At 35.8% G+C, this 48,133-nt stretch carries 51 protein-coding genes and 2 tRNA genes; 21 read left to right on the top strand and 32 right to left on the bottom strand.

Annotated elements, in window-relative coordinates; genetic code table 11:
• The 5 genes from gatE to L6N96_00650 form a co-directional block, all read left to right on the top strand.
• On the top strand, window positions 1-1,206 hold a 1,206-nt coding region (gene gatE / locus L6N96_00670), incomplete at its 5' end, for a Glu-tRNA(Gln) amidotransferase subunit GatE (GenBank protein MCP8322678.1).
• A gap of 36 nt (window positions 1,207-1,242) precedes the next feature.
• The gene (locus L6N96_00665) at window positions 1,243-1,755 is read left to right on the top strand and encodes a hypothetical protein (protein MCP8322677.1); all 513 of its coding nucleotides are present in this window, start codon (window positions 1,243-1,245) and stop codon (window positions 1,753-1,755) included.
• Window positions 1,752-2,261 carry a hypothetical protein gene (locus L6N96_00660; GenBank protein MCP8322676.1) on the top strand — a complete coding sequence of 170 codons (510 nt, stop codon included), beginning with the start codon at window positions 1,752-1,754 and terminating at the stop codon, window positions 2,259-2,261. Before L6N96_00665 ends, L6N96_00660 begins: the two co-directional genes overlap by 4 nt.
• 53 nt (window positions 2,262-2,314) lie before the next feature.
• The gene (locus L6N96_00655; protein ID MCP8322675.1) at window positions 2,315-3,463 is read left to right on the top strand and encodes a hypothetical protein; all 1,149 of its coding nucleotides are present in this window, start codon (window positions 2,315-2,317) and stop codon (window positions 3,461-3,463) included.
• A 156-nt stretch (window positions 3,464-3,619) separates the two neighbouring features.
• Window positions 3,620-4,804 carry a cofactor-independent phosphoglycerate mutase gene (locus L6N96_00650; protein MCP8322674.1) on the top strand — a complete coding sequence of 395 codons (1,185 nt, stop codon included), beginning with the start codon at window positions 3,620-3,622 and terminating at the stop codon, window positions 4,802-4,804.
• A gap of 47 nt (window positions 4,805-4,851) precedes the next feature.
• Here L6N96_00650 and afpA read toward each other — a convergent pair whose 3' ends face one another.
• The 5 genes from afpA to L6N96_00625 all read right to left on the bottom strand — a co-directional run bounded on the left by afpA (window position 4,852) and on the right by L6N96_00625 (window position 8,341).
• Window positions 4,852-5,421, bottom strand: coding sequence for an archaeoflavoprotein AfpA (gene afpA / locus L6N96_00645; protein ID MCP8322673.1), 570 nt, complete (start codon window positions 5,419-5,421; stop codon window positions 4,852-4,854).
• Between the two features lie 26 nt (window positions 5,422-5,447).
• The gene (locus L6N96_00640; GenBank protein ID MCP8322672.1) at window positions 5,448-6,329 is read right to left on the bottom strand and encodes an LLM class flavin-dependent oxidoreductase; all 882 of its coding nucleotides are present in this window, start codon (window positions 6,327-6,329) and stop codon (window positions 5,448-5,450) included.
• A gap of 2 nt (window positions 6,330-6,331) precedes the next feature.
• Window positions 6,332-7,300, bottom strand: coding sequence for an LLM class flavin-dependent oxidoreductase (locus L6N96_00635; protein MCP8322671.1), 969 nt, complete (start codon window positions 7,298-7,300; stop codon window positions 6,332-6,334).
• A gap of 168 nt (window positions 7,301-7,468) precedes the next feature.
• Window positions 7,469-7,705 carry a hypothetical protein gene (locus L6N96_00630; GenBank protein ID MCP8322670.1) on the bottom strand — a complete coding sequence of 79 codons (237 nt, stop codon included), beginning with the start codon at window positions 7,703-7,705 and terminating at the stop codon, window positions 7,469-7,471.
• Window positions 7,706-7,990: 285 nt separating this feature from the next.
• The gene (locus tag L6N96_00625; protein ID MCP8322669.1) at window positions 7,991-8,341 is read right to left on the bottom strand and encodes a hypothetical protein; all 351 of its coding nucleotides are present in this window, start codon (window positions 8,339-8,341) and stop codon (window positions 7,991-7,993) included.
• 214 nt (window positions 8,342-8,555) lie between these two features.
• On the opposite strand from L6N96_00625, the gene L6N96_00620 reads away from it, so the two are divergent.
• Both L6N96_00620 and aspS read left to right on the top strand, forming a co-directional pair.
• A complete protein-coding gene (locus tag L6N96_00620; protein ID MCP8322668.1) occupies window positions 8,556-9,065 on the top strand; it encodes a hypothetical protein in 510 nt (169 codons plus the stop codon).
• Window positions 9,052-10,368 (top strand): aspartate--tRNA(Asn) ligase, encoded by a 1,317-nt coding sequence (aspS, locus tag L6N96_00615; GenBank protein MCP8322667.1) that lies wholly within the window; start codon window positions 9,052-9,054, stop codon window positions 10,366-10,368. Before L6N96_00620 ends, aspS begins: the two co-directional genes overlap by 14 nt.
• Before the next feature lie 40 nt (window positions 10,369-10,408).
• Here aspS and L6N96_00610 read toward each other — a convergent pair whose 3' ends face one another.
• The 10 genes from L6N96_00610 to L6N96_00565 form a co-directional block, all read right to left on the bottom strand.
• On the bottom strand, window positions 10,409-11,599 hold the full coding sequence (locus L6N96_00610; GenBank protein MCP8322666.1) for an AAA family ATPase: 1,191 nt from the start codon (window positions 11,597-11,599) through the stop codon (window positions 10,409-10,411).
• Window positions 11,600-11,623: 24 nt separating this feature from the next.
• Window positions 11,624-12,373 carry a hypothetical protein gene (locus tag L6N96_00605; GenBank protein ID MCP8322665.1) on the bottom strand — a complete coding sequence of 250 codons (750 nt, stop codon included), beginning with the start codon at window positions 12,371-12,373 and terminating at the stop codon, window positions 11,624-11,626.
• The gene (locus tag L6N96_00600; protein MCP8322664.1) at window positions 12,342-12,557 is read right to left on the bottom strand and encodes a hypothetical protein; all 216 of its coding nucleotides are present in this window, start codon (window positions 12,555-12,557) and stop codon (window positions 12,342-12,344) included. Before L6N96_00600 ends, L6N96_00605 begins: the two co-directional genes overlap by 32 nt.
• Window positions 12,554-13,195: a Snf7 family protein gene (locus L6N96_00595; protein ID MCP8322663.1), complete on the bottom strand. Its 642-nt coding sequence runs from the start codon at window positions 13,193-13,195 to the stop codon at window positions 12,554-12,556. The genes L6N96_00600 and L6N96_00595 overlap by 4 nt, the downstream gene beginning before the upstream one ends.
• Window positions 13,196-13,373: 178 nt before the next feature.
• Entirely contained in the window at window positions 13,374-13,817 is a 444-nt protein-coding gene (locus tag L6N96_00590) for a NusA-like transcription termination signal-binding factor (GenBank protein ID MCP8322662.1), read from the bottom strand.
• An 88-nt stretch (window positions 13,818-13,905) separates the two neighbouring features.
• The gene (locus L6N96_00585) at window positions 13,906-14,217 is read right to left on the bottom strand and encodes a ribosomal L7Ae/L30e/S12e/Gadd45 family protein (GenBank protein ID MCP8322661.1); all 312 of its coding nucleotides are present in this window, start codon (window positions 14,215-14,217) and stop codon (window positions 13,906-13,908) included.
• A complete protein-coding gene (locus tag L6N96_00580; GenBank protein ID MCP8322660.1) occupies window positions 14,210-18,025 on the bottom strand; it encodes a DNA-directed RNA polymerase subunit A' in 3,816 nt (1,271 codons plus the stop codon). Before L6N96_00580 ends, L6N96_00585 begins: the two co-directional genes overlap by 8 nt.
• 13 nt (window positions 18,026-18,038) lie before the next feature.
• Window positions 18,039-21,398, bottom strand: a complete 3,360-nt coding sequence (locus tag L6N96_00575) for a DNA-directed RNA polymerase subunit B (GenBank protein MCP8322659.1) — start codon at window positions 21,396-21,398, stop codon at window positions 18,039-18,041.
• 3 nt (window positions 21,399-21,401) lie between these two features.
• A complete protein-coding gene (locus L6N96_00570; protein ID MCP8322658.1) occupies window positions 21,402-21,659 on the bottom strand; it encodes a DNA-directed RNA polymerase subunit H in 258 nt (85 codons plus the stop codon).
• A gap of 228 nt (window positions 21,660-21,887) precedes the next feature.
• Entirely contained in the window at window positions 21,888-22,085 is a 198-nt protein-coding gene (locus L6N96_00565) for a DUF5679 domain-containing protein (GenBank protein ID MCP8322657.1), read from the bottom strand.
• Window positions 22,086-22,290: 205 nt separating this feature from the next.
• Between L6N96_00565 and L6N96_00560 the strand changes: the two genes are divergently transcribed.
• On the top strand, window positions 22,291-22,701 hold the full coding sequence (locus tag L6N96_00560) for a threonyl-tRNA synthetase editing domain-containing protein (protein MCP8322656.1): 411 nt from the start codon (window positions 22,291-22,293) through the stop codon (window positions 22,699-22,701).
• Between the two features lie 310 nt (window positions 22,702-23,011).
• Here L6N96_00560 and L6N96_00555 read toward each other — a convergent pair.
• A tRNA-Lys gene (locus tag L6N96_00555) sits at window positions 23,012-23,119 on the bottom strand.
• A 163-nt stretch (window positions 23,120-23,282) separates the two neighbouring features.
• Here L6N96_00555 and L6N96_00550 point away from each other — a divergent pair.
• A tRNA-Asp gene (locus L6N96_00550) sits at window positions 23,283-23,384 on the top strand.
• Between the two features lie 244 nt (window positions 23,385-23,628).
• Window positions 23,629-24,564 (top strand): transcription initiation factor IIB, encoded by a 936-nt coding sequence (locus L6N96_00545; protein ID MCP8322655.1) that lies wholly within the window; start codon window positions 23,629-23,631, stop codon window positions 24,562-24,564.
• A gap of 23 nt (window positions 24,565-24,587) precedes the next feature.
• Here L6N96_00545 and L6N96_00540 read toward each other — a convergent pair whose 3' ends face one another.
• Window positions 24,588-25,346 carry an orotidine 5'-phosphate decarboxylase gene (locus tag L6N96_00540; protein ID MCP8322654.1) on the bottom strand — a complete coding sequence of 253 codons (759 nt, stop codon included), beginning with the start codon at window positions 25,344-25,346 and terminating at the stop codon, window positions 24,588-24,590.
• A gap of 304 nt (window positions 25,347-25,650) precedes the next feature.
• Entirely contained in the window at window positions 25,651-25,899 is a 249-nt protein-coding gene (locus L6N96_00535; protein MCP8322653.1) for a hypothetical protein, read from the bottom strand.
• A 100-nt stretch (window positions 25,900-25,999) separates the two neighbouring features.
• Here L6N96_00535 and L6N96_00530 point away from each other — a divergent pair, with 100 nt between their 5' ends.
• Window positions 26,000-27,013 carry an adenylosuccinate synthetase gene (locus tag L6N96_00530; protein MCP8322652.1) on the top strand — a complete coding sequence of 338 codons (1,014 nt, stop codon included), beginning with the start codon at window positions 26,000-26,002 and terminating at the stop codon, window positions 27,011-27,013.
• A 78-nt stretch (window positions 27,014-27,091) separates the two neighbouring features.
• On the opposite strand, the gene uppS is transcribed toward L6N96_00530, so the two are convergent.
• The 7 genes from uppS to L6N96_00495 all read right to left on the bottom strand — a co-directional run bounded on the left by uppS (window position 27,092) and on the right by L6N96_00495 (window position 33,418).
• Entirely contained in the window at window positions 27,092-27,874 is a 783-nt protein-coding gene (gene uppS / locus L6N96_00525) for a polyprenyl diphosphate synthase (protein ID MCP8322651.1), read from the bottom strand.
• A 1-nt stretch (window position 27,875) separates the two neighbouring features.
• Window positions 27,876-29,018, bottom strand: coding sequence for a DUF373 family protein (locus tag L6N96_00520; protein ID MCP8322650.1), 1,143 nt, complete (start codon window positions 29,016-29,018; stop codon window positions 27,876-27,878).
• Between the two features lie 27 nt (window positions 29,019-29,045).
• On the bottom strand, window positions 29,046-29,852 hold the full coding sequence (locus tag L6N96_00515; protein ID MCP8322649.1) for a hypothetical protein: 807 nt from the start codon (window positions 29,850-29,852) through the stop codon (window positions 29,046-29,048).
• Between the two features lie 19 nt (window positions 29,853-29,871).
• On the bottom strand, window positions 29,872-30,579 hold the full coding sequence (locus tag L6N96_00510) for an acetate--CoA ligase family protein (GenBank protein MCP8322648.1): 708 nt from the start codon (window positions 30,577-30,579) through the stop codon (window positions 29,872-29,874).
• A 267-nt stretch (window positions 30,580-30,846) separates the two neighbouring features.
• A complete protein-coding gene (locus tag L6N96_00505) occupies window positions 30,847-31,500 on the bottom strand; it encodes a hypothetical protein (protein MCP8322647.1) in 654 nt (217 codons plus the stop codon).
• 76 nt (window positions 31,501-31,576) lie between these two features.
• Complete coding sequence (locus L6N96_00500; protein MCP8322646.1) at window positions 31,577-32,941, bottom strand: NAD(P)/FAD-dependent oxidoreductase; 1,365 nt, start codon at window positions 32,939-32,941, stop codon at window positions 31,577-31,579.
• Between the two features lie 72 nt (window positions 32,942-33,013).
• Window positions 33,014-33,418: a translation initiation factor IF-5A gene (locus L6N96_00495; protein ID MCP8322645.1), complete on the bottom strand. Its 405-nt coding sequence runs from the start codon at window positions 33,416-33,418 to the stop codon at window positions 33,014-33,016.
• A 187-nt stretch (window positions 33,419-33,605) separates the two neighbouring features.
• Between L6N96_00495 and L6N96_00490 the strand changes: the two genes are divergently transcribed.
• The 7 genes from L6N96_00490 to rsmA all read left to right on the top strand — a co-directional run bounded on the left by L6N96_00490 (window position 33,606) and on the right by rsmA (window position 39,350).
• Window positions 33,606-34,367, top strand: a complete 762-nt coding sequence (locus L6N96_00490) for a diphthine--ammonia ligase (GenBank protein ID MCP8322644.1) — start codon at window positions 33,606-33,608, stop codon at window positions 34,365-34,367.
• 70 nt (window positions 34,368-34,437) lie between these two features.
• On the top strand, window positions 34,438-35,760 hold the full coding sequence (locus L6N96_00485; protein ID MCP8322643.1) for a signal recognition particle receptor subunit alpha: 1,323 nt from the start codon (window positions 34,438-34,440) through the stop codon (window positions 35,758-35,760).
• A gap of 99 nt (window positions 35,761-35,859) precedes the next feature.
• The gene (locus L6N96_00480; protein ID MCP8322642.1) at window positions 35,860-37,041 is read left to right on the top strand and encodes a tRNA pseudouridine(54/55) synthase Pus10; all 1,182 of its coding nucleotides are present in this window, start codon (window positions 35,860-35,862) and stop codon (window positions 37,039-37,041) included.
• Window positions 37,042-37,135: 94 nt separating this feature from the next.
• The gene (locus tag L6N96_00475) at window positions 37,136-37,429 is read left to right on the top strand and encodes a hypothetical protein (GenBank protein ID MCP8322641.1); all 294 of its coding nucleotides are present in this window, start codon (window positions 37,136-37,138) and stop codon (window positions 37,427-37,429) included.
• A gap of 23 nt (window positions 37,430-37,452) precedes the next feature.
• The gene (locus tag L6N96_00470; GenBank protein MCP8322640.1) at window positions 37,453-37,773 is read left to right on the top strand and encodes an RNA polymerase Rpb4; all 321 of its coding nucleotides are present in this window, start codon (window positions 37,453-37,455) and stop codon (window positions 37,771-37,773) included.
• A gap of 258 nt (window positions 37,774-38,031) precedes the next feature.
• Window positions 38,032-38,586 (top strand): DUF655 domain-containing protein, encoded by a 555-nt coding sequence (locus L6N96_00465; protein MCP8322639.1) that lies wholly within the window; start codon window positions 38,032-38,034, stop codon window positions 38,584-38,586.
• Window positions 38,583-39,350 carry a 16S rRNA (adenine(1518)-N(6)/adenine(1519)-N(6))-dimethyltransferase RsmA gene (gene rsmA, locus L6N96_00460; GenBank protein ID MCP8322638.1) on the top strand — a complete coding sequence of 256 codons (768 nt, stop codon included), beginning with the start codon at window positions 38,583-38,585 and terminating at the stop codon, window positions 39,348-39,350. The genes L6N96_00465 and rsmA overlap by 4 nt, the downstream gene beginning before the upstream one ends.
• Here rsmA and L6N96_00455 read toward each other — a convergent pair.
• Window positions 39,327-39,890, bottom strand: coding sequence for a methyltransferase (locus L6N96_00455; protein MCP8322637.1), 564 nt, complete (start codon window positions 39,888-39,890; stop codon window positions 39,327-39,329). The genes rsmA and L6N96_00455 overlap by 24 nt on opposite strands.
• Before the next feature lie 98 nt (window positions 39,891-39,988).
• A complete protein-coding gene (locus tag L6N96_00450; GenBank protein ID MCP8322636.1) occupies window positions 39,989-41,098 on the bottom strand; it encodes a TGS domain-containing protein in 1,110 nt (369 codons plus the stop codon).
• Between the two features lie 48 nt (window positions 41,099-41,146).
• On the opposite strand from L6N96_00450, the gene L6N96_00445 reads away from it, so the two are divergent.
• Complete coding sequence (locus tag L6N96_00445; GenBank protein MCP8322635.1) at window positions 41,147-41,848, top strand: hypothetical protein; 702 nt, start codon at window positions 41,147-41,149, stop codon at window positions 41,846-41,848.
• 1 nt (window position 41,849) lies between these two features.
• On the opposite strand, the gene L6N96_00440 is transcribed toward L6N96_00445, so the two are convergent.
• A complete protein-coding gene (locus L6N96_00440; GenBank protein ID MCP8322634.1) occupies window positions 41,850-42,107 on the bottom strand; it encodes a hypothetical protein in 258 nt (85 codons plus the stop codon).
• 101 nt (window positions 42,108-42,208) lie between these two features.
• The gene (locus L6N96_00435; protein MCP8322633.1) at window positions 42,209-42,835 is read right to left on the bottom strand and encodes an endonuclease III; all 627 of its coding nucleotides are present in this window, start codon (window positions 42,833-42,835) and stop codon (window positions 42,209-42,211) included.
• Between the two features lie 134 nt (window positions 42,836-42,969).
• On the opposite strand from L6N96_00435, the gene purN reads away from it, so the two are divergent.
• Complete coding sequence (gene purN / locus L6N96_00430) at window positions 42,970-43,686, top strand: phosphoribosylglycinamide formyltransferase (GenBank protein MCP8322632.1); 717 nt, start codon at window positions 42,970-42,972, stop codon at window positions 43,684-43,686.
• Between the two features lie 34 nt (window positions 43,687-43,720).
• Complete coding sequence (locus L6N96_00425; protein ID MCP8322631.1) at window positions 43,721-44,605, top strand: bifunctional 5,10-methylenetetrahydrofolate dehydrogenase/5,10-methenyltetrahydrofolate cyclohydrolase; 885 nt, start codon at window positions 43,721-43,723, stop codon at window positions 44,603-44,605.
• Between the two features lie 245 nt (window positions 44,606-44,850).
• On the opposite strand, the gene L6N96_00420 is transcribed toward L6N96_00425, so the two are convergent.
• From L6N96_00420 to L6N96_00410, 3 genes are all read right to left on the bottom strand, one after another.
• Window positions 44,851-45,822, bottom strand: coding sequence for an aldo/keto reductase (locus tag L6N96_00420; GenBank protein ID MCP8322630.1), 972 nt, complete (start codon window positions 45,820-45,822; stop codon window positions 44,851-44,853).
• A gap of 115 nt (window positions 45,823-45,937) precedes the next feature.
• Complete coding sequence (locus L6N96_00415; protein ID MCP8322629.1) at window positions 45,938-47,725, bottom strand: DUF2070 family protein; 1,788 nt, start codon at window positions 47,723-47,725, stop codon at window positions 45,938-45,940.
• Window positions 47,726-47,731: 6 nt separating this feature from the next.
• On the bottom strand, window positions 47,732-47,908 hold the full coding sequence (locus L6N96_00410) for a preprotein translocase subunit Sec61beta (GenBank protein ID MCP8322628.1): 177 nt from the start codon (window positions 47,906-47,908) through the stop codon (window positions 47,732-47,734).
• Between the last annotated feature and the right edge of the window lie 225 nt (window positions 47,909-48,133).

Genomic DNA, 48,133 nt, shown 5'->3' with positions numbered 1-48,133 from the left:
GAAGTTAAAGGAATTCAGAAGCTAGATATGATATCAAAGATCGTTGAGTTTGAGGCTACTAGGCAGACGGGATTGATAAAGATAAAAGAAGCGCTTGAGAAAAAAAATGTGAAACCAGAAGATGTGGGCCATCCTATAAATGTGACAAGTTTATTCAAAAACACAGAGTGTAAAAGAATAAAACAAGCTATAAAAGAGAAGGGCATTGCGCTGGCTATAAGGTTAAAAGGTTTCTCAGGGTTGTTAAGTTATGAGCCATATCCAGAAATTAGATTAGGTAAAGAGATGGCTGAGATTGTCCGTTTTTATGGATTGGGTGGCATTTACCATTCTGATGAACTACCTGGTTATGGCATAACAATCGATAAAGTAGAAAATCTGAGGAGAATGTTAGAAATGTCTGAAGAAGATGGATTTGTGCTCTTAGCAGGACCAAAGGATAGCGCTGAAGATGGGATGATGGCGATCGTTGAGAGGGCAAAGGATGCTTTACAAGGAGTACCTTATGAGACTCGTGGTCCAACCCCTGATGGTAAAACAAAGTTCATCAGACCTAGACCTGGACCTGCTAGAATGTACCCAGAGACGGATATTCCTCCAATAGCTATTACAAAAGATTTGTTGTCAAAGCTCAAGAAAGATGTACCTAAACCTTGGGAAGAGCAGATAAAAGAATTTATGTCCAAGTATGGTTTGAGTCAAAAACTTGCCATACAAATCTTCGACTCTGAATTTTCAGAATTTTTTAAAACCATAGCGTCGAAGACCAAAATTCAACCAAGTGTAATAGCTGCGACATTAACAGAGACGCTCATAAGCTTATCAAGATCAGGTTTCAACATCGATCTTCTTAAGGAAAGTACGTTAACAGAGCTCTTTTTAAACCTTGATAAGGGAATGATATCAAAAGAAGCAATACCTGAAATTCTTGAAGTCGTTTTAGAGGGGAAAGTAGAGAGAATCGAGGATGTTATTAAAAAGTTAGGAATTGTAACGATCTCAGAAGCAGAACTTTTGCAACTTATCAGAAAAATAGCAATAGAGAACAAGATCTTGATCAAAGATAAGGGAGAGCGATCATTCAGCATCATTATGGGCAAGGTCATGAACATTGTCAGAGGACGGGCTGATGGATCAAAAGTTGGAGCCTTTTTGAAAAATGAAATTGAAAATGTAATGAAAGAAGAAGAAGGTATAACAGAGTAAAAAATAATAAATAAGTGTTTTCAGATTCATTTACATATGTCGGAGAGTATTGTAAAGATAAGGGTTAGATTGGGTGCAAATGAAGCGGAAATAGAAGCTCCACTCTCATCAATCAAAGAAGCTATACATCTAGTTCCTGAAGTAGTCCAACATTTGCCTAAAAGCGTATCATTACCCTTACAAACCAATACTGGAGCCAGGATACAAATTAAGGAAAAGTCTGAGATTTCTAAGATTTTACCAGAAATCAAGGTAGAGAAAGAAGATTCGCTACCTAACGTTATTGTAAAGTTCTTTCAGGAGAGTTGGGGAAGGAAGCCACATAAACTGAATGATATAAGGGATGTATTAGAATCGTATGGTTTGATTTACCCAAAGCAGTCCGTAGCTGTTGCACTGCTCAGACTTGCAAAAGATGGAAAGTTGAGAAGGTTCAAAGATGAGAGCAATGAGTATGTTTACACAGCATCGACAAGCCTTGCTGTAAGTAATCCTCCAACACCTCCGAAAAATATTGAAGTAACCGATAAGGGTGTGATTATTGGATGAGTCTAGAAAAAAAAATGCTTAATATAGTGGTCACTTATGGCGAATTAAGAGCTGAATTCAGTGGAAATCCACAAAATGTATCTTCTTCGGTTAATGAATTCTTGGCTAAACATATACCAAATATAGAACTGGCATCTAAGGTTACCCTGAACTATTCACTAAATGAATTAATAGAACTCTTTAGCGATTATGTAAAGATTACACCAGAGGGCCCGATAGTCTGGAAAAGTGAAAAAATAAGTGATAAGAAGACATTGGGGCTCCAACTTGTAGCAGCCAGAATAAATCATGAGCTTGGAAAAACATTTTCACCATCCACAACTTTAAATGAGATAAAATCGGCTACTGCTCTTAATCCTAAGTCCATAAGCTCTAGAATGAGTGAGATGACAAAACATGGCTATGTTGAAAGAGAGCAAAGCGAAGAAGGCATAAATTACAAGATAACTACTCAAGGTATTCATTGGCTAAGTAAGACGCTAGCCAAGAAGTCTAAAAAGTCATGATTTTTTTTACGGTATCAAGATATAAACCTCTTTAAATAAAATATTAATGACATATGGAAAATCGAAAAGAACACCATCTATATATGATTGGAGAGAGGTATGATTTAGGCAAGTTAGTGACGTTTATACCAAATAAGTTAGTTCCAATACATAACTGGTTCTACTTTAAAGAGGGTTTTTCAAGAGATTTTATGTTATTAATGTTTGATTGGCTTAAGATCAAAAAAGCTGATTGGATATTAGACCCTTTCTGTGGATCAGGAACAAGCCTTTTAGCATCAAAGGAATTTGGGGTAAATGCAGTAGGAATCGATATTTCCCCTCTTGCAGTCTTTGTGACACAGGTCAAAACAGAAGATTACGATCTAGATAAGATCAAAGATTCTGCTAGGGAGCTTTTCTCAAAGAAGTTTAAAAGATATGATATTGGAAGATTAAGTCAACTTACAAAAAGAGCTTTCTCAAAATATTCACTCGAAGATATACTTTTTTTTAAGGAAGAGATAAGACGCATAGAAGACCCAAAGATAAGGAATTTTTTTACACTAGCTTTGATGAATTCAGCAAATAAAGTAACGTATGCATATAAGGATGGGGGGGTTATCAAGATATTCAAAAAGTCTTGTCCCCCTCTGAAGAAGGTCTTTAAAAGAGTCATAAAAAGAATGATAGGTAACTTAAAGAAAGCTTACTTCAAAGGCTCCGAGATCAAGATCTATCTTGGAGATGCAAGAAGGATGGATTTCCTTAAAGAGGAACACTTCGATTCTGTTATAACATCCCCTCCATACTTGAATAAAATAGAATATACAAAGGTCTATTCAATAGAGTATGATCTATTCTTCAATGATCTAAAGGTTGATAATTTAAGATCATATATAGGATTGAATCCAAAGAATATCAAGGATTTGTTCCCAGAATTAAATTTACCAGAGATAGCTAAAGCGTACTTACAAGATATGAATGAGTCAATTAAAGAGATTTACAGAGTTATGAAGGATGGGTCCAATTGTGTCATAGTTGTTGCTGAAGGTGCTTTCCCAGAAAGTATAGTCCCTGTCGATGTACTTTTAGCAGATTTGGCTGAAAGAGCAGGGCTTGAAGTTGAGAAAGTAGTCGTTGTGAACAATAGAGTTGTAACTAGAGATAGAACTGTAAAGATAGGCAGGGCTAGAGAAAGCATAATCATAATGAAGAAGTAATTATCTCAATTGTCTTCTTCATCATATTACACATCATAGCATTATTTATTGATCAACAAGCATAGTATGTAATCACTCATATCAACTAAAAGTTTATGATATTGTACCAATAGTCGTACAGTTCTGATGAAATACATATTGATAATCGGGGATGGAATGGCAGACCACCCATTAGAAGAGTTGGGTGGAAAAACACCTTTACAAATAGCAAATCATCCAAACATGGATTTTATATCATCTAGGGGCTTATGCGGAAGTTTGGAGACCGTGCCTCAAGGGTTGGATATAGGAACAGATGTGGCAATTATGTCTATATTAGGATATAACCCAAAAAATTTTTCTGTAGGAAGAGGGCCTTTGGAAGCAGCTAGTATGGGGGTTAAACTTGGTCAAGACGATCTGGCTTTGAGATGTAACCTTGTAACTGTGAAAGAAAATATTTTGATAGACTACTCAGCAGGTCATATCTCAACCGAAGAGGCTAAAGAGCTGATCGGATGTATCAGTGAAGCGTATAGAAGAGCTGGAGAGATCGAGTTCTTTACAGGTGTAGGCTATAGGCATCTGCTAGTACTAAGAGGAAGTAGATATTCAGATAAGATCTTATGCACACCACCTCATGATGCTTTAGGCAGTTCAATTTTTAAAATTCTTATAATACCAACTGATGAGAGAGGCACAAAGACGACCCAAACACTTAATGAGATGATTATTAATTCTAAAGATATACTCTCTAACCATCCGATCAACATGAGAAGGGTTAAAGAAGGTATGAAACCTGCAAATACGATATGGCCTTGGGGTCAGGGGAGAATGTTAAACTTTCAACCTTTTTTTGATATCCACGCAGTCAGAGGCGCTGTAATCTCTGCAGTCGATATTGTCAATGGCATAGGAGTTTTCGCAGGTATGAATATTATACGAGTCCCTGGCGCTACGGGCTATTACGACACCAATTACGAAGGTAAAGCGGACTATGCACTAAAAAGCCTCGAAGATCATGACTTTACATTAGTTCATGTAGAAGCGCCTGATGAAGCTAGCCACATTGGTGATTACAACTTGAAGATAAGAACTATAGAGGATTTGGATAAAAGATTGATTGGTAGATTACTGAATCGTCTTGAGGCTGATCACACCATCGGAATTTTATCGGATCATGCTACTCTTACAGATTTGAGAGTTCATGCAAGAGGCCCCGTTCCTTTCGCCATATTCTCAACATTACAACATAATGGGGACGATATTATGCATTTTAATGAATTTTCAGTTAAAAAAGGATCCTTAGGGATAATAAAAGGAGAGGATTTCATGCCTCTTTTTCTTAGAAAGAATCCTTAAATCCAAAGTATAGGATTTTGAGTGTTTCCAAGATAAAGATAATCTATTTATGTCATATATCTTTTTAATATCTTCTCAATCTCTAGAGGCCTAGTTATAACCGTTATTCCTTTCATTCTTTTCAGCTTCCTTGTGTTCTCTAGATCGATGTCTCTCATCGTTAATTCAAATTTCTCTCCATTAGGGAGAATAGTTGTTACATTTTTAGTTTCTGTTTCTTGGTCTACAGGTAGTATGTAAATCGGTACATTACCTTTATTAGCCTGTGAGACTGCATTCGTTATTAAAGTGTCCGCTATCCCATTGACTATCTTCGCAACTGTATTTGCAGTTGCAGGAGCTATTAAAAGAAATTTGAACTTCCCTAATTGTAGCGGACCTGCTATGAAAGGTTCGTTAGGTCCTTTTTCTACCATAATTCTTGGAGATATACTTTCCAATTCATTAAATAAACCGTACCATTTTAAAACCATGACTGCTGATTTTGATAAAAATATTGCAACCTTTACATCGCCACTTTTTACTATCTTCTTCATAACTTGAACCGTTTCAGGCATATAATCTCCTGAACCGGATATCCCCCATGCAATCTTTGTAGTAAGCCTTTTTTCGCTCAAGTCAAATTCAACTCATGATATTTGTTTTATTTATTTAGGGATTTCGCCAAATCACGTATAGTGTCAATCGAATAATCTTGAGGATATGAGAAGACGATATTCGTAACACCTAGATTTTTGATTGTCAAGATATACTCTTTGAGTTTTTTAGAAGGCATAGATATTGAAAACTCTTTTATTATCTTTAGAGGAATTCTTTCAAAAAAGGAGTTATCCGGTCTGCCATCAAATCCATACAACTCCTCATAGAATCCTAAAATCTTTAAAAATCTATCTGAAGAGCCCAAAATGACAGCTTTTGCGGATCTGTAAAGAAGCTCATATATATCTTGATCGAAGATATCATAAATATAGGAGGGTGCAAAGATTCCTACTTGAAAAAAATTTTCTATACTTCCGATTTCACTTTTAGCCCACTCGATAATACGTGGCGAGCAGAAATTAAGATGTAAACTATCAAATGAAGAAGCGATTCTAAGCATCTTGGGACCTTGGGCACCAAGTGAAATTTCGAAATTCAATCCTTGTTCTTCAGACTTTTTCATTATCTCAACCTTAGCTTTAAGAATGCGATCTCGAACACTTTTAAATCGGAAAACTCCAACCTTTTGAAGTTGATTCCTATCTCCTGGCACTAGACAAAGTTCAAAACGCTCCCCATAAGCACTGATTAAAGAGTAAAAAGCACTTACAATCTGATGGCAAGTATGCAAAAATGGACTGAAACCCAATCCAATCTGAATTTTACTGGTCCTTGATGCTATCGCAGAAGCAACTATGGGCACATATCTCTGGCTAGGCATATCGCAAATCCAAATTGAATCCAATCCTAAACGTTCAGCCTCTATACCTTTTTGAACTATTCGATCTATTTTACTCTCTGAATTTAGGTGAAGGCTATACTTCATATCTATTTCCACGCCTCTAATACATTTACGATAGAACTTTGCCAATTCAATCCGTAAGGAGGGCCGAAGACAACTTCATCCACTCCAAATTCTTTAAAAGATTTTAATTCTTCACAAATTTGTTGAGCATTGCCAGAAATACTAAAATCTCTTATAAGATCTTCTGTAACCAATTCTGATGCCCTTTTTATACCAAATTTTAAGATTGCATCACGAACTTTCCTTATTCTCATATCGTCGATCCCAGAAAGCTCTAATACTTTTTTAGGCGTATCAGAAATTATTATAGAAACTACCTCCTTTGCAATGGCTATCCCTTTACCATCTTTAATTAAAACTGTCGGAAGCCATACTACTATGTTAAAATTCCTGTATGGATTTTTACTTTTTTCTAATCCTTTTTTAACTATGTTAGTTGCCTTTTCTAGATACGATCTAGGTCCGCTTATGATTACGCCATCAGCTATTTCACCCGCCAGTTCAAGTAATTTAGGACCTCTAGCTCCAAAATAAATAGGAATCTTTAATTTACTTCTAGCTGAGTAACCATCAAGTACAAATCCTTCTTTAGAAGTTACCTTTTCGCCAAACCAAATCCTTTTTAGAATATCATTAGCATTTCTTAAAATCTGTAAAGGGTTTTTAATGACTAAGCCCTTTTTGGACAAGTCTTGAAGACCACCTATGCCCAATCCTAGTATAAATCTCTCTTCAGAGTCAAGCTCAATCAATCCTGCTGCAGCTCGAGCAATGGTTGTGATATTGCGAATTAATGGGCTAGTTATTCCTATGCCAACCTTTGTGAAGCTTGTTTTCAATAGAAATATGCTTGTTAAAGTGAAAACGTTATGTAAACTATCAATATCTTCCCCTATCCAAATTCTATATAATCTCGTTTCTTTAGCTAAAGTAGCTAACCATCTTACTTTTTTATAACTCGCGTTTGTAGTCAGGCCTATACTTAAATTCAATCCTTGGTGCGACCTTATAGTGAAAGATTTTTATTAAATTTTTATTTGCCATATGACAAAAATAATTAGTTATCTTAAAAGCAAAATGTAGACTCAAAAATGATTACAAATATTCATCTTCTTTGATTAAAAGAAGATATCATAATGTTGAATTAACTTCTTACTTCATCATTCTTCTTTTAATTCTCCTACTAAAGGAAATCTCTCTAACACCTCTGCTTCATGAGGAGCATCTTCAAGTTCATTAGTTAGATCTTTTCCTGCAAAATGTTCGTCTTGATGTTCACCATCTTCCCAAAGGTAACTCTCAGAGACATCATAGACTTTACCCTTATATGCAGCATAGGCAGGCTTTCCACCTTTGCCATTAAATTCCTTTAATTCCTCTCTAGTAAATATCTTCATCTTCCATCCTCATTTTATCTCCCAAAAAGGGAGAGTATTATATAAATATCATGTATAATTTAACTTAACTATCAATATTATTAATTTGTGAAATATTTCAGATGAAGAAAACTGACAATTTCTTTCCTCTCGTGATGATTTATTATAACAATTGGTTTGATCTAAAATATTATTTATTATCCTTTGTGGGTATATTTCTATATTCTAATTAAAAAGTGAAATCAAAGCAGCATCAAAATGGTCTAATTATTAAAAAAGATTTTTCCAAGTTATTTAACAAAATACCTATCTTAAAATTACGAGTAAATTTTTGAGGAGGCTCATCTTCTTTTCACATTCTTGTAAAGCCTGATTTAGAGTATTGTAAATCTTCTCTCTAGAGGCTATCAAATGGAAAGCGTCACATTTTCTCTTTACTATCCCAGCCCTCTCCATCTCTCTTATTTGTTCTGCTAATCTTGGAAGTGAGAGCTTCGTAAAATATAGAAGATCGGTCCATTTCTTTGGGCTTTCAACTAAGGAGAAAATGATAGTCAACCAAATTTCTCGCTTTGAAGGGTCTTTTGGCCAATATGAATCTTTTATATTCTCAAATTCTTTTTCTTTGTAATCAGCATATTTAGGAAGTTCTGGCATAGAACAAACTTAGTTAAATCTATTTAAAAAGGATACTAAAAAATCGCATGAGGTTCTGATGCAAGATAGAGAAGTAAAAAGATGGTTTAAAATATTGAAAAAAGAATACAAGATATTTATCAATTCTTGAAAGTAAAGATAGAGCGCATAGTAAAATAATATTCTTATTAAATGCGTAAAATAAATTTACTACCTCTTTTTACTATATCTTAATTTGAGGACGCCCATCTGTGCTTTCTGCGCTAAAACAGGAGTCTTATGCCCAAAATGTGAGACTAAACTGAAGAGCGGGCATATAGGCAAATCAGATGTTGAAATATCAGTACGATTAACAAAACTTGCCGACAAGTTGCCCGATCTTGATAAAGTAACCTTGATTCGTGCATTAGATTTGGGTGGGGAGTATATTTTTGTAGTTACAGCAGGCGATCCACACATATTAAGAAAAAATCCTCAGACTATGAAAAAGATAGAATCTGAGCTACAAGGAAAAGTATGGTTAATTGAAGGAGATGCTTCTGATCGTAAGATGTTAGAAGATCTTTTTTATCCTATTAGGATTGCAACAGTAAATGTTGTATGGCTTCCTGATGGGAGCAAAATAACTAAAGTCGTTATATCAGGTAGGAAGACAGAAAGACTCCCTCTTGACATCAAGAAAGTCAAGAGGATTGTCAAGGAAGTCAGGGAAATTGACCTTTTGGTTGAGTTTGAAAGATATTAAAAAAGGTTCAAAGAGGAGGATTTTTGCATCTGAATTAGATAGGAACCTCTTAGAGGAGAAAGTTAGTGTAGCAGGTTGGGTCGAAGACGTAAGACCTCTTGGCTCTTTGCTCTTTTTAACGGTGAGGGATGTTAGCGGAATCGTTCAAGCTGTATTCAGAAAGAGTAATACGCCTCGGGATGCATTCACAACTGCAAAGATTTTAACAAGACAAAGTATTGTAGTAATTCATGGTACTGTAAAAGAGAGCAAGGCTAAACATGTAAAGGTGGAAATTCAAGCTGATAGTATAGAGATAGTCTCTCCAGCCACTCATCCTTTACCTATAGATCCAACAGGAAGAGTTGATTCCTCATTAGATCTAAGATTACATGCTAGAGCTTTGGATCTTCGAAATCCTTCAACAGCAGCTATTTTCAAGATAAAGCATTTAGTTTTACAATCAATTCGGAAAACTTTGATTGATGAGAGATTTATAGAAGTAAATACGCCAAAAATAATAGGGCAAGCAGTTGAAGGGGGAGCCACCCTTTTCTCTCTAGATTATTTTGGAAATGAGGCTTTTCTGGCTCAATCTCCACAACTTTATAAAGAGCAGTTGACTTTATCCTTAGAAAGAGTCTTTGAAATATCGACCTACTTTAGAGCTGAAAAATCTCATACAAGGAGGCATCTCAACGAATTTGTAAGTGTAGATATAGAATCAGCCTTCTCATGCAAAGATGATGTCATGAATATATTAGAAAAAATAATTGTTAAGGCTCATGAGGATGTATTAAAAAACTGTCAAAACGAGTTGAATATACTAAATAGAGACTTAGATATTCCTAGAATTCCTTTTAATAAAATAACCTACTTCAAAGCTTTGGAAGAGTTACATGATTCTGGTTTAAAAATAAACTTTGGAGATGACTTAGATACTAGAGCTTTAAGAATTCTTGGAAGAAAGCATGAAGGCTTCTATTTCATTATAGATTGGCCAACTAAGCTCAAACCTTTCTATATAGAGATTGATGAATTAAATGATGAAATTTCAGAGTCATTTGACCTAATGTACGGGCATATAGAACTTGCATCAGGAGGAACAAGAGTGTCAGATAAAAAAAAGTTAGAGAAACGTCTTTTAGAAAGTGGTCTTGACACTAAAAGTTTTTCAGATCATTTAGAGGCTTTCTCCTGGGGGATGCCCCCCCATGCAGGTTGGGGTCTAGGCTTGGATAGATTTATTATGGTTTTTACAGGAATGGAAAATATCCGTGAGGCAGTATTGTATCCCAGAGATAGATTCAGGTTAACTCCTTAAATTTCTTCTGAAATATAGGGTATAAAAATTTAAACGATTTTTATAATGCTTTAAAATTATCACTCCAAGAAACATAAGCTCTAAGCATATCTTGAGACACGCTTGGTCTTCTCATCGTAAGGATATTTTTAAAGTCGTCTTGAGTTATCTCCCTTGTTTGAGATGATTCGTCGCAAGCATCTCCACAGTCAAACAGCTCTGAAACTACTCTTATCTGGACAGCTTGGCATATGTCCCTAATATCACTACCTGAGTAGCCTTCCGTCATCTTTGCAAGTTCTCTTAAGTTGACTTCTGGATTAAGCTTTAGAGGTGATGTATAAAGCTTTAACATTTCCATCCTTGATTTCAAAGATGGGAGAGGCACATATATTCGCTTCTGGAAGCGCCTTAAGAAAGGCCAATCTAAAGACCAAGGCTTATTGGTTGCTCCTATTACATAGAGGTGGATTCTCTTACCTTTATCGATTATTCCATCCATTTCCTTAAGAAACTGATTTCTTACTCTAATCTCTCCCCCAACTTCTTGTGACCTCGATCCAAGCATCGAATCTAGTTCGTCTATAAAGATAATTACAGACTTATCTCCTTCCGTCATCTTCCTTGCTGAATTGAAAAGCTTAGCTACATTCTTTTCTGCTTCTCCCAACCATTTTGACATTATAGTGGCTGCATCAATAGTTATAAAGTTGCTATCAATCTCTGAAGCTGTAGCTGCTGCAAGCATGGTCTTACCACAACCAGGTGGCCCAAAAAGTAATAGTCCTCTGGGCCAGCCCAATGGGAAAAGATCTGGCCGCTGTGTTGGGAATATTATAGACTCTCTTAAAGCTTTTTTTGATTCGTCTATGCCTATCACATCATCCCACTTCACATTAGGCTTTTCTTTTAAGACAAGATCGCTATAAGACGCTTTCAAAGATTCGACTATTTTGGGAGCTTGTCTAGATATTGGGCTGTATCCAGGTCTAAAGATTTCTTCCTTCGAGTCATCTTGTATAATTCCATGTGTCGAGTGAAGGGCTTTAATTCTTTCTTGGTAAGCTCTAGCTCTCTCCAAGTAAAGTTTGTTCAACTTATATTCTGGATATAATTTCGATAATTTTATCAAAGTTGAAATAGACTTTTGATACATAACTATCGCCATACCATGAGCGCCTTGAGAGTCGAGTCGGATAGCCTTTGAGGCGTATTCACCAGCTGCATCCTCCAATTCTTTAGCAACCCCCATGCTCAACTTCTATCACTCAACCATTTAGTGATCAACTTCATCTAAAGCTTCCAACATATTTAAATTACCTTTATGTTCAGATATATAATCAACTATTGCTCTATTAATTTTTGAATTGATTGGTGATAAACAGGAAGATTCATCAACAGCTTCTCCAGTTATCAACATAGCCACTTTTTTTGGTTTCTCAATAACGATATTATCTTTATTCGATATAATCGACTCTAAAGTCTCATCTTTTAAAACTTTCTTTTCCACATATTTAATGGCATCTTCGATTAATTCTTCCCCTTCTTCTGTTATTAAATCGATGCTTAATCTGGGAGATAAATTTTGTAGTTTTCCATAAGTTTCATTAAATGTAGAATTAAAATCATTAAAAAAGCTCTCAAAGCTAGGCAAAATTCCAAATATGGACTTGCCGACTTCTTTCATAATTTTTAAGGTAGAGCTCAAATTATAAACAACTTCATTAAGATCCCTAAATATTTCTAGCCTAATCATGATTTGAATAAGGGCCAATTCACAAGCATCAACTATCCGAATTAAATTATCAAGATTCAAGTACTCTGTTTCATAAAGATTTATTTTGGTATCGTTTTTATACTCACTCTCCATTTTTCTCAGCTCTAGAAGTCTTTTAATTCGGTTTCTCAATCTATACTTTACGTTATTGATATTTCTTCTACGAACTTCTATCTTTCTGATAGCTGATGATACTTTGATCTTCAGTCCATCATTCTCATCCTTTGATAGCGATTTGAAGAGATTCAAAGAACTTTCGCCCTAAATTTTGGATAGAGGATTCCAAATTATAAATAAAATCTATTGGATCATTTTTATCTTTAAAAGAAAAGAAAAAGGGTAGACAACCGTATCCCACGTCTTCTCTGGAAGTTACAGGCTTTCTTAATTTTGTAGGGATTATGGCTGTCATGCCCATTCGTTGTTGTTTCATTCTAGACCTTCAGTAGAAGGGAGTTCATCTCCCATCGGTAACTCTGGGAACTTGTCTTTCATTCTTTGTTCTGCTACAATTGAGGCTTCTGATATTATTCTCTCAGCATCTTCATTGGCTGCTTCGAAATTGAGTGTATAACCTCCGAGTTGTCCAGCATCTACAAGGATGCTGCTAAGTAGACCGCTGATCTCTCCTATTTCTCGATCGGCTTCTGGCAATACACTTCCAAGTCCTGACTTCACACTTCTTATAACAGCCATTGCTGGAGTAAGTGTTACGACTACATCACCAAGTTCCTGGACAGTATTTAATCGTAAGACTATCTGCTCAAGTGCTATTTTTGCCTGTGTAACCATCTTGTTCATCTTTCTTATTTCAGCTAGTTCATTTGCAAACACCGATGCATGTGGCATATCATGTTTTTGAATAGCCAAAACTACTTTGTTAAATATAGCACTATCCCTATCCTTTAATCTAGTAGTTGTAGAATCGAGCTTTGAGACTTGGGCTTTAATCTGCCTTACCGCTGCATCTAGCCTTGGCTTCAGAGGACCTGCTGGTCTTATGGCCTCCTTGACCCTTTCACCGACCGTTGGGGATGATGACTTTGTCCATTTATCGGCAAATTGTGGCATCTTCTATCCAACACCTAAGAAGTGTATTAAATCCGTTAGTGATAAGAAATAGAGTATAGAAAATTAAACCAAATAGTAAAATGACATCTTAAATTGAATGTATAGTCATTATATATTTTTTAAATAAAAATATATAATATATAATGAACTTTATTTAATAATCGTTTATATAGTATAATTAATGTGCAACAATATGGATTTTGTCTATTTGGAAGTATCGCTTTGCTAGAAGCCTTACTTTTTCAGCATTCTTTCCACCTTTTCCAACTGCAGCACCTTTATGTCTTCGGGAAACAACTATAACTCCCATTTTACTGCCATCTAACTTTTCTGTAAGTCTTATATCACAAATATATCTGCGATTAAGTGCATTTCCTATAAACTCCTTGGGATCTTGAGAATACTCTACAAGCTCAACTGGCTTTCCTATGAGCTTTTCCAATGTTTTTATAGATTGACCATTCTTACCTATGGCAAGACCCATATCCCCGATATTTACTACGAATATTACTCGATTCATTTTGTCGTCAATGATACAATCTTTAGCTGTAGCGCCACTAATGCTCTGAAACAGGGATATTAATCTAAACTCGTCAGATGTCAATTTAATTTTTTCCGTCATAATCGATACGCCATGTAACTAAGCATCATATATCTTTAAAGGTTGAATTTAAGCTTTTTAAAAATGGTCAAGGTTATTAAGTCATTTGTCATTCAAGGTTGCTTATTATTGGATTCAGATCGACTTCTCCAGACGACTTTATCGATATCGCAGATATAAGGAAAAGTTTTCCACAGATCCTTCCTAGGTCCATAGAGGTTCCCCTATATTCCATGAATGGCACTGATAGAGATTTACATGTTCGAATAAGCTCCGAGGTTCGTTCTTCAGATAAAGAGGTTGAGTAAATCACAAGTTTAGACCCTTTTATGGATTTAGATACTTGCTTAGTACCAATAACGACCTTTCCAGTCTTTATTACTGTCCTCAAAATTTTTTCGAGTTTTTTTTCACTAATCATTTTTATCGCTTTTCATAAATAGATCGATCATACCTGTGCCAATAGGTATTGGAAGACCGACGATCACATTCTCGGTCACCCCTTTTAATTCCTCTACCTCGCCTTTCACCGATGCTTCAACCAGGGTAGGGACTGTTATCTCAAAAGCAGCTCTAGCAAGTACGCTAGGCTTTTTTCCTGCAATTCCATGCCTCCCAATAGATTGGAAAAAGCCTTTAGAAGTCATGAGGTCTGCTAAAAGTAATATATGCCTTATATCAACTTCAAGACCTTGTTCATCTAAAGTGTTCATGATCTCTTTTATATGCGCTGCCCTTACTGCTTCGATACCTAACACTGCCTCTATTTCATAAATGCTGTTTGTAGTTGTACGTGAACGATCCACCCCTGGAATTTTTAAAACTTTAGATAAGTTAGAGCCTGCAGTTTGCATCATCCACTCATTATCTTTCTTTACTATGGTAATATGATCTATTCCTGAAACACCTTTTACACGCATAGTCTTTATCTTGTCATTTAGAACGGATATTGTTGAAAAATCAGCGCCTTCCATCGTTATAGATATAGAACCATCGTCATTCATTTTCGCTTTACGTTTCCCAGTCTTTAGGGATAAAGCTTTAATAATAAGTTCAGGGCTACAGTCTCGTTCTTTAAGTGCTTCTTTGTTTAAAAATAGCTTTATCTCATAACCTTTCTCGCTATAGTTAATTTCACTATATTCAACCAAATCAGCAACTTTGGTTAGAAGAATATCCTTTGCTACTTTAAGGGCATTCTCTTCGGTAGATTTATGAGCCTTATCTAGATAGATGTCCATAGATGGTGTTGAAGGTTGCTTTCTTGCATCTACAAGTTCGATGAGCCTAGGTAAGCCTAATGTGACATCCCTTTCCTTTACGCCTGCAAAATGGAATGTCCTTAAAGTCATTTGTGTACCAGGCTCACCAATAGATTGTGCAGCAACAATGCCACAAGCCTCCCCAGGTTCAATAGTTGCTTTATCGAGTAACTCTACAACCTTTTTACAGACATTTTTAATTCCTGAAACCTTTAAAGGAATCTTAAGTAATGAAGCTTTCAGGTTTTGGATCAGTTTAATGTTTAGTTGTTCTGAATATTTATTTAAAATCTCATCTAATCGTTCTTCTTTTAATAGTTTTTCTCTCTTATTAGTCAATGCCTCAATTTCGACTAAATGTTCTACATTTACGGCTTTTCCATGGTCACTCTTAGCTGGATCGATACCGTCTTCACCGTACAAGAACTGTATAATATTACCAAAGGGATCCCGCACAGTTAAGTCGTATTCTGCCTTTATATGTTCAAGTGCATTTATTAAGCGCCTTTGCATATATCCGCTTTGCTGAGTTCTTACAGCTGTATCGACCAATCCTTCACGCCCTCCTATAGCGTGGAAGAAAAATTCTGTTGGGTCTAATCCTTCTCTATAATTGGATCGGACAAAGCCCTTTGCATCTGGCGTGAGATCCCACGGAGGAAAATGAGATAGAGGGCGACCTTGATAACCTTTTTCAATACGCTTTCCCCTAACAGATTGCTGTCCTAAGGCAGCCGTCATCTGCCCTATGTTCAAGCTTGAGCCTCTAGCCCCAGTTCTAGCCATTATGACACCGCTATTGTCAAGAGGAAAAGCTTGATCAGCGGTCCGTCCCACACGATCCCTGGCCTTAGCCAATTCATTTACAATATAATATTCTAGAGTTTCCTCTGAAGATAGTCCTCGAACAGTTGCAATTATTCCTTTTTTATATTGATCGATATATTCTGTAATTTTTCTATAAGAATTTTTTATTTCATCATTTATGATCTTCTTAGCTTCTTCATTAAGCATCAAACCATCGTAACTATAAGAGAAGCCATGCATTGTAATGTATGATTTTAATACTGAAAGTATTGAGTTCAAGAAATTACTAGCTACATCAATACCATAATCCTTTGCGATCCTATGAAGAAGACTATCAGGTTCTTCGGCTCCAATTGCAGCCCTATCCATTACACCACTAAATAATGAACCATTCTTGATCACTATATCTCTAACAGCCTTACCTTTTCCCAAGCTAATAACCCATTTAGAGGTCATTGTATAGTTGAAATCTTTTGGTAAAAATAAAGAGAATAGCTGCTTACCTGTATAGAGTTCTATAGGCTTGCTGATCTCTGGGTTAGGTATTGGTCCATAATATCTACCTGCAAGCGCCAAATTGGCGAACTCTTCTTTTGTTAGGAACGTGTCCGGTTTAGTTAAAAGGTACGCAGCGGTAATGAAATCCCTTATGGCACCTATTATAGGGCCACCATACCTCGGTGAAAGTATCTGTTGTTGAACTCTCATCAAAGTTAAAGCCTCTGATCTTGCTTCCTCGCTTTGTGGCACATGTAAGTTCATCTCATCCCCATCAAAATCTGCATTATAAGGTGGGCATACAGCTGGATGCAATCTAAAAGTTCTAAAAGGCAACACCTTAACGTAATGGGACATGATAGACATCCTGTGTAATGAAGGTTGCCTATTGAATATTACAATATCACCATCCATCAAATGCCTTTCAACTAAAAAGCCTGGGATGAGCGTATTGGCTAAAGTTTCCCTATCACTAACGTAATCGAGCCTTATTTTAACACCATCAGGTCGGATTATATAATTTGCACCTGGATGCTCATTGGGCCCATTTTTAATTAGTTTCTTTAAGAATTCAATATTCCAAGAAGAAACTTTTTCTACTACAGTCACCTTTTTAGCTACTTCAAAAGGTACTCCAACTTCAGATATCTCTAGACTTGGGTCTGGTGAAATGACAGTCCTACTGGAGAAGTCGACGCGCTTACCCGATAAGCTACCTCTGAAACGACCTTCTTTTCCTTTAAGACGTTGACTAATAGTTTTCAAAGGGCGGCCCGATCTATGGTGAGCTTGTGGTATCCCTGAGACTTCATTGTCAAAAAAAGTAGTCACGTGGTATTGCAATAAGTCTACCAAATCCTGAACTATTAAAGGAGGAGTTCCCGATGCCTTACTCTCTCTGACTCTCTGGTTAACTCTTAATATATCGACGAGTTTATGTGTTAGATCGTCCTCTGACCTTATCCCAGACTCAAGTGTAATTGATGGTCTAACAGATAATGGGGGAACTGATAAGACTTGCAAGATAAACCATTCAGGTCTTGATGATTTTGGATCGTAGTCCAAAAGCTCAAGATCACTATCAGGGATTCTCTCAAATCTTTCTCTTATGGCTATAGGTAATAATCTTATTGCTCCACCTTCTTCTGTTATCTCATGGAATATAGTAGGCTTTGTAAATTCTATATCATATTGCTGTTTACCACAATGGGGACAGATTTTGATCTTCTTAGCTTTAGCTATTATCTCTTTTGAAATATCTTCTCGACATTTTGGTGTAAAATTGCAATCATTAGTGAATCTTTTCCTATAGTTCTCTAGTTCAGCTTCAGATATTAGAAGTCTTCCACAAGCCCGACAGATAGATCGAAGTAATTTATAAATGACTTTGACAAAGGCTATATGCAATACAGGCTCTGCTAATTCGATATGGCCATAATGACCTGGACATCTTGCAGTGGTATTTCCACATGTGGCACATTTTTGGCCAGGTTCTAAAGTGCCTAATCTGTTATCCATGAGTCCACCTTGAACGGGTATTCCATCTTCATCGTATGTTTCAGGAGTAGTTATTTCAGTAACAGAGTATTTTCTTATTTGATTTGGGGAAAAAACTGTAAATTTAATGGAGTCTATAGTTTTAATAGATTCTTCGAGATACATTAATTATGCACCTTTATACTTTACCCTTTAAGATTAACTTAGGCACGATATTCAGACTTATCATTTCTTGTAGTAGAAGCTTAAATGCATATGCCACAACAACTACAGATATCTCCGCTGATTCACCGCATACTCTACATACATATTTTCTTTGCCTTGTATCATAATAAGCAATCAAACCACATCTTTCACAAATATGAAGCTCAGTTCTGTCAGCTTCGTCAAGTAGCCTATCTTTAAGAACCATTGAGGCGCCATAAGCTATCAAGCAATCTCTTTCCATCTCTCCGAACCTTAACCCACCGCCTCTTGCTCTACCCTCAGTAGGTTGCTTTGTAAGCATCTGTACTTGCCCTCTTGCCCTAGCGTGAATCTTGTCTGCAACCATATGGTGTAGTTTTTGATAATAAACTACACCCAGAAAGATGTTCGTTTTGTATTGTTTTCCGGTTTTTCCGTCAAACATTACTTCCATTCCTAAAGGATGAAAACCTGCTTCAGTTAATATCTTTTCTAATTTATCTGTTTTTTCCCCAGTAAATGCGGTACCATCAATAGTAACACCTTTAATCGCGGCTACTTTTCCTGTTATAGATTCTATAAATTGACCAACTGTCATTCTTGATGGGAATGCATGAGGATTTATGATAATATCAGGAACGATCCCATCCTCAGTATAAGGCATGTCCTCTTGATTCACTAAGAGGCCTATTACACCCTTCTGCCCATGCCTTGAGGCAAATTTATCTCCTATCTCTGGGACCCTCATATTTCTAACCCTTATTTTGAACATCTTGCCACCATCCACACTCTCAGTTAGAAAAACACTGTCTACGACTCCTAACTCTGAGGGTCTTATTGCAATAGAAGTATCTCGCCTATATGGACCCCTTATTTCGAACTCCCTATATTCTTCCATAAACCTAGGTGGACTGGTCCTCCCTATGACTACATCTCCTCCATAAACGTTGGCTTCATGCATAACCACACCATCAGATTCTAAAAGACGGTAGTACTTCTCACCACGATATCCTCTCACATTATCATCTGGAGAGGGAATTTTAAATTCATCTTTCATACCACCCAAATATTGCTTAGCTTCAGCTTCGTAAAGTCTATAGAAGAATGAGCGTGCAAGCCCTCTCTCTACAGAAGATTTGTTCATTACTATTGCGTCTTCTATATTATATCCTTCATAAGATAGTACAGCAACTAAGCAATTTTGTCCTATAGGTCTCTCTTCTAATTTTATTAATGAGGATGAACGCGTCGCAACTAGAGGTTTTTGAGGATATGCTAGCAAATGGCTCCTCACATAAGTAGAGATAGGAAACGTGGGCAAGGGAAAACCTAATGATTGTTTAGCCATGGCAGATTCGTACGAATTACGTGGCGATTGGTTATGCTCAGGATACGGTATCGTAGAGGCTGCAACTCCAAATATTACAGATGTTATCAATTCAAGGTGAGTATGCTTCTCGTTTAGAGAATGCATATCAATGGCTACTAGACAGTTCTCTTCTTCGTTCGCATCAATCAATTCTATTATACCCTGCTCCAGTAAATCACGCCATTTGAGATTATTTTGTAACACTTGTGCAATAATTTCATTATTTAAAAGTGGTTTCCCGTTTTCCACTATAATCAGGGGCCTCATGACTCGCCCAGAGCGCGCAGATATGTAAATCCTTCTAGTTCCTCTCGGGTCCTTTGGTATATAAAGAAAAATGCTAACATTAGGATTAATCAACCCCTGTCTACGTAACTTCCTGAAAGATCTAGCAAAGGATTCACCATCATCTACGTAACCTATGAAGCTACCTTCTAAGAAGACTTTACAACCATTTTTTCGTAGTTCTTCACCTATTTCTGAAATAGACTTAACTTCCAACTCAAATAATTTATCTATAATATCAGACTTTGGAACGCTTACAGAAATTATGGTCGAGAGAGCAAGATTTTTTACAAGACCGCAGTTAGAACCTTCTGGAGTTTCGTTGGGACAAATTCTACCAAAGTGAGTTCCGTGAAGGTCTCTAGCCTCATAATTGGGCTGACTTCTACTCAAGGGCGACTGAATGCGCCTTAAGTGACTGATTGTTGAAAGGTAGTTCGTTCTATCAAGAAGTTGTGTAACTCCAACTTTACCTCTACCCCAATTACCCGTTGCTATTGAATTTCTTAATTTATCTGTGATTATACCGGGTCTTATAGCGGCCCCAACCGCATTGATGCCACGCCTCTGACCCATTTTCTCGAGCTGATACCTCATATCCCTTACCATACTACGGAAAGCGGTTCTAAATAGATCAGCTATCATCTCCCCAGCGAATTTAATAACTTTATTACCATAATGATCTCTGTCATCTATTTCAACCCATCCAAGCTTTAATTCAAAAAGCTTAGAAGCAGCTTCGCCTAGGAATATAGCTTTACTCATACGATCTTCTGATGATCTGCCCAAATGTGGTAGAAGTCCCCAATCAAGTAATGATTGAGCTCTTCTAATCCGAAATTCATCGAGCATTCCATATGCTATTCTATTTCCTATATATATCAGAGCTGCTTCTGGAGACATAACATTACTTGATTTATCAAAAGATATATCTAGAAAATTTTGAACTTCAGGTTTTATTGAGACCATCTCAGCAATTTCTTTATCTGATTTAAGTCCTAGTGCCCTCATTATTATTATAAACGGGAGTTCAACTGGAGATGTCGGAACTTTAATATAAAGAGCACCGTCTCGTTTCAATGTTAGTTCAAGTTTCGCTCGATAACCAACTATTGATGAATAGATCTTTGCCTTGTATAAGGACACACTTCCGCTCTTTTCATAATCTACTAAAATTTGATTAGGGATAAGATCCTCAAGACCAACTATAACTCGCTCAGAACCATTTATGATGAAGTAACCTCCTGGGTCATCTGGATCTTCACCAACACGGATTAAATCTTCTTTACTCATTCTATTAAGGGGGCATATAGAGGATTTCACCATAATGGGTAGATCTCCAATATAATGGCTTTGCATTTCTCGTATAGTATCATTCTCAAGTATACTCATTTCCAAGGATATCGGTGAAGTGTAAGTAAGATCACGTAATCTAGCCTCCATCGGCAGAATGTTACTAACAGAGCCATCAATCTCCACAACTCTAGGAGGCCCGATAGAAACCTTACCGAACTTTACCTTATAAGAACCTCCAATTGCTTCAATCTCCACTTCTCCAATATCACCTATGATATTTTGGATGTCTTTTGGAACAAAATCATTGTAAGAGTTTAAGTGCTGGCGAGCAACTCCTTCTTTCTCAATTATATCTTGCATTATAACCCAAGGATCGAATTCTTGGGTCTTTGGTATCCCCATATATTATCCCTCCACCACATAACGGTAATAGATATTTTTTCCTGCTGTTTCACTTTTCCTAGTAATTTTAATCAAATCTCCAAGTTTTGCTCCTATTTCCTTGACGACCGGATCGGTACCTAAAATGTATGGGAACTGATCTAATTTTGTATTATATCTTTTAAGAACCTTTTTTATTTCTTTAGGGGTCAATATCTCATGCTTAGATACAAGGATGTGCTCAGCAACTGCTACATTTCTTTCTTCAGAATTTTTCTTCATTACAATCACTAATTAGGATACATATGCTATTTGTGCCTTAAAATAGAAAGGAATGATATTTCGAAATAACTTGTTATATTTAAACTTTTATAAAAAGTCTAAAGTTTACCCTATTTTAGTCATCACATTAGTATATGTATCTAATTATTATTAAATCAAATATTACATAATAAAGCATTACATAATAAAATATAACGAGCAAATATATGAAATGAAAATATCAAAGGATTAAAAAAATAATTTTAATAGCCCTAATTTTCCTTTTAGAGTTTTCTTCTTTTTACTATATCTACCCATTCTATAAGTTATAGTTCCGCATACAGGACATGTACCTTTAATAGCTGGTCTCTTATTCTTTAATGTCACTTGTTTAGGTTTTTTGATCTCCACTTTCTTCTTACACTTTACACAAAATGCTTGAACCATTTTTATCTACTCATTCGGAACTCATGAGTTAAGCATAAAAATATTCGTATCTAATTTATCATACATACGCGTAAAAGATTATTCATGGAATAAAAAATCATCTTTTACACATAAATAATTAAAATCCTAAAAAAGTATTCTCCTATACGAAGTGTTTAAGTACAGTTTGATTTTTAGGTTTTGTTGAAAAACTGGTGGACCGAATTTGAAGGTTCTAGAAATTCATTGTTCATCTTTCAGTTATCAAGTCAAAAAAAGTACTCCTGTTGCCGAAGACCCTGATCCAGAAAGCGAGAATTTAAAGGATGTTTTAGTTTGCTTCATATGCTTTGAAAAGAATGATGAAGATAAAGTTGAAGAGCTATTAGATAAGCTTGTTAAAAACGTCAAAATGGACATTTCCAGAATAAAATGTAAAAGCGTTCTTATTTATCCTTATGCACACCTTTCTAAAAAGCTAGGCAAACCTAGATTGGCAAAAGAGTTACTCTCTGAACTCAGGAATAGACTTATTGGTGAAAAAATAAATACTCATAAATCGCCATTCGGTTGGTATAAATCTTTTAGCCTAGAGTGCAAAGGACACCCACTCGCTGAAGCTTACAGAGAATTTTGATTTGTAAAGCAATATAAATAAAAATTCCGATATCGGTTAGACCTGATAGGAAATATAAACCTTCTTTTTTTCATCCATTTTGGATAGAATGATGAAAATTTTTTTTACTTTGGCATACATCCACTCTAGAATTTAGGGTTCTTCATAAAATCCTTCATATTCGTCAAAAAAACTGTCATTTTATTATAAAAATTATGATCACGTAACTTTGAGGAATTCAAGGTGATAATAAATTAAAGTTTTTCACGGATGAAAATTTTCAGGTCTTTAGAAAGAAAATTAGTGTACAAAAATTATACCGAAATAGAGGCGGGCCCGCCGGGATTCGGACCCGGGACCCATCCCCAGGAAAACTCCTTCCGGGTGGCTTCTTTTTTAATTAAAAGCCCGGTGCTCTACCTGACTGAGCTACGGGCCCTCGAACCCGCCAATAACTCTATATGACATCATTTATAATAGCTTTTCAGTAAGATTTAGAGTAGAGATATAATCTTAGCTTGAGAGATTAGAAAGAGGTAGATAGAAGCTTTAAAGGAAAAATTTTTAACTGGAATGGTTACTAGCCATATAACATAATAGTTGCCCTGGTAGTATAGTCCGGTTAGTATGGGGCGCTGTCACCGCTCCGACCCGGGTTCAAATCCCGGCCAAAAGGGAGAAAAAGATACCCTTGCCGAAGGGCGCTAACCTGGTTAGGAGCGTGTTGAAATTTTAGCATAAATAGGTTTCTCTTGTAATAAACTATATGTTTTTTCTCTCATTACAATTTTTTAAGTTAAAAATATTATACGTGAAAAATTATTTTCATATTTAATATTTTTAAATTATTAAAAATTATTTTTATATATCTTACCGAAAAAAGGGAAAATTTATATATTAGATTCTTGAATTAAGAATTCCAAGTAAATAAATCTTTTGGTGTATATTTTGGTTTCTGAAAAAACTTCAGATATTTTTAGATTACAAAGAATTGTAGATCGTTGCCCTAAGTGTGGAAAGGGGCCTATGATAGCAGATAGCTCAGCTGGCGAGTTGTTTTGTAGTAATTGTGGTTTTGTAGTAAAAGAGAAGATAGAAGAAGTTGGACCTGAGTGGCGCGCTTTTTCAAAGGAAGAAAAAGAGAATAGGAGTCGTACAGGAATGCCTTCTTCACTAGCAATGCATGACATGGGTTTAGCCACAATTATTGGAGTCAAGGATGTAGATGCCTCAGGAAAATCTCTTCCTTCATCAATGAAAGCCACCATTGTACGCCTTCGTACTTGGGATAGCAGAAGTCAAGTTCATCAACCAGTAGACAGAAATTTAAGGCAAGCATTTAGTGAGTTGGATCGACTTGCTGACAAACTTAGTGTAAGTGATGCAGTAATAGAAAAAGCAGCATATATTTATCGTAAGGCGCTCGAAAAGGGCTTAGTTAGAGGGCGATCTATATCTGCACTTATAGTAGCATCCTTATATGCAGCATGTCGTGACACAGAAACTCCTAGGACTCTTAAAGATGTCAGTAGCATTAGTAATATCAGAAAGAAAGATATAGCGCGTTGTTATCGTCTACTCCTAAGAGAAATGGATATGAAAATGCCTGTAGTAAACCCAGCTAAATGCGTATCTAGAATTGCAAGCGAATCTAAGCTTTCAGAGAGAACTCAAAGAAAGGCTTTAGAAATTTTAGAGAAAGCTATAAAAATGAAGACATCAGCAGGAAAAGATCCTATGGGTCTTGCAGCAGCAGCACTATATGTTTCGTGTGTCCTTGAAGGCGAGAACAAGACTCAGAAGGACATCGCTGAGGCAGCAGGTGTTACAGAGGTCACTATACGCAATCGTTACAAGGGCTTGAAGGCGACTTTGAAGATTTGATATTAATTCGCTTAAAATAAAATCTAATAAAAAGTATCTTTATTGATCTTAACAGCTACAGATACTGAATCTTCTGAGAATAGTATTGATCTACCGATGACTATAAAATCTGCACCCGACCTTACAGCTTTAACCGCATTACCACCTTGAGCACCTACTCCAGGGGAGAAGATCAATAGCTTTCCTTTTGTTCGAGATGATATAGATGATAATATCTTCAAATTAGTTCCACCAACGACTATTCCATCTGCATGCCATCTCTTCGCCTTCTGAATGAATAATTCGTACAACTTTTTCTTTTCATCATACTCATTTAAAATTGTTAAATCATAACCTTCTCTTGCACCTTTATGGCTCATATATACCAGTAGGATTACTCCCTTTCTCATTTCGTGAGCTCTTTTAATCATTGGCTCAAGGCCTCCTTCATAACCAACGAATGGATTTGCAATAACAGCATCAAAGTCTGCTCTCCATAGATAATCACTTACTATCAAGTTGGTTGATGCTATATCATTTAACTTCAAGTCCGCTATAACTTGTAGATCGTGATCATGAGCGAGATTTACTATCTTCTTTATTTCTTTAAAGTTCAAAGGTAAGAGAAGATGGTAGTTTAGCTTGACTGTGGCAATATAAGGCGATAATCTTCTCATAATTGACAAAACTCTCTCCAGAAGTTTTGACTTTTCATCATCAACTATATCAAGGGCCAACACTATCCTACTAGAATGTTTTCTCATTGAGTACTGAATCCTATCTACAAAGTTCTGCTCTTTCATTTTTCAAGTTCAACCAATGAATATGTCTTAACAAACTTTATGATCTTTATGCACACTGTCTTCTTAAAAGCATAAGTCTGCTTTGATAGGTCTTTTAATTCGCAAAGTTTTATAAAATCAGATTGCTTTAATCTAGTGTTCTTCCTATTGTGCATATTTTTAATATAGATTGATTTTTGAGTAAAAACTTCCAATAAATTAAAAGAAGTAATTTATAATCTAAATGTATCTAAAGTTCATAAAGCTTTAAAAGATGCAAGGAAATTCATTGAAAATGATTATCTCGTTTTAAAGGACCCTGGGGTTATTCTTCTTTAAACTTTAATTCAACAAACATCAATCTATCACCTTCCACCAAAACCCTATAAGTTTTTTTTAAATCATTTTTATAGAGGTACCTCTTCAAATACGTTTTGACAAATCTCTTCTTTAGTTTTACCTTTTTTTCTTCATCATCTAATATTATTTCATCACCTTCTATAGACGATTTAATAGAGTGCTTCCCCTCTAAAAAATTCGCTAGATCATTACTTCTTTCTTTTAATTTACCCAAAACTATCTTGAGCATAATCTAATCAGTAAAGCATCATTTTTAATTCTTTATTATATATATCTTTAATTATCAGTTTATTTATGGTCGTAATGATTAGGTGATGGTTGTCACTGTAATAGTTGGAGGTTTCTTTGGAGATTGTGGGAAAGGAAAAATAATATCTTATCTAGCCATGGAGGACAATCCTGCTATAACTGTCAGGGGAGGCGTAGGTCCAAATGCTGGTCATACTGTTGTCTTTAAAGGAAAAAGCTACAAGCTTAGGATGCTCCCTAGTGCGATACTAAATGAACAGACGAAATTGATGATAGGTGCTGGAGTTATAGTCGACCCCCAAGTACTTTTAAACGAGATTAAGATTTTTAATGTTGATTCAAGAGTTATGGTCGATTCGCAGTGTTGTATCATCGAACATGATCATATAGAGCGTGATAAAAGGGGTTATTTAAAGGAGAAGATAGGAACTACAGGATCAGGTTCTGGTCCGGCTAATTCAGACAGGGTTTTAAGGGTTGCCAAAGTTGCAAAAGATTTTCCTTCTTTAAAGAAATATTTAGGAGATGTAGCCTTTGAAGTTAACACATCTATTGATAGTGGCTCAGATGTTATACTTGAAGGCACTCAAGGCACTTTTCTCTCTCTCTATCATGGAACTTATCCATTCGTAACGTCTAAGGATGTAACTGCATCTGCTATCTGCTCAGATATTGGAATAGGGCCGAAAAAGGTAGACGATGTTCTGATTGTCTTTAAGTCGTATGTTACAAGAGTCGGTGAAGGCGAGTTGCCTAGGGAGATTAGTGAAGAGGAAACTATTAAGAGGGGATGGGCAGAAATAGCTACAGTAACTGGTAGGGCGAGAAGAGCGGCGCCTTTTAATTTTGAGATTGCAAAGCGAGCTGTGATGTTAAATAGTGCGACCCAGATAGCTATCACTAAATTAGATGTGGTCTTTCCTAAAAGTTATAGAATTACTCGTTTTGAAGATTTACCATTACAGGCAAAAAGGTTCATCGAAGATATAGAAAATTCATTAAATTTGCCAGTATCGATTATAAGTACTGGTCCAGAAGTCTTTGATACAATTGATAGAAGAGGTTCAGGGCTAAAATAGATCAGGTTTAATAAGCCTTAAAGACTAAAATCATTCATAAAAGTAAAAATGAATCCGATGATCTACGGTTTCTATAGATTAATTTCCAAACCTTCTCTTCCTTCTCTGATAGGTTCTTATTGCCCTCATTAGATCGATCTTTCTGAACTCTGGCCAATAGGTATCTATAAAAACGAACTCACTATAAGCACTTTGCCACAATAAGAAACCGCTCAACCTCTCCTCTCCAGAAGTTCTGATTATAAGGTCAGGTTCAGGGTGCGGAAGATGTGAAGTATATAGATGCTCCTCAATCATCTTTGGAGTAATATCTGAAGGATTGATTTTACCAAGTGTAACCTTTTCAACTATACTCTTAACACCATCGACTATTTCCAATCGTCCACCATAAGCGATGGCAACATTGAGAAAGTGCTCATTATAATTTTCTGTAGCCTTTTCGATCTCAACTAAAAGTTTTCTTATAGTATTGGGGATTAGATCAAGCTTACCTAAGGCCTTTACACGAATATGATTCTTGTGAATTCGCTCATCCTGCATTAGATTTCTGAGTTTTTCTCCTAAAAGATCGAATAACTCTTTTATCTCTTCAGGTGATCTTTGTAGGTTCTCTATTGATAAGATATATAAAGTTACAGTCTTGATATTAAATTCGTGGCACCATTCAAGAAGTTCTTCAGCTTTTTCTGCACCAAGACGATGGCCGACCAATCTTGTAAAAGAACGGGATTCTGCCCATCTTCTGTTTCCATCCAATATGATCCCTATATGCTTAGGAGCTTCAGTCTTGCTGATCTGGTTACTTAGATATCTAGTGTAAAGTTTATAGACACCTGCTACTCTAAATAACGAGTCAAGCAATTTAAGTCCTCTTCACTTTCCTATGATGGCGAATATATTGATAAGCTACCATCGAAACTAAAAATGTTACCATAAGTCCTAATAAGAGCTGTGATACGAGTGTAAAGACGCTCTGTTCTGGATTTATCAAGATTTGTGAAAATTCGAGTAGAGGTATGTAAAGAAAAACTAATATTATAATTGCAAAGACATCCTGCCATATCTTTACACTTTTTCTTATCCAATGGGATACTGTAGAGTATACAAAATATATAGAGAGCCCAACCCATGTTAGAGGGATTGCTTCTTTCATAAAAAATCCAAAAAGTAAAGGTCCATGTTTAAATATTAATGAGACATCACCCAAAATTTCAAGATATTCAGGTAAATTCGACATCGCAATAAATGCTCGATATAAAGCAACACATATAACTAAAAGTGTTGTCACTATAGAGAAGAATCGGAGATATGAAGATGGTCTAGTCTTCTTTATAGATATCTCCATCTTCTTTATTGATGTAGTATATTTAATTAAATCGAAACCCCATGCCACCAAAGCGATACCAAGAATTATAGAGGTTATTTGTGTGGCAAGTTGAAGTAAATTAAAAAGACTAAGAAAACCTGTAACAAGAAGTAACAATCCAGGTACCCCCAAAGAAAATTTAGAGTATTTAGGGTCGGTAAAAAGCGTTTTTAAGTATCTACCAAGAACAGCGTAAGATTCTTCTACACTTTTACTATGTTTTATAACAACCCTTCTCACAGAAATTACAGGACCTACTCCTAATAAGATAGGTAATATGGCACTATCATCAAATCCATCTGATACTAAGATCATTCCATTTGCATTGAATCTCTGTATCACCTTCATCAGTTCAGACCTTAATTTCTGGTCGGCTTCAACTCCTTCTTCAGATGATCCAGCTATCGCCGCTACTTCACATTCATGACCTTTACTCACTAACTCATCATACTGCTTTACTGCTGCAAAAATGGCGTTAGCATCGGCTTCTTCTGGATCTGCAATAGATAATTTTGTTGCTGCCGCTATACAAGATTCTCTGCCAATTAAAGGAGTTTTTATTTTTGCCTTAACGCCTATATCGTCATCTCTGTCTACACTAAGTATTAGTATCTTTGATGAACTTCGCTCCGCGCTCAAAGTCTCAATATAATAAAGTTGTGAGTATTACTTAAACGATTCACTTTTATCTTCTTCAAATAAGATCTTTAACTCATCCCAACTCAGACTTTTTCCTTTTGAAACTTTATCTTTCACTTTAGATCTAGCTACTTTGAGTAGGCGTTGCTTTTTTTGGAAAATTTCTGCCTGTACATGATTCAAAATTTCTTTAAGTTCAACTACATCTTGCTTTATCTCATTATCCTCCTTTAATAATTGCTGCTTAATCATGATGATTTTGTCTAACATTTTTTTACGATTTTTCAATTCAATGAGGAGTGAACTATTCGCCTCATCCACCTCATCTAATTTACTTTTAAGAGAGTTGACTTCAGATAAAAGCGCATTTAGTTCTTGTCTCATCTCATATGCCTTTTTCCAAAGGTATAATTCAAATTCTAATTTCTTGATGTATCCCACAAGTTGTTTTTCTTCATCTCTTGTAAGACTCATTGTCTGAAGATCCCATTCTATTTTTTCTAACTTTTCTGTAAGTATTTTTTCAGATTTAGTTGGAACTTTATTCTGGAACTCCTTGAGAGCCTTATTTACTTTATCAACCTTATCATCTATTTCGATCATCTTTGCTATAATTGGCTTACGTGTTTCTTTGAGTCGTCTTATCAATTTATATTGCTTTGAGAGAGTGTTTCTCTCTTTATTCTCCTTAATCTTATTTTCTATTATCTCTTTCCTTAGATCACGCTCTCTTTGAGCCAGCCTTTCAAGCTCATAGATCAGACTAGACCTATATTTGATTCGTGAATAAAATCTCTCCACCATATCATCTGAATTCTGTTCATCTTTGGGCATTAGTTTCTGACTCCATTATTTAAGTAAGAATTATTCTTGCACTGACTGCAATCAGTCCAAATTGATAGACCATTATAGGGTTTAAATCAATTTGGTCGATTTCTTTGATATATGTCATTAATTCGGAGACTCTCACCAAAGCATCTGTGATAGAGTTTAAGTCCAATTTTGGAGAACCTCTATAGCCTATTAAAAGAGGATAGCCCTTTGTCTCCTGGATCATCTCTAAAGCATCAACCTTAGAAATGGGGATAATTCTGAAGGATGTATCTTTAAGGAGTTCAATAAAGACACCGCCAAGACCGAACATAACCACTGGACCAAACTGTCGATCTCTCACTGCTCCTATAGCTACCTCTATTGTTGAAGGTTGCATCTTATGAACAATGATACCAGTAATTCTTGCATCGGGTACCTTCTCTTTAACACTCTTTTGAATCTCTTTGAATTTTTCTGCAATCTGATTCGAATTGATTATACCTAACTTTACACCTCCCACATCGGTCTTGTGCATTATATCAGGAGATACAACTTTAAGTACAATTGGGTAGCCAAATGCCTCAGCTATCTTTTGGGCTTCTTCTACACTGGTAGCTAATTGAAAAGTCGGCACAGGAATACCTATAATAGCCATCAAAGTCATACTTTCTGATTCGAGTAATACGTGCCTTCCCTTGGATAGGGCACTCTCGATTAACTCAAAAGCTTTTTCAAATCGTATCTTCAACTATGAGACACTTCCCCTTAATTATTCTTATAACATTTAATTTGGATTATACAAGATTATATATCTTCTAATTCAAAGGTTATATTCTGACGATTATTGCTACAAAATTTCCTCCACCAGCAGTTACCAAGTCAAGTCTCTCTTCAAACCACGTTCTTTTAAAGCATTCAAAAGTGTAACGAGTATCCTTGTTCCACTGCCATTTTCAAACTGTATTTAATTATGATCTATCATTTGTTCGGAAATACAATTAAGTAGTATAGCTAGTTAAGAATTAGGATAAATATTATCATCGGGAAGTTTTCTTAATGTCTCTAAAGCTGCTGCCTTTGCACCGAACTCTGCAATTTTTCTATCATCTGCGCTTCCAATCACTATCGAGTCACCATCATCTGGTTTTAGTTTTGAAATCAATATGTTATGAATTTCAGGCGAATGTTCAGAGAAACTTTTCTTTAGTCCAGGCATTATCAACTTATTTTTAGTGTATATCAATGTTGTAGCCCCTGAAGCACCTGCCTTAAGTGCAGCATCCCTCTGTTCTACACCCTGTTCTACGATCTTCGCAGTACCTTTAACTAAGATTGCAATATTAAATCGACTCACTGAGTAAGAAGATGGAGGAAGCTCTAAAACCTCTGAGATTCTTGAGTTTAGGTCCCAAAAAATTTCCTTGCCAAAATCGGTGAGTATACAACCGAGCTTTGTAGATTCGATCATACCTTCTCTCTGCAAACGCTTTATCAAAGTACGGGTCGTACCCTCTCCTAATTGTAGAATAAGCGATAATTTTGCTCTGCCTATGGGTCCTTTAGATCCGACTATTTTTATAATAGTAAATACATGAACAGGTGTGAAAGAAGGATGTAAACCTGGTGCTACCTTTTTTGTGATTGCATCAATTATCTCTAAAAATCTCATCTTCTTAAACTATTTCATCAATTTCTTTAACTTACTATTTAATTTTGCGATTAAATAGTAAGTTTTTTAGAATATATTATATTGAGATATTGCTGGTCCTTTTTAGTATTTCCTTAGCAACTATGAGACCAGAAGTAGATGATTGCACAAGACCTCGTGTAATGCCTGCACCATCTCCAGCAGTGAATAGATTTCTAATCTTTGTCTCAAGAACTCTATTAAGCTCTAACCTTGAAGAGTAAAACTTTACTTCTACTCCATAGAGAAGGGTATGTCTCGAATATATACCCGGGGAGATTTTATCAAGAGCACTTAACATCTCTTTTACATCACTCAGATACCGCCCTGGCAAAGCAAAGCTCAAATCCCCTGGATTGATATCTTTAAGGGTAGGCTTTACAATACTTCTATTCAACCTTTCTAACGTAGACCTCCTGCCAACCTCGAGGTCACCTAGCCTTTGTACTATAACGCCACCAACTAGTAAGTTTGCAAGTTTTGCCACATACTTTCCATAGGCTACAGGCTCCTTAAAGGGCTCTGTAAATGATGTACTTGCAAGAATTGCAAAGTTCGTATTTTCAGACTTTTTACTTTTATAACTATGACCGTTTACAGTTATTATATCATCCAGCCGCTCAGTTACCACAAATCCTTGAGGACAAACACAAAAAGTCCGAACTTTATCGTCAAAAGATTTAGAATAATAAACGAACTTCGGTTCATATAATACATCTGTTAAATTGTTCATCACAGCCGCTGGCACTTCAATTCTTAAACCTATATCGACTGGATTGTTGGTCGTTCTTAAACCAAGCCTAAAGGCTTCACGCCTCAGCCAATCTGCCCCTCCTCTGCCAGGGGCAACTAATACATACTTTGCTAAAATCTCTTCTCCATCATCAGTTCTTACACCCTTTACTTTATCGCCTTGAACAAGGAGATTGCTAACAGGTTTTTCAAAAATAACTTCTGCTTTACCATCTATCTCTTGCCTCATCTTTTTTAGCAGTTGGGTGCATAGATCGGTTCCGAGATGCCTTATACGACTTGGGATTAGTCTCAATTCAACCTTTGCTGCCTTTCTTGATATCTCAGCGATAGCATCATCGTCATCACCATAGATCGTGTTCGGAGCGTTAAACCTTAAGTAGGTCTCGTCAACTTCTTGCATCAACTTTTTCAACATCTTCTTACCTACATAGTCCTTCAGCCATCCTCCAGTTTCTGTGGAGAACGTCAGTTTACCATCACTAAATGCACCTGCTCCACCCCAGCCGCAAAGGATAGAATCTTTAGTTCGAATACGTTTTGATATATCCTTTCCTTTTTCTAAGATAAGAACTTGTAAATCTGATTTATTACAAAGTTCTATGGCAGCGAAGATTCCTGCTGGACCTGCACCCAAGATGATTACATCATAACTTTCAAGACGAGCCATCTAAATTGCCTTTAAATTGAGGTTTTCTGAGGCTTTTAAGAGTTTTCTTAAATCATCATAGAAAGATAATCTTTAGCCTTTCGTGCGCATGATCTTCCTTTTCCCCAAGACTTTCCAATACTCTACCTCTATTCCTGAAGATATCGTGTCTTTTAAATTAAGCTCATCAGTTTTAGGAGACTCAAAGACCTCAAATGTTTCAAGATCCATAACTTGAATTTTATCTTCTAAAATAGCGATTACTTGGCCGCTCCTTTTCTCTACGATTGGAACTTGTACCATACTAGAAACAGGTGCCACCATGCTCCTCTTCGCGTTATCGAAGAGCCCCATCGCTACAACTCTCGCCTTTGCAGATCCATGCTTACCTGGCTTTGACTTGTCATATGAAACTATCCTGCAAGCTTCGTCATCAATTATTATATAGGAACCTATCTTCAAACTACCTAGGTTTACTGGCTTGCTCAGTTTTAACACCCACATTCTTACAATCAAAAAGGGATATATAAATAAAATACTGCAATTAAAGTAGATTAGGCTTAAAGTATAAAAAATTAGAAAAATATGAATGATAAATATCAATCCTAAAAGTTTTTTAGCAGTTTCAGGAATGAAGTATCTGACCTAGATGATATGGATGTATATCTGAACAGTGATGAGGATTATGAGTTATGATAGGTCTTCTTTTAAAATATCAGATTTAATTTTGTCTAAATTGAAAAAAAATTCAAATAGCTCTATTCATTCAAGGCGGGTTAAAACTTTAATTTTATCTTCAGGAGGGAAGGATTCCATTTTAGCGCTTCATAGAGCATATGAGTTAGGATTTAATATAAATGGGATCATAACTATATTGCCAGAAGATCCTGAGAGTATGTTATACCACACCTACAATGTCATACATGTGGAAAAGATAGCAAAGAGTATTGGAATAAAATGGTATGGAGTTGAAGCTAAAAAAGAAGAGGAGGAAAGAGCTTTAGAAAAGACATTATTGCAATTAGATGCTGAAGTATTAATCAGTGGAGAGATAGCATCAAACTACCAAAGGAAAAAATTCGATCGAATTACAAAATCTGCAAATATGGGACATTACACACCACTATGGGGCATGGAACCTCATGAAGTTCTAACAGAAATAATCTTAATGAAGATTGATGCGATTATAGTAGCTGTCGCAGCCTATGGATTAGGTAAAGAGTGGTTAGGAAAGCGTTTAACAGAGAAGAGTATAAGTGAGTTGCTGAAGCTGTCAGAGAAGTATCATTTTAACCCTTCAGGTGAAGGTGGAGATTTAGAGTCTTTTGTATTAGATGCACCACTTTATAAGAAAAGATTGAGACCTGTAAATGTGGTTAAAACCTGGGAGAAGGATAGAGGCTCTTTAGAGATTGAAAAAATAGTATTGGAAGATAAAGTAAGATGAGTTCTTTGGAAATAAGTTATTTATTAAAGGCTTTTATTATGAATAAATAAGAGTAGAGTTAGATGAGAACATGTTAGAAAGGCTGAAGGAAGGACTTCAGGCAGCGATAAAGAGGATTTTGACAGCGACCACGATTGATAAGCAGTTGATAAAGGATTTTGTGAAAGATACACAAAGGGCTTTATTGCAAGCAGATGTAAACGTTAAACTGGTTTTGGAACTCTCATCAAAGATTGAGAAAAGAGCTCTTCATGAGAGCCCACCCCCAGGCTTGTCAAGGAAGGACCATATAATAAAAATTCTATATGATGAGTTAGTCAATATATTAGGTACTGAGAGCAAACTTGACCTTTCAACAAAAAAGGTCAATATAATTCTTCTTATGGGAATTCAGGGTTCAGGGAAGACATTAGTAGCAGCAAAACTTGCAAGATTTCTTCGTAAGAAAGGATATAAGGTAGGATTAATATGTGCAGATACTTTTCGCCCTGGAGCTCTTGTACAGTTAAGAACTTATGCAAAAGATGTTGGCATTGAAGTTTTTGGTGATGAGGAGTTCAAAGATTCTATAAAAGTTGTTATTGAAGGTTTAAGAAATTTTAGAGAGAACAAGAACGTTATAATCGTCGATACAGCTGGCAGGCACAAAGAAGAAAAAAGTCTTTTAGATGAGATGAGACATATTTCAAACAAAGTAAAACCAACACTAACACTACTTATCATCGATAGTACCATAGGGCAACAGTCTTATGCTCAATCCAAGGCTTTTCACAAAGCTGTAAATGTTGGAGGGATAATAGTAACGAAGTTAGATGGTGCTGCTAAGGGAGGTGGCGCACTGACCGCTGCAGCAACAACTGGAGCCAAAGTGCTATTTATAGGTACAGGTGAGAGAGTAGATGATCTAGAGGCTTTTTCGCCTACACGATTTGTTGGGAGGCTCTTAGGATTAGGAGATATCAAAGCCCTTGTTGAGAGAGCAAGAGATCTAGAGATAGAAGCTGATGAGAAGAAGGTTCAAAGAATAATATCTGGGAAGATGACTATAGATGATCTCTATTATCAATTAGAGCAGGTTAAGAAGATGGGTTCTTTAAGGAAGGTTCTAGAGCTCATCCCTGGACTTTCATCATCTATTTCTTCTGAAAGCTTAGAGGAGTTGGAAGAAAAAATGAAAACGTGGAAGAACATAATTCTTTCTATGACCAAAGCTGAAAGGGAAAACCCTGAAATTTTAAATTCATCCCGAATCAAAAGGATGGCCAGAGGTTCTGGTACAAGTGAAAAAGCAGTTAAGGAGATGCTCTCAAAATATAGACAGACAAAAGCTATCATCAAGGCTTCTAAAGGAAGAAAAATGAGACAGATGCTGAAAAGGATGGCTCTGACATAAAATAAATCTGATAAAATCATCCATCTTATAAAATTGATCTAACGAGTTTCTATTTCTTTAATTCGGTCTAAGATTGATCATCAAGGTGTTGAGGTGACTGTGGTTGAAAAGAGCTTATTTGAATTAGCAGACTTGATACTTGTCAATTATCCACTATGTGGAGATTGTCTTGGAAGGCAGTTCCCAAGTTTAATAGAAAAAGATGACAAACTTAAGAGAATGATTAAAGGTGTTTTAACAAGAAAGAAAAGATGCTTTATCTGCCAAGGTATAATGCAATCTCTAAAAGATGTTATATCTAAGATAGTCAAGAAATTGGGAGACTACGAGTTCGATAACTTCCTTATCGGTGCAACCCTCCCTAGAGAAGTCATAGAAAATGAGGATGAGTTAAGGGCTAAGTTCAAGCTGAGAGGCGGAGAAGCTATAAAAGGCAAGATAACGAAAGAGATAGGAAAGACAATAGCTTCAAAGACTGGTAAAGAAGTTAATTTTCGTAATCCAGATGTAACTATTCTAATGAACTTTACATCTGGAAAAGTCATAATATCGTCTAAACCAGTATTTGTTTATGGGAGATATTTAAAGACAGTGAGGGGGTTATCCCAAAAAAGGAGAAAGTGTAAAGAGTGTGTTGGAAAGAGATGCAACATATGTAGTCATACAGGTTTTCTGAAGGAGGAGAGTATTGAGCAAATACTTGCTCAAAGGTTAATAGACCACTTCAAGGCAAAAAAAGCTAAGTTCACATGGATTGGAGGTGAGAGCGTCGAGAGTTTAGTATTAGGTAACGGTAGACCTTTCTATGTAGAAATACGTGAACCTAAATTACGGCATTTTAATACATCATGTATACCTGAATTTCATAAAGGTATAATTCTTAGAGAGATTCGAGTAGTAGATAGAAAGCCGAATAAAACTCCAAGCTTTATCGTAACAGTCTCTGCTTATATAAGATTTATAGAGGATGTAGACGAATGCAAGATCAATATACTCAAAAAAGCATTACAGAATACTGAGGTCAAGGTTAAAACCTTGAAAAAGATTTTTACGAAAAAGATATTTGATTTTGATATAGAGAATATAGATAAAAGAAGGGCTAAAATTTCCTTTAAATGTGAAGGAGGACTTAATATAAAGATGTTTATTGGGATCTCCAACTTATTAAAAAGAGATATAATAGAAATATCGCCAAATATATCTAAAATCTTAGGTGTAGAAGTTGTTTGCTATATTTTCGATATATTGAATTTGGAAATTATAAGGCAAGTTGAGAGATGATAAAGCTTAACGAAGATAAATCGATTACAACTTATATAAACAAGGAAAGCTTATAGAGATGGATACCTAATATTAGACAAAATGGAGATGTAATATGGTACATAGCAGAGGTTTTAGGCGCAAGACAAGAAGCTTATTGACTAAGAAGAAAAAAAGGAGTTTAATGTCTTTTCTACACGAATATAAGGTCGAAGATAAAGTAGTAATAAATATCGATCCAAGTCAGGTTAAAGGCATGCCCCATAGGCGTTATCAAGGTAGAGTAGGCACTATAGCAGAGGTAAGGAGAAGGTCAGTTGTGGTAACTATACAAATGGGTGGAAAGGTTAAGAAAGTTATCGCAAGATTAGAGCACGTAAAGCCACATGTCGAAAATGTCTCAGTTTAATACTCATGATTTAGGTGATTTTATTGAATGAAGGTAAAAAAACCGTTATATCCATACCAGAAGCTAAGGAAATATTAGAAAAGATAGATGTCGAAAAAGCTGATCAAATACAGAAAAGGACGTTAGACTACGTTACAAAATTCTCAAAAACTACACCTGAAAAAGCAACAGGGATTAAAGAAAAACTCGTAAAAGAGTGCTCATTGACAGATGAGGAAGCAACGGAACTGGTCAATATAATGCCTGGGAGTATTGAAGAAATGAGGGTTTTTACATCTGGTTGGAAGAAACTTTTACCTACTGATACTATCAAAAAAATATTGAAGATTTTATCTGAAGTTTGAGAAAAATCATGATTCTAGAGATCAATAAAGAAATCTCTTAAAGGAAAGCATAAATAATTATATACCTATTAATATCGTCTAACTATGTTCCGAATAAAAAATTTCATTAATTTATTTACAAAAAATTATCGAAGATTAGGTGTCATTGAATGGATAGACGATTTTCCTTATAAAAAATAACATAAGACTGAATATCCTGATGATTTGGTGAGAACGAATCAATTATATTTATAAAAAGAGTGAAAAAGGTTATCGAAGATGAAGTCTTCAAAAAGATACGAAGAGTACGCGTATGTTTTGGACTTCATCCCCCGTGGCATATCTATTAGTATAAAGGGAAGAGAAGGACCACTACTTCATGCAATAGGAGGAGAATGGTCAACTCTTCTCGAGATATTGGCTATGAACAGAGTCAATTTTGTAATTGGAGAGAGAATTCGCATTTCAAGAGAAGGTAGGGAAAAGGTAATCAGTGTCTTAGGAAAACTTGAATATAATGATTTGACAAATGGAGCCAAGAACGAACTAACGAACGTTTGTGAAAAAATCGTCCGGCATAATGAGAAAAAGTATGTAACTTATTTTAATGAGTTACAGCCTGTGACGCCAAGGCGCCATGCTCTTGAACTAATTCCGGGAGTAGGAAAGACACTTGTAAGGCAGATTTTAAAAGAGAGAGAGAAGAAACCTTTTGAGAGTTTTGATGATATCCAAACTAGAGTTGGGTTAAGAGACCCCGCTAAGCGCATCGCAAAACGTATGGTTACAGAAATATCAGGCAAAGTAGGCATAACGATATTTGTAAAGAGATGAAGAGGAGAAAGTTAGGGCAACATTCACTAATAGATGAAAAACTATTAAACGAGATGGTCACGGTTGCAAAGATATCTGACAGAGATATAGTTTTTGAGTTTGGCTCTGGTAATGGGAACTTAACTAAGATCTTATGCAATAGGGCTAAAAAAGTGATATCATATGAAATAGATGAGATTCTTTACAATAAAGTCAAGTCAAGATTAAAAAAAATAAAGAATCTGAAGTTGATCCATGGTAATGCTCTTAAATCGAGACAGAATTTTGATAAAATAGTCTCAAATATTCCATACTCAAAATCAAGTGAATTCATAAAATGGTTGATAAAGAAAAACTTTGATATAGCTGTAATCACTGTTCAAAAAGAGTTTGCTGAAAAATTACTTTCGAAACAAGGATCGAATGATTATAAAGCTATTACAGTTATAGCAAGGTCATGTTTCGAAATAAATCCTTTAAAGGAAGTCAGTAGAGATTCCTTCAAGCCGAAGCCGAAGGTCAGTTCTTTTATACTGTTATTAAAGCCTAAGCTTGACAAGATTGATAATGCTACTATCTCATGCATAAAGCTACTATTTTCTTTCCGTGGAAAAACAGTTGGTGCTGCAATAAAAACGATCTATAAAAAGCGAGGTAAGAATCACAATCAAAATTATCTTTTTGAGAAATTTGATTCTATAATGTGCCAAAAGAGGGTTGAGCAATTGTCAATTATAGAGTCGGTAAACGTTGCAAAGGAATTAGTGAATCTTCGATGCTTTTAGTATGAAGATTTCTTCATAAAATAATTTAAGTGACTCTTTTATCCTAACTTCAAAACCCTTTTCCCTAAGTATCTTGAATATTTTTTTATAATTCGATATATTAGACAAGAGGAATATTATCGATCCTGAGTTAGACAATACATTTACAGAGTCCTCAATAAATTTCTTCACCACTTCTATGCCTTCTTGTCCTCCATCTACAGTTAAATCGATTATTTTTTCAGATGGGAGATAAGGAGGGTTGAATACGATCATGTCAAAGCAGCTCTTACGAAAAGGGCTTGCTCCATCACAATGGACTAATTCAATATTGTTACAGTTAATAGATTTAAGCTTAATCTTAGCTTTTCTTATTGCATTTATACTAATATCAGTCCCTACTGTAAAGGAATTTTTAGATAGTTCAACAGAAATGTAGCCTGACCCTACTCCTATCTCCAATATAACCTTGCCAGAATGTCTTTGAGTTACCCTAGCAAGAAGAAAAGTATCTTCTGCTGGCTCATATAAACACTCGTCTATCATCCTAAACTCATTCAAAATTATACATCGATTTTTAAAGAATGAATATCGATTAATAGTTATCTAAAAGACTAGACTAGATGAATCCTTTGACAAAAAGAGAAAAAGGTATGCTGTTAATGCTCTTTCAAAGTGGTTCTAATCTCGATTATATCACCATCTCTTAATTCAAAACTACGACCGACTCTAATCCCTTTGTAAGTATTTTCCCTCCAAAGCCTTGCGTATTTAAAGAATCTTGCTAAATCTTTGTGAATCTTATCAGCAACATCGATAGCTTTGGCTCCTTTTAGCATTAGTAAGGGCTTTTGTGCAATTTTCCCATCTATTACTTTTGTATATATACGGATTAAATTGAGTTTATGCAAAATTTGTAACGCCAACTTATCTAGGCTAATAGATGAGTCGAATATGAGTTGATTAGGAAGTAGATTCTTTAACTGATTAATACACTCTCTTCTCAAAGTGACGAATATAGCCTTTTTCACGATCCTACCATATAAAGCAGACTCAATATCGTCAATGGTAGAATCTGTGGTTATCTTCACTACAGCATTGTTAATCTTATAACTGGATATGAAATCGTTTATTTCTCTCTCATCACAAGTATAGGAAAAACCTACTATTCTTATTCCTCCACTTGATGTTTGAGCTATTTCGACCTTTGGATAATCTGAACATAAATCTATATTGTGAGATTCGAACCAATCAATTACATCTTGGGCATAACTAAACGGTTCGTAACCTAAGACGATAAGTATACCTTCTGCATTTCTAGCAAGGTTCATAAAACGTTCAAGTTTCCCTTCACCTATTCTTTTATCAAAAGGGACAACAATCAACTGAAATTGAACACCAGCTCCCTTGAATACACCCAAGATAGGTCTCATCAAAGATTCATGATTTTTTATATCAGATCTAACTAAGAGGTTAAAGAAAGATGTAGCAGTCTGCAAGGTACCAACAATAGCCAGTTGGGTGAGCTCCCCCTTCTTAACAATCCACTTTAATCTAGAAGACCCTCTGCGTTTTGACCTTGCCCGATCTACCTCATCCTCTAAAGATGATATCTGTCTCTTGATCGATTTCTCTAAGCGCTCTGTTCCTTTATGCTTAGGAAAGCTCGAGTAGAATTCCTTTAAGAGACGGAGTTTTGTAACTGGATCTCGAGCAACTACTGCCTCTGCCCACTTTGCCTTGGCTTTCTCTGGGAGATTTGTAACCATTAAATTGAAAAATATCTAAGTAACCTAAAAAATCTTGGGGCGAACAAATTGAAGAGAATTTCAGTAGCTCTTGTAGAGCCAACTTATGAAGTAAATGCTGGTCAAGTAGCTCGAGTTATGAAAAACTTTGGAGTAGACGAACTAATATTCATTAACCCAAAGTTGGACTTAAGTCATGCAAGAAAGTTTGCATCTCATGGCGTAGATGTTCTTTATAGAACAAAAAATATGGACTTTGAAGAATTGATCAGGAGTTTCGATGTAATAGTCGGGACCACAGCGATAACATGTAGTAAATCATCCAATATTCTGAGGAAGGCGTTGACGCCCAAAGGTCTCGCTGAAAATTTGGAAAGCATCATAGGTAAGGTTTGCTTACTTTTAGGACGTGAATCTACAGGATTGAAAAATGAAGAATTGAGACTCTGCGATTTGGTAGTAAGTATAAGGACAGGAACTGACTACAAAACTTTGAATATATCACACTCTCTTGCTATATTGTTGTATGAATTATCGAAGAATGAAATATCAGTCCCCGAAGATATAGCATCCAAAAAAGATAAAGAAAGAGCCATTAGCTACTCGATCGAATTGGCAAAGATGTGTGGGTTCACAAAGCATAAAATCCCTTTGTTAGAAGAAGCGATGAGAAGATTGTTTGGAAAAGGTAAACCTACCCCTAGAGAAGTTTATCTAATAATGGGCTTGCTGAGGGAGGCAAAAATAGCTTTACTAAGACCTAAATCTTGATTTATAATAATGGTCGACTTTGGGCCATTAAGGCGGGTTCAGTTGCAATAGAATCGGAAGTCTCCATATTATCTTTAATAACTGTTGAAAGACGGGGCTTCCTATTTTTCCTTTTAAGCCAAGTACCATATAATTTTCCACAATCTTTACACTTGACACCTGAATCAGAGTAAAATATTATGTCTCCCCCGCATAAACACTCGCCGAAAATGCCACACTCTTCAACTACTTGAACTATACGAAGCTTTTTCGGTCGCATAATAGTATTATAACTATAGTTATAATATATAAATCTATTGTTTCTGTCCTAATAATCGAACTAACATATCATATCATAATTTATGCCTAAAAAGTTATTTTTTAGGTTTCTTTGTTAATGTTTAACTTGTAGTATTCGCATAAATGCTTTAATAAGCATAAATAACATCTAGGTTTTATTGGTTTACATACACTTTGACCAAACTTGACGAGTAATTCATTAAACTCTAACCAATATTTTTTGTCTATTATCTCCATCAACTCCAATTCTGTCTCCTCTGGACTCTTTGTATGAACAATGCCGAGCCTATTTGTGATACGATGTACGTGAGTATCGACTGGGATTGCAGCTTTACCAAATCCGTAAACTAAAACACAATTCGCTGTTTTCCTACCAACAGACGGTAAGGATATTAAATTTTCAAAATCACTAGGCACTTTCCCATTAAATCGTTCCATCAGTATTTTAGAGACTTCTTTAATTTTCTTTGCCTTTACACGATAAAATCCAGCATTTCTAATTAATTCTTGTATTACCTTTTCATCTGCCTCTGAGATTTCTTTCATACCCTTATAGACTGAGAATAGTTTCTGGACTGCTTTTTTTGTATTTTCATCCCTTGTCCTCTGGGAAAGTATCGTTGCTATCAGGATTTTAAAAGGATCTCTTATACTACTATGATTTGTTTCTACTAAAGCGGTATTCTCCAATGTATATGTTTGGACCATCTGTCTGATCTTTTTGATCAAAAATTCTGAATTCATTACTCAGGGTAATAGTGTGTTTGGGAAACTTTTAAAAGATGTTGTAAAAAAGTGAATAAAAGTAAAATCCTCGATCTTCAATTTTTATTGGTGGAATTTTGAAAAAAAATACTCTTGGTGTGTTAGCTTCTGGCAGGGGATCAAACTTTCAATCTCTGATAGATCATATAAGACTCGGAGTGTTGAAAAATGTAAGATGTGGAGTCCTAATTTGCAACAATAAAGATGCCTATGCATTGAAGATTGCAGAAAAAAGTGAGATAGAAAGAAAGTTTGTAGACCACAGAAATAAAGAAAGGGTAGTCTTTGATAGTGAAGTTGTCGATGTGCTTAGGGATCATGATGTAAACTTGGTAGTCCTTTCAGGTTTCATGAGGATAATTAGCCCTTACTTTATTGATGAGTACAAGAATAGGATCATGAATATACATCCCGCCTTATTACCTTCATTTACAGGTCTGCATGCACAAAAACAAGCTATCGAGTATGGGGTAAAGGTATCTGGTGTCACCGTACATTATGTAGATAAGGTGGTAGATGTGGGACCCATAATCTTACAGAAACCTGTTATAATAAAAGAAGATGACACGGAAGATACCCTTTCTGAGAGAATCTTAGTCTTCGAACACAGGTTATATCCAAAAGCGATTCAATTACATGTAGATGGCAGATTGAAGATCGAAGGTAGGAAAGTAAAGGTAGATTACAGTGATCATTGGGAGGAAAGATGGAAAAAGAGACAAAAGGTGTATGTTGAATATCAAAAACAATTATGGGCTGAACAAGGCAAGCCTTTGGATAAGTCGATAGGATGAAAGTGTCCATTTTAAGAATAGATTGGTAGTAAATATGATGTCAAAAATCATTGATGGAGAATTAGTTGCAAAGAAGTTTAAAGAGATAATAAAGAAACGAGTGGTAGATTTGAAAGAAAGCGGTGCATCGCCTACATTGGCTACTGTGCTTGTTGGCGATGATCCTGGTTCTCAAAAATATGTCAAGATGAAGGAAAGAGATTGCCAGCAAGTTGGCATATCCTCTTTATCACATAATCTTCAAAAAGAGATAAGTGAAACTGAACTAATACAACTTATTAATAAACTAAATTTAAAAAAAGATGTATATGGTATTTTAGTCCAATTACCACTTCCAAAACATATCGATGAACAAAAGATAATATATACAATTTCTCCCGATAAAGATGTGGATGGGTTACACCCTTACAATATGGGTAAACTGATGAGGGGCGAATATAGTTTTGAATCGTCTCTATTACCTTGTACACCAAAAGGTATAATGGAACTATTAGCTTATTATAAGATTAGAATAGAAGGGAAACATGCTGTAGTTGTTGGTAGAAGTGTTTTGGTTGGTGGTCCTATGTCAAAAATGCTTTTAGATAAAAATGCTACAGTTACAGTTTGTCATAGTAGAACTGTTGGAATTAGTGAATATACAAAACAAGCGGATATTTTGATAAGTGCAGTTGGTAGACCACCAGAGATATATGGAGAAACAGGATTTAAGATAACAAAATCTATGGTAAAGAAAGGTGCTGTTGTCATAGGTACAGGTGTTGGATATCTTGGAAAAGAATCATTTTTTGATATTGATTTTAATGAGGTAAGGGAGACGGTATCGTATCTAACGCCAAAATTCGGCAGTGTCGGACCGATGACTAGAGCAATGCTTTTGAAGAATACAATTATTGCAACACAAAATATACGGATGTAGTTTTTGTTCGTAAAGATTCATAAAGTATAAAGGTCCTAATCTTTGTCAAGCATAGCCAAGGTCAAATATCTATCATCAGTATTAATCCTTATTGGGCTTTTTTTCATCATCGACGCTTTATTCTTACACGCGATCTCCTTTAACTATTCAAAAGTTGGATTAGAGCAACTGGACAAATACTTTAGCCATCTCTATGTTGGATTGGTTCTGGTTTTCATAGGTTTGTGGGGCTTAAAAAACAATGATCATAGATAAAAGTTATTTTCATGAAGATCTTTGATTTTGTCTAAATCTTCTTGGTTTAGCAAAATGCCGTCAGAGGCAATAACATTTTCTCTTACTTGTTTTTCATTTCTTACACCTGGGATCGTGACAGAAACAGCCGGATGGTTTAAAACAAACTTAAGAGCTGCTTGGGCCATGGTTCTATTTGATCGTTTGACTAAAAATCTTAGTTTTTCGACTTTAGGTATTTCTTCGATTAATTTAGATCTTGGTAGATTTTTACTACGGTGATCGTTCGAAGGAAATTTTGTCTCAGGAGTAAACTTGCCAGTTAAAAGTCCGAATTCAAAAGGAACTCTTACAATAACTCCGATTTCATTTTGTAATGTTAAAGGGAATAGTTCCTTGGCTGCTTCAAGCTTTAGGAGGTTATACACTACTTGGATAGTATCGCCAGGATAACCTCTTTGCATTAGTTTTACTGCATCATCCACACTTCTTACTGAAACACCCCAAAATCTGATCTTTCCTTCATCTTTCAACCGCTCCATTGTTTCAAAGCATCTTTCTCTTTGGATCTCTTCTAATGATGGACTGTGAAGTTGATAAACATCGATTATATCCTTCCTTAATCTTTTTAGGCTACCTTCTAAAGATTCAAGTATGTGATTTTTGGAAAGATCTCTGCCACGATCTCCTTCATTAGTTTTTTTATAACCGACCTTTGTTGCAATATAGCAATCGGACCATCTGCCTTTTAAGGCCTTACCAATTACCTCTTCACTCCTTCCTAGACCATATATATCAGCTGTATCGATGAAATTTACACCTAGTTCCAAAGCTACCCTAATCGCTTTTATAGATTCATCATCATTTACACTGCCCCAACCTCCAGGTCGATCTCTGTACTCTACAGGACCACCAATTGCCCAAGTTCCTATACCGATCTCCGAGACTCTAAGGCCAGTCTTCCCTAAAGTTCTGTATAACATCCTATACCGTTGATATTCAACGAAAAGTTAAGTGTTCTGGGAATCTATCATAGATAAAGAGATTATATTCTCACATAACTAAAAAATCTAAGAACTCAATTTAGATTTAAAATGCTTAAGTAATTATTGCAGTTAAAAGAAGGATAAAAAAAGAAATCGTTATTATAACGATACCGCCTTTTTTAACTACGTAGAAAGATCTATCTAGAACAATCGATAGATCGTCGATAAGTTTTGTGCCAATAACCTTTACCGAGGAATTCACACTCCTAACCTTTAATTCGGCTCTGGATATACGCTCTACTGCTTTATTGATAAGTATCTTTATAGCTGCTGATAACTCATCTAATCCTGTCCTTTCTCCTAAAGCGATGTAACCCTTTAAATCGGATATCTTGCCAGCTGTGACATGTGTATCAGAAGTACATAACTCTAAAACTGGGGCTTCTGAATCTTTGAAATTTTTGATTAACTCCTCTCTCAGACCTGGAATTGCATTATTTGAATCAGAGACTATTATGCTATACTTCTTATCGTCAATATTTAAAATGAGAACGCCGAGTCCGGCAGGTCCTATATCATTCCCTAAACGAATATCGAACTCTGAAGAGTGGGCAGAACCAACCATCAAATCGTATTGATCGCTAGACTTTAAATGGGTCAAGGCGTTCTTAATAGCTTTGATAAGGTCTTCATAATCTTCGTCGCTGATGAGCTCTCCTTGCGAATTATGCGTATCAACTATCATAACGTAATTATAACCCGATTTTAAAGCCAAAGTTTCTACCTTATGCTTTATACCCAACGGCAAATCCTCCATCCCAAAAGGAGATAAAGTTGGCATTACAAATACTAAATCTCCAAATGCTATACATGTAACTGTCGCTTTACCCAACTTGGCAAATACAGGTGAACTGCAGGTCTGTCTCGTAGCTATAGTTTTAAAGCCCTCAAAAGTTGAAATGTAGTTATCTACTTCCACTCTGGAAGGAAGGTTTAGTTCATGGCCGGAAACACCATGAAGAATTAGGGGCGATAAGCCTTCATCTAAAAACCAATTTCTGAGGTAAAGAGGTAAGTTGCTACTTCCTACTGGATAGAACGGGCCTGGATGTACTTCCGGGATTACCAGAGTCGGCTTCGAACTATCTTTATCAAATATCATTAAATTTGTCTTTACGGTTTGCCGAGAACTCATCTTCTCTATGAATTCTTCAATAAATTCAGGGTGGTTGGCGGCCCATGCTGTAAGAAATGCACGAAAAAGTTTCAATGAACCCACTCCAATTAATTTGGCACCTGATCGATCAACTATGATTAGATAGATTATAACTAAGGTTACGATTCCTGCCCCAACTAAAGCAATGATTATGTAGTTGGTGGTTATTTGAATGATCGGAAAAAGAAGCAGTATAAGTGATAATAATATAGGTTGAAAAAATGCACTAAAAATTCTCCTCAGCATACTCCCATAAAAGATAGAAACTGATACCAACATCCTGAAAGCCATAACGCAAAAGAAGCCTAAAAGTAAAAAGAAGACATATTTCTCAAAATGGATCGAGAAAGGTATGGAAAATATGAGACCTAAAAAGATGATTGAAACCCATATAGAGTTAGATATGGATGAGAAAACAATAAGCCTTCTAAAGGTCACCAATGGATTGTCCCTCAAGATTGTCTTTTCGAATAAAATAGATGTAAAAAGTACTGCTTCAAAAGCAAAAAGAATTATGAATGTAAATGCGTTGATTTCGTATAGTAAAAAATGTGAAGAAATGAATAATGTAGCAGATGCGATAAAAGCTAAAAGAACCGCTGTCTTAATCGATGGAAGAGTGAAAAGAGCATGATACTTACTAGTAATATTTGACTTAGGGTCCTTCTGCAGATATTTCCCCACCTAGATTTATACTGATAAAAAGATGTTTAAGAGGATGGAGATAATTACTATACCTATTGCTACTGCCATAACTATCTCAGGGCGAACTTTGGCCCCTCTACTTTCATCTTCGAAAAAGCGAAGAAGTCCAGCACTGGAAACAGGCATCGGGGATCCGCTCTTCTTCTTTTTCTTGCTGCTCAAAGAATAGCCTCCATCACGAGTTTATGCATATCTATTTAAAATGTGTTACTTTTTAACATTGTTATTTTTTAATGGCGTTATTGTTCTATTAACTTAAATAATCGATCGACATAATTGGGTTAAAAGAAATGGCAGATTTTAATTCATTATTTACCGAATTACAAAAGCGTTCGAGCTTGGACAAGAATGATTTGTTAAAGTTAATAGAAGAAAAGAAGAGCAAAG

The organism is Candidatus Methylarchaceae archaeon HK02M2 (assembly GCA_024256165.1).
Lineage (GTDB): Archaea > Thermoproteota > Nitrososphaeria > Nitrososphaerales > JACAEJ01 > HK02M2.
Note: the sequence above shows the minus strand (reverse complement) of the source record. Positions and strands in the feature narration are given on the sequence as shown.

What these genes read in the sequence shown, in the direction of transcription:
- L6N96_00665 (MCP8322677.1), top strand. Translation starts at nt 1,243, where the DNA reads ATGTCGGAGAGTATTGTAAAGATAAGGGTTAGATTGGGTGCAAATGAA.
- L6N96_00660 (MCP8322676.1), top strand. Translation starts at nt 1,752, where the DNA reads ATGAGTCTAGAAAAAAAAATGCTTAATATAGTGGTCACTTATGGCGAA.
- L6N96_00655 (MCP8322675.1), top strand. Translation starts at nt 2,315, where the DNA reads ATGGAAAATCGAAAAGAACACCATCTATATATGATTGGAGAGAGGTAT.
- L6N96_00650 (MCP8322674.1), top strand. Translation starts at nt 3,620, where the DNA reads ATGGCAGACCACCCATTAGAAGAGTTGGGTGGAAAAACACCTTTACAA.
- L6N96_00640 (MCP8322672.1), bottom strand. Translation starts at nt 6,329, where the DNA reads ATGAAGTATAGCCTTCACCTAAATTCAGAGAGTAAAATAGATCGAATA.
- L6N96_00630 (MCP8322670.1), bottom strand. Translation starts at nt 7,705, where the DNA reads ATGAAGATATTTACTAGAGAGGAATTAAAGGAATTTAATGGCAAAGGT.
- L6N96_00625 (MCP8322669.1), bottom strand. Translation starts at nt 8,341, where the DNA reads ATGCCAGAACTTCCTAAATATGCTGATTACAAAGAAAAAGAATTTGAG.
- L6N96_00610 (MCP8322666.1), bottom strand. Translation starts at nt 11,599, where the DNA reads ATGGGGGTTGCTAAAGAATTGGAGGATGCAGCTGGTGAATACGCCTCA.
- L6N96_00600 (MCP8322664.1), bottom strand. Translation starts at nt 12,557, where the DNA reads ATGAAACAACAACGAATGGGCATGACAGCCATAATCCCTACAAAATTA.
- L6N96_00595 (MCP8322663.1), bottom strand. Translation starts at nt 13,195, where the DNA reads ATGCCACAATTTGCCGATAAATGGACAAAGTCATCATCCCCAACGGTC.
- L6N96_00590 (MCP8322662.1), bottom strand. Translation starts at nt 13,817, where the DNA reads ATGACGGAAAAAATTAAATTGACATCTGACGAGTTTAGATTAATATCC.
- L6N96_00585 (MCP8322661.1), bottom strand. Translation starts at nt 14,217, where the DNA reads ATGATTAGTGAAAAAAAACTCGAAAAAATTTTGAGGACAGTAATAAAG.
- L6N96_00580 (MCP8322660.1), bottom strand. Translation starts at nt 18,025, where the DNA reads ATGTATCTCGAAGAATCTATTAAAACTATAGACTCCATTAAATTTACA.
- L6N96_00575 (MCP8322659.1), bottom strand. Translation starts at nt 21,398, where the DNA reads ATGGGGATACCAAAGACCCAAGAATTCGATCCTTGGGTTATAATGCAA.
- L6N96_00570 (MCP8322658.1), bottom strand. Translation starts at nt 21,659, where the DNA reads ATGAAGAAAAATTCTGAAGAAAGAAATGTAGCAGTTGCTGAGCACATC.
- L6N96_00565 (MCP8322657.1), bottom strand. Translation starts at nt 22,085, where the DNA reads ATGGTTCAAGCATTTTGTGTAAAGTGTAAGAAGAAAGTGGAGATCAAA.
- L6N96_00540 (MCP8322654.1), bottom strand. Translation starts at nt 25,346, where the DNA reads ATGAAAGAGCAGAACTTTGTAGATAGGATTCAGTACTCAATGAGAAAA.
- L6N96_00530 (MCP8322652.1), top strand. Translation starts at nt 26,000, where the DNA reads ATGGTTGTCACTGTAATAGTTGGAGGTTTCTTTGGAGATTGTGGGAAA.
- L6N96_00515 (MCP8322649.1), bottom strand. Translation starts at nt 29,852, where the DNA reads ATGCCCAAAGATGAACAGAATTCAGATGATATGGTGGAGAGATTTTAT.
- L6N96_00505 (MCP8322647.1), bottom strand. Translation starts at nt 31,500, where the DNA reads ATGAGATTTTTAGAGATAATTGATGCAATCACAAAAAAGGTAGCACCA.
- L6N96_00500 (MCP8322646.1), bottom strand. Translation starts at nt 32,941, where the DNA reads ATGGCTCGTCTTGAAAGTTATGATGTAATCATCTTGGGTGCAGGTCCA.
- L6N96_00490 (MCP8322644.1), top strand. Translation starts at nt 33,606, where the DNA reads ATGAGTTATGATAGGTCTTCTTTTAAAATATCAGATTTAATTTTGTCT.
- L6N96_00485 (MCP8322643.1), top strand. Translation starts at nt 34,438, where the DNA reads ATGTTAGAAAGGCTGAAGGAAGGACTTCAGGCAGCGATAAAGAGGATT.
- L6N96_00475 (MCP8322641.1), top strand. Translation starts at nt 37,136, where the DNA reads ATGGTACATAGCAGAGGTTTTAGGCGCAAGACAAGAAGCTTATTGACT.
- L6N96_00465 (MCP8322639.1), top strand. Translation starts at nt 38,032, where the DNA reads ATGAAGTCTTCAAAAAGATACGAAGAGTACGCGTATGTTTTGGACTTC.
- rsmA (MCP8322638.1), top strand. Translation starts at nt 38,583, where the DNA reads ATGAAGAGGAGAAAGTTAGGGCAACATTCACTAATAGATGAAAAACTA.
- L6N96_00450 (MCP8322636.1), bottom strand. Translation starts at nt 41,098, where the DNA reads ATGGTTACAAATCTCCCAGAGAAAGCCAAGGCAAAGTGGGCAGAGGCA.
- L6N96_00440 (MCP8322634.1), bottom strand. Translation starts at nt 42,107, where the DNA reads ATGCGACCGAAAAAGCTTCGTATAGTTCAAGTAGTTGAAGAGTGTGGC.
- L6N96_00435 (MCP8322633.1), bottom strand. Translation starts at nt 42,835, where the DNA reads ATGGTCCAAACATATACATTGGAGAATACCGCTTTAGTAGAAACAAAT.
- L6N96_00425 (MCP8322631.1), top strand. Translation starts at nt 43,721, where the DNA reads ATGATGTCAAAAATCATTGATGGAGAATTAGTTGCAAAGAAGTTTAAA.
- L6N96_00420 (MCP8322630.1), bottom strand. Translation starts at nt 45,822, where the DNA reads ATGTTATACAGAACTTTAGGGAAGACTGGCCTTAGAGTCTCGGAGATC.